This is a genomic window from Pseudomonas syringae (assembly GCF_021606685.1).
Classification (GTDB): domain Bacteria; phylum Pseudomonadota; class Gammaproteobacteria; order Pseudomonadales; family Pseudomonadaceae; genus Aquipseudomonas; species Aquipseudomonas syringae_R.
In genome coordinates this window covers 1-57,671 of the sequence record NZ_WKCB01000031.1, presented here as the reverse complement: position 1 = coordinate 57,671, position 57,671 = coordinate 1, and the positions used below count along the sequence as shown (strand labels likewise).

Below are 57,671 nucleotides of genomic sequence, written 5' to 3'. Positions count from 1 at the left end.
GTGCCCAGTTGTTCGGCGTATTTCAGCGGGTCTTCAAGAATCGCCTGGACCAGCTTGATGCTGTCCCACGCCTCCCGGATCGCTGCCCAACTGCCCGCCAGCACACCGCTGCCAATCGCGCTGGCGGTGGATCGCTCCCAGTGTGGCCTGAAGCCTTGCCACTGCCCCCTGAGCCACTCCTCAAGGTCCGACGTGAGCCCGACATAAGAGGCAAACAACGCCTCGATCTGTTCGGTGGAGACGCCGCCCTGCACCCGCACCTGATAGCGTTTGCCGGCAGCACAGGCATGCGTACCCTTGCCGTGTTCGTCGAGCATGACAACCGTGGAGCTGCCATCATCCAGCCCGATCACCTCCACCGGGATACCGCCGATGGGGACGTCGTACACCGACTCGAATTTGCTTTCGATCGTTAGCTCGCCGCCCAATGGGCACATGGCGACGCTGCCCAGGGCATCCTTATCGCTGACGCTGACCGTCTTCTGCGAATCCCCCGTTCGCAATACCCGGTCCATCCCCAGCAAGGACGGCAGATCGGCCGCATGGCTGACCGAGTCCAGTGCGCGCCCGTACCAGGCATTCATCTGCTGGCGATACACCGCCAGGCTCTGATGGAAGCCATTGAGCTCATGTTCGATAAAGGCGATGTGGGCGGTGTGAGTCATCCGTGACGTCTCGACAGGGGGCAAGGCGTCGGAGTCTGCTGCAGCCGAAAGCGGCTGGATGAACGGTTGGAAAAATCAGAAAGCGCTGACGATCAAAGGGAAAAATCCATAAAAAATCATGGCAAAGACTTACAAAAACTACCGATACGGATGATTGCAGCGGGGTTTTGAAAAGATTCTCAAATAAAAAAGCCTCGCATCCTTGCCCGATTTTCCGAGGTGGCCGTCATGGTTAATAGAACCTCTATTACGCAGGATTTCCCATGTCGCGCCTTGCTCGTCCCTTGCATCCACTGGCCCTGTCAGTGGCGATGGCTTTTGCCGCCGTGCCGGTATTGACCGTCCAATCCGCTTTCGCCGCAGAAAGCAGCAGCGCCGTGCGCAGCTTCTCGATTCCGGCCGGTGACCTGAGCCAAGCGCTCAATAGCCTGGCGGAACAGGCGGGCCTGGTGCTGGCATTCGACGCAAGCCTGACGCGCGGCAAACGCAGCAACGGCCTGAGCGGGCAATACGACACTGATGTGGCGCTGACCCAGGTGCTTGCTGGCAGCGGCCTGCAAGCCTTGAAAATTTCCGCCGATCGCTATCGCCTTGAAGCCATCCCGGATAACGGCGCGGCAATGGAACTGCAGGCCACCACCATCAGCGGTGCTTACCAGGCCGAAAGCCCCACCGGGCCGGTGTCGGGCTATGTGGCAACCCGCAGCCTGTCGGGCACCAAGACCGATACCGCGGTGATCGAGACCCCGCAGTCGATCTCCATCGTCACCAAAGACCAGATGCGCGCGCAGAACGCCGAAAGCCTAAACCAGATCCTGCGCTACAGCGCCGCCGTGGTGCCGGAAACCCGGGGCGCCACCGCCTCGCGCCTGGACCAATTGACCATCCGTGGCTTCGCTCCGGCGACCTACCTCGACGGCCTGCGCATGCCCTCTAGCCGTGACGCCTTGCCGCAAAAGGATGCATTTGACCTGGAGCGCGTCGAAGTTCTGCGCGGCCCAGCCTCCGTGCTGTACGGCCAGGGCACGCCGAGCGGGGTGATCAACATGGTCACCAAGCGACCGTTGGACACGCCCTTCCATGAAGTGGGCGTCGAATACGGCACCTTCAACAAGAAGCGCACCACCTTCGACCTCAGCGGGCCTATCGATGACCAGGGTATTTATTCCTACCGTGTCGCCGGCCTTTTCGATGATGCCGACGGCCAGGTCGAACACACCGAGACCCGTCGTCAGTCGCTGTCCAGCGCCTTCACCTGGCGCCCGGACGAAGACACTTCGCTGACCTTGCTCGGGCACTTCCAGAAGGACCCCAAGGGTGCGTCCTACGGCTCGATGCCGGCGTGGGGTTCGGTGTTACGTAGTCCGAACGGGCGCAAGATCGACGTGGATTTCTATGACGGCGAAAAGAGCTTCGAGAAGAGCGACCGCGAGTACTACTCCCTCGGTTACGCGTTCGAACATCACTTCAACGATGTCTGGACCGTGCGCCAGAACGCCCGTTACCTAAGGGCCGAGGGGGTCTACCGGAGCCTTTACCACAGCAATCTGCAGGCCGATTACCGCACCTCCAACCGTTCGACCATCGCCACTGATGTCGACATGGACGCCTACACCCTCGATAACCAGGTGCAGGCCAAGTTCGACACCGGGCCGTTGCAGCACACCCTGTTGATGGGCCTCGATTACCAGAACACCAGCACCGATACCAAGCAGGGTTTTGGCAAAGGGCCCAGCCTGGATATCTTCGATCCGGTCTACGGCGCCCCGGTGACCACCCCGGCGTTCGCCACCGACGCCACGTCGCGCAGCGAGCAGACCGGCGTCTACCTGCAAGAGCAAATGAAGTGGGACAAGTGGGTACTGTTGCTCGGCGGTCGCTATGACTGGGCCAGTACCGACAGCACCACCAAAACCATCGAGAGCGGCGCCAAGAGCCAATCGTCGCTGGACAGCAAGGCGTTTACCGGCCGCATCGGGCTGGTTTATCTGTTCGATAACGGCTTGGCACCGTATGCCAGTTATTCGGAGTCGTTCAACCCACAGTCGGGCACCGGTTTCGGCGGTTCAGTGTTCAAGCCGACGGAAGGCAAGCAGTATGAGATTGGCATCAAGTACCAGCCGCCGGGCAGCAACAGTTTCATTACTGCAGCGATTTTTGACCTGCGCCAGACCAACGTGCCGACCATGGACCCGGACCCGACTCACCTGTGCGGCAGCGGCCGTTGCAGCATCCAGGATGGCGAACAACAGTCCCGTGGCTTTGAGCTGGAAGGCAAGGCCAGCCTCAATGACAACCTGGATATCACCGCGGCTTACGCGTACCTGGATAACCGCGTGAGCAAGTCCAACAGCACCGTGCGCTACGCGCCGATCACGGATGTAGGTGTCGGTGCGCCCGTGCCGGCGGAGGGCACCACCACCTACGGCGTCCCGCGCCATACGGCCTCGGCGTGGGCTGACTACACCTTCCACGACGGCAACCTCAAGGGCTTTGGTATGGGGGCGGGCGCGCGTTATGTCGGTTCGTCCTGGGGCGATACCGCCAACACCCTCAAGGTGCCGGGTTACACCTTGTTCGATGCGGCGGTGCACTACGACATCCCGAACATCGCCAACCTCAAGGACAACCTGCGCCTGGCACTCAACGCCACCAACCTGGCGAATAAAGAGTATGTCGCGTCCTGCTATTCCTACTCGTGGTGCTGGTATGGCTCACAGCGCACGGTACAGGCCAGTGCGACCTACCAATGGTGATCAGCGAGGAATTGAGGTCGTGCTGATGAGGGGCCGCTTCGCGCCCCAACGCGAGCAAGCTCGCTCGCCACAGGGGGCGGGGGATGTTCGGGGTGGTAAGAAGGCAATTTAATGGCCCCTCTGTAACAAAATTCTCGCCAGAATCGCTTTTATTTTCAGGTGGTTAGGTGAGGAAGCAAATGCGCACTGTTGGAATCATGCTGATCGCCTGCTCACTGGCCGGCGGCGCGGCTGCCGTGCAGGCACGGGAGTTGCGCGAGGGTGACAAGTACATGTGCAGTTGGGGCGCCGGCACGGCCGCGAGGGCCCAGGAGCTCAAGTTGTCGGGGGTGTCGTTGTACGCCGCGCGGCAGAAGATTCAGACCATCAAGTTCAACAAGTCGTGGATGCGCATGATGGCCATGGGCATCACCGAGCAGACGTATGACAGCCGCTCAAGGCTCAAGCCCGAGGCGATTCGCCAAAGTTTCTATCAGGATTGCGTGCGTTACAAAGTGGCGCGTAAATGAGCCGGCGATTCGCTTAGCGGGTCAGCGGCGAGGTGGCGTCTTCCTGGAAATACACCCGGGCCGTTTCAATAAACCGTCGGTTGGCCTGGGACAGGTATTCACTGGCGCGCCAGCACAGGTTGAAGTGCATGAACTGCGCGGGCTCGAACGATACGCCCAGCAGCCCCGGCTCCTGTTCCTGCACCGAGCGCAGCAGGGTGGAAACCCCCATGCCACTGCGGGTCGCGGCGATCACCAGCGGCACGAAGTTGCTTTCCAGGGCAATGTTGAAACTCACGCGGGCATTGCTGCAAAACGCGTCCAGCAAGTGGCGCTGCAAAAACGTATTGTCGAAGACCAGCATCGCCTCGTGCTGCAACCGCTCTGCCGGGATCGACAGCTGGCCCGCCAGCGGGTGCTGATCACTCATGCACAGCACCATCTCATCACTGCCCAGCAGCACCGACTCCCAGCCCGGATCAACCCGTCGTGACTCCAACAGCGCCACGTCAATCTGGCGCGTGGCCAGGCGTTCGCTGATGTCATCGGCACTGCCTTCCACCACATGCATGGCGATGCCCGGGTAGCGTGCGCGAAACTGCATCAGCAAGTGCGGAATATGCCGGATGCCATACATGGGCGGCACGCCGACACGGATTTCGCCGCTGTGCAATTGCGTCAGGTCCTGCAGCTCACGGCGGGCTCCGATCAGGCCTTGCAGGCAGGCTTCGGCCCTGGCCAGAAACACCTGGCCTTCGGCGGTTACGCTGATCTGCCGGGTAGCACGGTTGAACAACGCTACGCCCAACTCATCTTCCAGGCGGCTGACGGCCATGCTCAGCGCCGGTTGCGCCACGTGCAGCGCCTGCGCGGCCTTGGTGAAGCTGCCTTGGCGGGCGATCTCGACGCAGTATTCCAGCGCTTTCAAGTTCATAGACAAAAAGTTCGCATAACAAAGAGTGATGACGTGTTTCACAAATGGATATTTTCTGTGATGAAAGCAAGTCTATAACCTGTCGCCATTCTTCTCCATGGCGGGTTTAACAGGATGCTCATTTTTCGTCAGTATTGGCTTTTAACCTTGATCGTCGGGGCTTTGGGCGGCAGTTTCGCCACCTGGGCCGGATGGCCATTGCCGTGGGTGATCGGTGGGCTGGTCGCGGTTTTGCTGACCCGCTGTGCAGGCGGCCTGGTGCCAGAAGTCCCCTATGGCCGGCAGGCCGGGCAACTGATCGTGGCGGTCGCCATCGGCTGCCACTTCACCTTGCCAGTGATGCAACAGGTAGCGGCTCACCTCGGGCTGATCGTGGTGGCGGTGTTGCTCACGCTGGTGTTGGCGCTGGGCTCGGTGCTGATCCTGCACCGTTGGGGCGTGCCCTTGGCCACTGCGTTTTTCGCCTTGATGCCGGCCAATTCCTCCGAGATGGTGCACCTGGGCCGCCAACGTCAGGCAGACGCGGGCTTTATTGCTGCGGCGCATAGCGTCCGCTTGCTGTTGATTCTGTTGACGGTGCCTGCCGTCGTCACCTGGGGCATGCCGAGCGCAGTGGCCCATCCGGCGTTGCCGGTGATCTGGCCGTGGCTGATCTTCATCCTTGCGATGGGTTGGCTGGCGGCCCTGGGCTTCAAGCAGTGCCGCTTGCCCAACCCCTGGACGTTCGGGCCGTTCCTGATCTGTGCGGTGGGCGTGGGCTGTAATAACTTGTCGATGAGCATGCCGGGTTGGCTGAGTGGCACGGGCCAGTTGTTGATCGGCTGCGCATTAGGCGTCGCCTTCGACCGCAGTTTCCTACGCCGGGCGCCGGGGTTTCTGACGAAAGTGTTAGTGCTGCTGACGGGCTCGGTGCTAGCCACGGCGCTCGCCGCCTGGGCGCTGGGCGGCTGGCTGGGGATGCCGTGGCTGTCGCTGGCCCTGGGCATGATGCCCGGCAGCGCGCCGGAAATGAGCCTCACAGCCGAGGCATTGGGCCTGGCGGTCACCCTGGTGACGGCGATGCAGGTGATCCGTATGGTGTTGATCCAGGCGACGTGCCTGCCGCTCTATCGTCTGCTGGCACGCGCGCCGCAGGTGCAAGCACCGCTCAGTGCAAAATCTGCGTAAGCCTGTCCAACTGCGCCCCGGCGCCGCTCGCCATACTGGCGCCAGGTAAACCAAGAGGTGCAGGCCATGACCGACTATGTATTGACCCCCACGCAGACGCCCTCCCTGGCAGTACAGGGCAGTGATGCGCGCTTCCCGTTGCGCCGCGTGTTTTGCGTGGGCCGCAACTACAGCGAACACGCCCGGGAAATGGGCCACGACCCCAATCGCGAGCCGCCATTCTTCTTTATGAAACCGGCGGACGCGGTGGTCCCGGCTGAAGGCGTGATCGCCTATCCGCCGCTGACCGCTGACCTGCACCATGAGGTCGAACTGGTGGTGGCCATCGGCAAGGGCGGGGTGGATATCAGCCCTGACAAGGCGTTGTCCCACGTCTGGGGGTATGGCGTCGGCATCGACCTGACCCGCCGCGACCTGCAAGCCCAGGCGAAAAAGCTTTCACGCCCGTGGGAATGGGCCAAGGCCTTTGATCAGTCGGCGCCGAGCACTGCGCTGCAACCGGTGAGTGCAACCGGGCACCCCGCACGCGGCACGATCTGGCTCAAGGTCAATGGCGAACAACGCCAGATCGGCGACCTGAGCGAGCAGATCTGGACAGTCAGCGAGGTGATCAGCCACGCCTCCCGGTCCGTGGCGCTGCAGCCCGGCGACCTGATCTTCACCGGCACGCCCGCAGGCGTCGGCGCACTGCAACCGGGGGACACCGTCAGCGCCGGTATCGACGGCATCGGCGAGCTGAATTTCACCCTCGGCCAGGGTTGAGGCTACAGTGGTGCCCAGGCCACCCGAGAGACTGTTATGCCAGGCACCCGCGTCACCACCTATGGCATGGAGCAGCGCAGCGACCGCTCCGACTTCTACATCCGCGACAAACGCGGGCGGGCGGCGCTGAGCAGCCCCCATCGGCATGAATACTTCCAGATCCAGATCAACCTCGGCGGCGACACCGTGCAGCATATCGGTGGCGCCGTACGCCCGTTTCCGCAGAAGGCCCTGGCGTTTATCCTGCCCCATCGGCTGCATGTGATTCCCCATCCCGAGGACGGCGAATTCATATTGATCAACTTCAGCCAGGCGTTTTTCCTGCCGCAGCTGACCTGCGACCCGCTGGACCTGGAAGACATCCCCATCGGCCAGGCACCGGAGCTGTCGCCGTTTCGCTTTCAGGAACAGCTGGATTTCATCCTCGACGATGTGGCGTTTGAGACGGTGAAAACCTGGCTCGCGCATATGCGCGACCTCGACGCCCACCGCAGCTTCGGCGCCCGCGAACGCCTCAAGGGCTATCTGTTTCAACTGATCGGCCTGGTGTGTGAGCACTACGCCGAGCCGTTGCAGGCGTTTGCTGCCAACAACGCCACTCGGCGCGGGCGCAGGGACGCGCTGGCGCGGGTGCAGGCGCATATCCGCGAGCACCTGCATGAGCCGACGCTGAACCTGACGGACACCGCCGCCGCGGCGTTCCTGTCGCCCAACTACCTGACGCATTTGCTACGCAAGGAAACCGGCAAACCCTTCTCCCAACTGGTGCTCGACCGCCGCATGCAACTGGCGCGCACGCTGTTGCTCAACGGCACGCAGATGATCGGCGCCATTGCCCACCGTTGCGGGTTTACCGATGAGGCGTACTTCTCCCGGTGTTTTCGCAAGGCCCATGGGGCGCCGCCGGGGCAGTTTCGTCGCCAGCAACAGGGGTAGCCGTAGTGGGCGGCGTGGCACTTCGCAACAGACACACAAACAGTTGGACGAAGTTGATCAATAACCGCTTTTTATGAATGGATATATACACTTAGTTGCACCAAAAAGTGGCATTGATAACCTTTACTACCTTTAAAAATGTGTGGTTATTGAACGACTTACAGTGCTTTTAATCCGACGGAAGGATATAAAATATTGTTGTTACAGGTTTTCGCAATCGGTACTATAGCCGGGCGTTCACCTCCCACGGTTTATGCATTTTTAAATCCCAAGTTTCCATCAGCTACTTGGGATTTTTTTTGCCCGCGATTTGACCCCGACGTCAAACGTTATCGCCGGCAAACTCCGCACGCATCCGCCCATTGCGTTTGGCCTGGTAGAGCAACTTGTCGACCTCTTCGACAAACTCCAGCATCGGCTGGTCGGGGGTGACGATTCGCGTACCCACGCCCAGGCTCAAGGTCAGCAGGTTCGACACCGTTGAAAAGCCGTGTTCGATCTGCTGCTGACGGATCAGATGCAGGCACCGTCGCGCCACCTGCCGGGCCGATGCCGCGTCGGTTTCCGGCAGCAGCCAGACAAACTCCTCACCGCCAATGCGCGCGATGAAATCCCGTGGCCGGTTCGCCGCCTGCGACAGCGTACGCGCGACCTGGCGCAGGCATTCGTCGCCCTTGATGTGCCCGTAATGGTCGTTGTATTGCTTGAAAAAATCGATATCGAGGATGATCAGCGACAGGGGTAACTGGCTGCGCTGCGCACTGGCCCATTCCCGTTCCAGCACGGTGTCGAACATGCGCCGGTTGGCGATACCGGTGAGGCCGTCCTGATAGGAGTATTCCTCGAGTTGCTTTTGCAGGCGCACCAGGTGTTCTTCGGTCTTCTTGCGCTCGCTGATATCGAACATAAAGCCGATCAGCGCCTCGACTTCGCCGTCCTTGCGTACCACGTGCACCACGTCGCGAATCCACACGTAGTCGCCGTTCACCGTCAGTGCGCGGTAATCCGCCTCGTGGTCGACGCCGGCGCGCGATTGCGACACGCAGAAATTCACCACGTATTCGCGGTCATCCGGGTGCATGCGCTCGACCCAGTCGTCGACGCTGACCCAGCTGTGCGGGGTCCAGCCGAGCAACGCCTCGATCTGCGGGCCGATATAGCTGAAGGTCATGGTCTGCCAGTCGATGCGCCAGGGGATGGCCTTGGTCGACTCCAGCAGGGTTTTGTACACGTCACTGTCGGGCTGGCTCGGAGGGGCGATGCTCATTGGAAGGCTCGGGATGATGGCGAATAGCCAAAGCCTCTTTTGATCGAAGCGCGGAGTCAAGCGCCAGCCAGGGCAGCAGACGAGAGGTCGGCAGTTGGGTTTTCTGGCGTCAGCGAGTCGGCGGTTTTACGCTTAAATGCGCTGTGGTTGGCACATCTGGAAGAATACTTCGATACGGCGCAAAACCTCATCTACTCTGTGTGCATCACAACGTCCGGGTGCAGCCCAGGGCAGGGGGCTGAGCATGATTTCTATCGTCGAATTCAACCGCATCATGGCGTCGGGCTTCCTGCCCCTTGCGTGTGATTGCACTGTGAACAGTGACGGCTCGCTGCGTATCCGTGTGTTTGAGCCGGTGTCTGGTCGTGTCGACCTGCTGCTGACCTGCGTGTCTCCCGAAGGTTTGGACAGCATCCGTTCCATCGCAAACCTGATCGGCGAACTGCGCACCGAGATCAAGGCCGGGCGCCGTGGGTTTGCGGCGGTGGGCTAGCCGCTGACGGCGTGGGTGGCTATGTCGAGCGTGCCGTAATAGCGCCAGCAGCAATGGCGCTGTGCAGCACTACCACCCCGCGTCAAGAGCGCTGATGCCATGTGTGCCCGTAGCGCACTGAGAGCTGTCCCGGATTAGGTCTGCGCGATTTACCGACTTTAGATCAGGGTGGTGGCAAAAGGCCCATTTTGCGTTGCTGGCCTATTGTTCACCTGCGTATGATCCAGCTTTTTTGCCCTGAGCCCCGCCCATGCCAGACGCTTTTATTCATTACAGCACCTCGAATGTCAGTGTGTTTACGCCGACCCCCCAGTGTGATGGTTACTTCCGAACTCGAACTCAGGGCTTTCTTTACGTGACCCCGTTCAGGTCAACAGTGGGCAGTTCCACGGTGCTGTCCAGACCGAAAAGTGCACTGTTGTTTGTCGATGACGCTGCTCGATGTTTTAAACGTCACCCCCGCTGGGACCTGTACTTCTTCAAGCGATTATTGGGCCAGTGGGTGAGTCGAAAGCGCTACCACGATTGGGGATGGAAGTTCGCAGATGTCACGCTGGACGGCGACGTGCTGGTGATTACGAAGATTTATCCCATCGCGATGACGGCCGGCTCCAGGCTTGATCGGGAAGGGGTGGACAGTGCGCAGACACGTTTGGCCCGTATGAAAAGGAATTGCTGGCTGGCCTTGGTGTGGTACATCGTGCCCTTTATATGCCTTTTTGCGCTGGCACTGATGATTCACCCGCTGAACGAATTTCTTATGAATAACACAGGGTTGATTGTGAAGGTGGCAGCGTGGGTGATCATTGCCGCGGTGCCTGTGGGCATGCTGCTCAAGTTTCTGACACGCAATGCGGCGCTTGAGAAAACCCTCGCCAAGTGGCTGCCACGACCCTGAGCGATCTACAGCCGACGTAGAAAGGATTTGACGATATGGCGGGTCGCGTCAGTGGTGTCCAACTCGTCCACGGCGCCAAAGGCGTACCACTGGCAATCGACGATCTCATTGCACGGCCGCGCTTGCGCGATATTGACCACCGAGGCCTCGAACACATGGTGCAGGGTGTCGCGGGCTTTGAGTTCCTGCAGGTAGAGCAACCCGTCCACGTTCAAACCGGTTTCTTCTTCCAGCTCGCGTTCGGCGGCGCCCACCGGGCGTTCGTCGCGCTCGACCTTGCCGCCCGGCAATGCCCATTTTGATCTGGCCTTGCGCACGAAGAGGATGTGCCCCTCGTGTTCGCAAATAACCGTTGCCCTGATTTTCATCGTCTGTGCCCCCGCAGCGGGATGAGTGTCATAAAAGTGTAATGCAATTGTCATGCTAAGGGGGTGTGGCGCGTCCAGGTGGGTCGGTGGATACTGCCCAACGGCTGAAAATGCATCAGAAAAACAGCGGGCTTGACGCGCCGTGTGCGTCTCACTGAGTTGAGCGTGGACCCGCTTTGTAGAAAGCGCCAGGTTCGTCCTGGTGGCTGTGAGAGGGCAGCGCGACGGCGGCGTGCGCGATTATGCGGCGCGCGCGGCTATTGCCCGCGCCCATCCCGCCGCCAGCGGCTGAACAACTATGTAGCCCCCATCACCCGGCGAGTCGCGATATACCTGGTTTTTTCCAAGGAGTAGACGAATGAAATACTGGATTTTGCTGTGGCTGGCACTGGCCACCAGCGCGATGGCTGCCCCCCGTAGCCAAGACACGCCTGGGGAGTTTGATTTTTATGTGCTGTCGCTGTCGTGGTCGCCGACGTTTTGCCTGACGCACCCGGGCAACGAACAGTGTTCGGGCAAAGGCTACGGTTTTGTGCTGCACGGCTTGTGGCCACAGTACGCGAAGGGCGGTTGGCCGGCATCGTGTGCGCCGCAGTCGCAGCTGAATGCGCAAGCGCTGGACAAAGGTGCGGCGTTGTTCCCGACGCGTTCGTTGCTCAAGCATGAATGGGCCAAGCACGGCACCTGCACAGGTCTCGAGCCGTTGGCCTACCTGGACAAAACCGATGCGGCGCTGGGCGCGGTGGTGATCCCCGCGCAACTGCAGCCGTTCAATACACCACCGTCGTTGCCCGCGCGTGAGATCGAGGCGTTGTTTCGTGAGAGCAACCCGCGCCTGGGCGACCATGGGCTGGCGGTGATCTGCAAGGGCAAGGTGCTGTCGGAAGTGCGCGTGTGCCTGACCAAGGACCTGGCGTTTGCCGGCTGCCCTCGCAGTGTGAAAACCCAGTGCCGCGACGGCGATATCCGCATCCCCTCCCAGCGCTAAGGCAGCATTGCCACGCGACAGCGCTGGTCAAAATCCTCGGCCAACTGTGCCAGGTTGACCTCGCCCAGGCGGTGCAACCTGCATCAGCCCATTTGCCGGGGATCCCACGGCGCGCATTTTTCATTGATCAACAGTCGAGGTCGACTACCGACCCGGCCAGGTGAAGGCGCCGGATCGTCAGTGGTAGGTGAGGTCACGCGGGTTATTTGCTGTCGAGGAAACCCAGCAGCGCAGCATTGAACAACGCCGGGTCTTGCAGGAAGGCGAAGTGGCTGGTGTTCGGCAGAATCAGCAGGCCGGCACCGGGAATCGTCGCGGCCATGTACTCGGTGTGCTCGCGCTTGATCGCTTCGTCATGGTCGCCATCGGCAATCAGGATCGGCGTCTTGATGCTCGCCAACTGGGCATCGGTCCAGTTCGGTTGGCTGGCCCACATATGGCTGATCTGCTCCACAAACGCGTTGTACTCTTTGGGCGTCGGCGACAACTTCGCGTACTCCTTGCCGGCGCGTTCGATATAGGCCGCGAAGGTCGGGTTTTTCTCCACGCCCTCTTTTACGCCGGCGGTCTGGGTGTTGGCGGCGAAGGCGAACACTTTGCCGATACGGTCCGGGTGTCGCAGGGCCAGGTCGATACCGATGATTGCGCCGTCGCTCCAGCCGACGATATCGGCGCGGGGGATTTTCAGGCTGTCGAGTACGGCCACCACGTCGTCGGCCATCAGGTCGTAGCCAAAGGGTTTTTCATCCCGCGAACTGCGCCCGTGGCCACGGCTGTCGAGGCTGATCACCGTGTGCTTGGCCGACAAGGCCTTGACCTGATTACCCCAGTAATCGGAGTTGGCCAAGCCGCCATGCAGCAGCACCACCGGCGAGCCGTGGCCGGTGCGCGTGTAGTAGATCTTGATGCCATTGACGGCGGCGTAGCCGGTGTTGGCAGCGGCCACGGGGGCGGGTGTCGGCGGCAGGGTTTCCCAGCGTTCGGCGGCCTGGGCCGCAGAGAAAGACAACAACAGGCAGGCAGCTGCCAGTAGACGACGTGACATGGCGATTCCTTTTTGCAGTGATCAATCCAACAGTTGGGCATCAACTCTAGCACCGGCCCCGACAGGGATTGTCGGCCCAGGGTGATTTTGTTCAATACCGTTTTGGATGGGTCTTATACCGTTGGGGCCTCTTCACGCCCCATCCTGAAAAGGGAACTGCAATGAGCATGATCATTTCCATGGCAGCCTTCGCCCTGGCCACGTCCATCACGCCGGGCCCGGTGAATGTGGTGGCCCTCAGTTCAGGTGCACGTTTTGGTTTTGTCGCCAGCCAAAAACACGTGTTCGGCGCCGCCGTCGGCTTCACCCTGCTGCTGGTGTTGATCGGCCTTGGCCTGCATGAGGTGCTGCTGCGCTGGCCGCTGTTGACCCAACTGATCCAGTGGGGCGGGGTGGCCTTTTTGCTGTACATGGCCTGGAAACTGGCGGTAGACGATGGCCGCTTGGACGCCGATGGCAGCGCCACCGCGCCGTCGATGCTCTATGGCGCGATCATGCAGTGGCTCAACCCCAAGGCCTGGCTGGCCTGCGTGGCGGGCATGGGGCTGTTCGTGGCGGACGGCGACGCCGGGCAGGTGTGGGTGTTTGCCGGGCTGTACCTGGTGATCTGCTACCTGTCGGTGGCGTGCTGGGCCTACGCCGGGACCTTCCTGCGCCGCTACCTGAGCAACCCCCGGGGTGTGCGCCGGTTCAACCGCTCAATGGCCGCGTTGCTGGTGGCCAGTGTGGGTTATTTGCTGATGGCTTGAGCACCTCGCGGTATTGCCCGGGCGTGGCGGCGAAATGTTGCTTGAAGGTGCGCTGGAAGTGCGCCTGGTCGGCAAAACCGGCGGCCAGGGCTACATCGGCGATCAGCTCACCCTTGCGCAGTTGGGTGCGGGCGAACTGGATGCGCTGGTTGATCAGGAAGGCATGGGGCGTCAACCCGTAATACTGCTTGAACGCACGGATCAGGTACGACGGCGACAGCTCGGCCGCCAGGCAAATATCCTCAAGCTTCAACGCCTGCGTGCAGTGTTCGCGGACGTACTCGGCGGCCCGTTCCAGCTTGTGGTTGACCTCACGCATCGGGGTCAGCGAGGGGTTCAGGCGCTGCTGCACCTCGGTGAAATAACTCACCAGCGCGCTTTGTTTTTGCAGCAGTTCGGCGTGTTCATCCAGGAGTATCCCGTACAACTCGATCAAGCCGTTGTACAGCACGGTGTCGCGCGTGTGCGGCGTGTTGAACGGGCGATAACCCAGGTCGGTACTGAAACCCAGTTGGTATTGCAGGTCAGTCAGCCAGGGCGTGTCGAGGTACAGCATGTGATAGGACCAGTGCTGGTCGTGGATCGGGTTGCAGGCGTGAACATCGCCCGGGTTCATCAACACCACGGTGCCGGCACTGATTTGGAAAGTCTCTGCGCCATAGTGGTAGTCGCTGCGCCCGGCGGTGATTGCACCGATCGAGAAATGCTCGTGGGCGTGCCGGGTGTAGGTGACCTTGCGCCCGTCTTCGATGGTCCGCGCTTCGATGAACGGCAAGCGCTCGTCGCGCCAGAAGCGCGGCGCCTGTGGAGGGTGAGCGGTGGTGTTCAGCGACATGGCGGCGGCTCCATTCCTTGGGAGATCGGGGTTTTGCTGTTGGGGGAGGACGGTCATGCTCAAGTGTGGGAGCGGGCTTGCTCGCGAATGCGGTGTGTCAGTGAATACCTCTATAACTGAACCGCCGCCTTCGCGAGCAAGCCCGCTCCCACATTTTGATCTGCATACATCAGGCAGGCACCAAGAAAGCAGCCTCCAGCAACTGGCGGGTGTAGGCATGCTGCGGGTCGGCAAAAATCGCCTTGGCATCGCCTTGTTCCACGACCTGGCCCTGCTTGACCACCATCAGCTGATGGCTCAGAGCCTTGACCACCGCCAGGTCATGGCTGATGAACAGGTAGGTCAGGTTGTACTTGGCCTGAAGGCTGCGCAGCAGTTCCACCACCTGGCGCTGCACTGTGCGGTCCAGCGCCGAGGTCGGTTCATCCAGCAGGATCAGGCGTGGCTTGAGCACCAGTGCGCGGGCGATGGCGATGCGTTGGCGCTGGCCGCCGGAAAACTCGTGGGGGTAGCGATGCCGCGACTGCGGGTCCAGGCCCACTTCCTTGAGCGCGGCGATAATCGCCGCTTCCTGCTCGGCCGGCGTGCCCATCTTGTGAATGCGCAGGCCTTCGCCGACGATTTCGCTGACGCACATGCGCGGGCTGAGGCTGCCGAACGGGTCCTGGAACACCACCTGCATTTCCCGGCGCAGCGGGCGCACCTGCTGTTGGGTCAGCTTGTCCAACTGCTGGCCTTCAAAGCGGATCCCGCCTTTGCTGGCGATCAGGCGCAAAATCGCCAGGCCCAGGGTGGATTTACCCGAGCCGCTTTCGCCGACGATGCCCAGGGTCTGCCCCTGGGGCAGGCTGAAATTGATGCCGTCCACCGCCTTCACGTAATCGACGGTGTTGCGCAAAAAGCCCTTCTTGATCGGGAACCACACCTTCAAGTCATCGACTTCCAGCAACGGTGGCCCCACCTCGTTGGTGGCCGGCCCGCCACTGGGTTCCGCCGCCAGCAGTTCCTGGGTGTAGGGGTGCTGGGGCGACTGGAACAGCGTTTCGCACTCGGCCTGCTCAACGATGCAACCCTGCTGCATCACGCATACCCGATGGGCGATACGCCGCACCAGGTTGAGGTCATGGCTGATCAGCAGCAGGGCCATGCCCAAGCGCGCCTGCAACGACTTGAGCAGCTCGAGAATTTTCAACTGCACGGTCACGTCGAGGGCCGTGGTCGGCTCATCGGCAATCAGCAGCTCCGGTTCGTTGGCCAGGGCCATGGCGATCATCACCCGCTGGCGCTGGCCGCCGGACAGCTCATGGGGGAGGGCCTTGAGGCGCTTGTGCGGTTCGGGAATGCCCACCAGTTCCAGCAATTCCAGGGTGCGCTGGGTGGCTACCTTGCCGGTGAGGCCCTTGTGCAGGCCAAGCACTTCGTTGATCTGTTTCTCGATGTTGTGCAGCGGGTTCAAGGAGGTCATCGGCTCCTGGAAGATCATCGCGATGCGGTTGCCGCGAATATGCCGCAGGGTTTTTTCCTTGAGCGTCAGCAGGTCTTGCCCGGCATACTCGATGGTGCCGCTCGGGTGCCGCGCCAGCGGGTAGGGCAGCAGGCGCAGGATCGAGTGGGCGGTCACCGATTTGCCGGAGCCGCTTTCGCCCACCAGCGCGATGGTTTCACCGCGCTTGATATCGAAGCTGATGTTATTCACCACACGGTGGTGCTGTTCGCCGGTGATAAACTCGACGCTGAGGTCGCGGATTTCGATCAGATTGTCCTGATACATCTCATTTCCTCGGGTCGAAGGCATCGCGAGCGGACTCGCCGATAAACACCAGCAAACTCAACATGATCGCCAGCACGGCAAAGGCACTGATGCCCAGCCACGGTGCTTGCAGGTTGGATTTGCCTTGGGCCACCAGTTCACCCAGCGACGGTGAGCCGGCAGGCAGGCCGAAGCCGAGGAAGTCCAGGGCGGTGAGGGTGCCGATGGCGCCGGTGAGGATAAACGGCATGAACGTCATGGTCGACACCATGGCGTTGGGCAGGATGTGGCGGAACATGATCGCGCCGTTCTGCATGCCCAGCGCGCGCGCGGCACGCACGTATTCCAGGTTGCGCCCGCGCAGGAACTCGGCGCGCACCACGTCCACCAGGCTCATCCACGAGAACAACAGCATGATCCCCAGCAGCCACCAGAAGTTGGGCTGCACGAAGCTGGCGAGGATGATCAGCAGGTACAGCACCGGCAACCCCGACCAGATCTCCAGGAAGCGCTGCCCGGCCAGGTCGACCCAGCCGCCATAAAAGCCCTGCAAGGCGCCGGCGATCACGCCGATGATCGAGCTGAGCACGGTCAGGGTCAGGGCAAACAAGACCGACACGCGAAAGCCGTAGATGACCCGGGCGAGCACATCACGGCCCTGGTCGTCGGTGCCCAGCAGGTTGACGCCGGACGGCGGCGCGGGGGCAGGCACTTTCAGGTCGTAGTTGATGCTCTGGTAGCTGAACGGGATCGGCGCCCACAGCGTCCAGGCGTCCTTGGCCTTGAGCAGCTCCTGGATATACGGGCTCTTGTAGTTGGCCTCCAGCGGGAATTCGCCGCCGAACGTGGTTTCCGGGTAGCGCTTGAGCGCGGGGAAATACCAGTCGCCGTCAAAGTGCACGGCCAACGGCTTGTCGTTGGCGATCAACTCCGCGCCCAGGCTCAGCCCGAACAGGATCAAAAACAGCCACAGCGACCACCAGCCACGCTTGTTGGCCTTGAAACGTTCGAACCGACGGCGATTGAGGGGGGACAGGTTCATCTCAATGCTCCCGGCTGGCGAAGTCGATACGTGGGTCGACCAGGGTGTAGGTGAGGTCGCCGATCAGCTTCACGATCAGCCCCAGCAGGGTGAAGATGAACAACGTACCGAACACCACCGGGTAGTCGCGGTTGATCGCTGCTTCAAAGCTCATCAGGCCCAGGCCGTCGAGGGAGAAGATCACCTCCACCAGCAACGAGCCGGTGAAGAAGATCCCGATGAACGCCGAGGGGAACCCGGCAATCACCAGCAGCATCGCGTTGCGGAACACGTGGCCGTAGAGCACGCGGTGGTTGGTCAGGCCCTTGGCCTTGGCGGTGACCACGTACTGCTTGTTGATTTCGTCCAGAAAGCTGTTTTTGGTCAGCAGGGTCATGGTCGCGAAGTTGCCGATCACCAGGGCGGTGATCGGTAGCGCCAGGTGCCAGAAGTAGTCGAGAATCTTGCCGCCCCAGCTCAGTTCGTCGAAGTTGTTGGAGGTCAGCCCGCGCAGGGGGAACCAGTCGAAATAACTGCCGCCGGCAAACACCACGATCAGCAGGATCGCAAACAGGAACGCCGGGATCGCATAGCCGACGATGATCGCCGAGCTGGTCCACACATCGAAATGGCTACCGTGCCGCGTGGCCTTCGCGATCCCCAGGGGGATCGACACCAGGTACATGATCAGCGTGCTCCATAACCCGAGGGAGATGGACACCGGCATCTTTTCCTTGATCAGGTCGATGACCTTGGCGTCGCGGAAGAAGCTGTCGCCAAAGTCCAGCCTGGCGTAGTTCTTGACCATGATCCACAAGCGTTCCGGCGCCGACTTGTCGAAGCCGTACATCTTTTCGATTTCCTTGATCAGCGCCGGGTCCAGGCCCTGGGCGCCACGGTAGCTGGAACCGGCCACCGAGACTTCGGCACCGCCACCGGCGATGCGGCTGGTGGCACCGTCAAAGCCTTCGAGCTTGGCGATCATCTGTTCCACCGGGCCACCGGGGGCGGCCTGGATAATCACGAAGTTGATCAACAAAATCCCGAACAGCGTGGGGATGATCAGCAACAGGCGGCGAGCAATATAGGCCAGCATTCAATCGCCTCCACTCGCCGGTTCGGCGTTGGTGTTCAGGGGGATGGCAGGTTTGGCGTTGGGCTTGACCCACCAGGTGGCGGTGCCCACGTCGTAGCGCGGCGGGGTTTTCGGGTGGCCGAGGTGGTCCCAGTACGCCACGCGGTACGTCTTGATGTGCCAGTTGGGGATTACGTAGTAGCCAAATTGCAATACGCGGTCCAGCGCCTTGGCATGTGCGACCAGGCTTTTGCGCGAGTCGGCGTCGATCAACTCTTCCACCAACTGGTCGACCGCTGGGTCCTTGAGCCCCATGTAGTTGCGGCTGCCGGGCTTGTCGGCGCTGGAGGACTTCCAGAATTCGCGCTGTTCGTTACCCGGCGAGGTGGATTGCGGGAAACTGCCCACCACCATGTCGAAGTCCCGCGAGCGCACACGGTTGATGTACTGCGAGACATCGACGCGACGGATGATCAGGTCGATGCCCAGGTCCGACAGGTTGCGTTTGAAGGGCAACAGTACGCGTTCGAACTCGGTCTGGGCCAGCAGGAACTCGATGGTCACCGGTTTGCCGGTGGTGTCGACCATCTTGTCGTCGACAATCCGCCAGCCGGCCTCTTGCAGCAGTTGGTAAGCCTCGCGCTGCTGGGCGCGGATCATGCCGCTGCCGTCGGTCCTGGCCGGTGCGAAGGCGTCGGTGAAGACTTCGGCCGGGATCTTGTCGCGCAGCGGTTCGAGGATCTTGAGTTCCTCTGGCCCGGGCAGGCCGGTGGCGGCCATTTCCGAGTTTTCGAAGTAGCTGCGGCTGCGCGTGTAGGCGCCGTTGAACAGCTGTTTGTTGCTCCATTCAAAATCCAGCAGCAGGCTGATGGCCTTGCGCACGCGCACGTCCTGAAACATTGGCTTGCGCGTATTGAACACAAACCCTTGCATGCCGGTGGGGTTGCCGTTGGGGATTTCTTCCTTGATCAACCGCCCCTCGGCGACGGCCGGGGTGTTGTAGGCGTTGGCCCAGTTCTTTGCGCTCATCTCTTGCCAGTAGTCGAACTGCCCGGCCTTGAGGGCTTCCAGGGCGACGGTGTTGTCGCGGTAATAGTCGGTTACGCGGTAATCGAAGTTGTAGAAACCCTTGGCAACCGGCAGGTCCTTGGCCCAGTAATCCTTGACCCGCTCGTAGCGGATTATGCGCCCGGCCTTGACCTCGACGACCTTGTAGGGCCCGCTGCCCAGCGGCACTTCCAGGTTGCCCTTGGCGAAGTCGCGGGTGGCCCACCAATGCTTGGGCAATACCGGCAGTTGCCCGAGGATCAGCGGCAATTCGCGGTTATTGGTGCGTTTGAATTTGAACAGGACGCGCAGCGGGTCTTCGGCGACCACTTCATCGACGTCGGCGTAGTAGGTCCGGTAGATCGGCGAGCCTTCCTTCATCAGTTCCTGGAAGGTAAACACCACGTCTTCGGCGCGGATCGGGTGGCCGTCATGGAAGCGTGCCTCCGGGCGCAGGTAGAAACGCACCCAGCTGTTGTCCGGGGCTTTTTCGATCTTGCCGGCGACCAGGCCATATTCGGTGATCGGTTCATCCAGGCTTTGCATCGCCAGGGTGTCGTAGATCAGGTTGATATTGTCCGCCGGCACACCCTTGCTGATAAACGGGTTGAGGCTGTCGAAGCCGCCCATGCTCGACTCGCGGAAGGTGCCGCCCTTGGGCGCATCCGGGTTGACGTAGTCGAAGTGCTTGAAGTCGGCGGGGTATTTGGGCGGTTCGTTATACAGCGTCAAGGCGTGTTGTGGCGCGGCGTGGGCCGCGGTGCACAACAACAGGCTGGCGATCAATGCAGTGCGCACACACATCATTGGGCTTTCTCCGAAGCTTTCAGCCACCACGCGCTCAGGCCCAGGCTGTAGGGCGGCGTAGTGACAAAGGCGAACCGGTTGCGGTACGCCAAGCGATGATAGTTGAGGTACCAGTTGGGAATGCTGTAGTGCTGCCACAGCAGCACCCGGTCCAGGGCGCGGCCGGCGGCCAGTTGTTCTTCGCGGGTCTGCGCCGCGAGCAGTTGTTCCAGCAGGTGATCGACGATAGGGTTGTTGATGCCTGCGTAGTTCTTGCTGCCCTTGATCGCGGCCTGGCTGGAGTGGAAGTACTGCCACTGCTCAAGGCCGGGGCTCAAGGTCTGGTTGAGGGTGATCAGGATCATGTCGAAGTCGAACTGATCCAGGCGCTGCTTATATTGCGCGCGGTCCACGGTGCGCAGGCGTGCGTCGATACCGATACTGATCAGGTTCTCGACATAAGGCTGCAGGATGCGCTCCAGGTTCGGGTTGACCAGCAGGATCTCGAAGCGCAGCGGTTGCCCGTCCTGGTTCAGCAGGCGTTGGCCCGAGAGCTTCCAGCCGGCCTCGCCCAGCAGGGCCAGGGCGCGGCGCATCGTGTCGCGGGGGATGCCGCGCCCGTCGGTCTGCGGCAGGCTGAAGGCTTGGGTATACAGGTTGGCGGGCAGTTGCTCGCGATAGGGCGAGAGCATCAGCCATTCGCGGCCGGTTGGAACGCCGGTCGCGGAAAATTCGCTGTTGGGGTAATAGCTCAGCGTGCGCTTATAGGCGCTGCTGAACAGGGTGCGGTTGGTCCACTCGAAGTCGAACATCATCCCCAGGGCTTCACGCACCTTGGTCTGGCTGAAGGTCGGCCGCCGGGTGTTCATGAACAGGCCCTGGCTCTGGGTTGGGATCTGGTGGGCGATCTGTGCCTTGATCACATCGCCACGGTTGACCGCCGGGAAGTTGTAGCCGTTGGCCCAGTTCTTGGCCTGGTGCTCGATGTAGATATCGAACTCACCGGCCTTGAAGGCTTCGAAGGCCACGTCGCTGTCGCGGTAGAACTCCACTTCAACCTTGTCGTAGTTGTAGAACCCGCGATTGACCGGCAGGTCCTTGCCCCAGTAGTCCTTGACCCGTTCGAACACCAGTTGCCGCCCTGGCGTGACCTTGCTGATCCGGTAAGGCCCGCTGCCCAGTGGCGGTTCGAAGGTGGTGGCCTTGAAGTCGCGGCCCTTCCAGTAATGCTGGGGCAGCACCGGCAGCTCGCCCAGGCGCAAGATCAGCAGCGGGTTGCCAGCACGCTTGAACACAAAGCGGATGCGATGACGGTTGAGGATATCCACCCGCGCCACTTCCTGCAGGTTGGTGCGGTACTGGGGGTGGCCTTCGGTCAACAGGGTGCGATAGGAAAACGCCACGTCATAGGCGGTGATCGGCTTGCCATCGTGAAAGCGCGCTTGCGGGCGCAGGTTGAACACCACCCAACTGCGGTCCTCGCTGTACTCCACGGACTCGGCAATCAAGCCATAGCTGGACGTCGGCTCATCGCCGGACGGCGCGTACTGGCCGGTGCCGACCATCAGCGGCTCGTTCAGCTCGTTGACGCCGTATTGCAGGAAATTGGGCGTGGAAACCGGGCTTGAGCCCTTGAAGGTGTAGGGGTTGAGCGTGTCGAACGTGCCAAATGCCATGACCCGCAGTGTCCCGCCTTTCGGCGCTGCAGGGTTTACCCAATCAAAATGGGTGAAGGTGGCCGGGTATTTGAGCCTGCCGAACTGCGTGTAACCGTGGCTTTCGGTAATCGTCGCGTTCGCACCAAAGCTCAAGGCCAGACTTATTAGTAGAAGGAGGGGACGCTTCAAATCAGGAATCCGATCCAGGCAGCTTGGGCTTTATGGTCGGTACAGTAACAGCTTGTTCCGGTTGGAAAAAGCCGGTTGGAACCACCACAGATCCAATGTAGGAGGGGGCTTGCCCCCGATAGCGGTGTATCAGCCAATGAATCGGGTGGCTGGCAGATTGCTATCGGGGGCAAGCCCCCTCCTACATTAGCTTTGCGGTGTGCTTCAAACCTTAGCGCGGCCCGGAAACCACCAGCATTTGCCCCGGCTTCAACGCCTGGCCAGTGCGCGGGTTCCAGCGCTTGAGATGTTGCATCTCGACGTTGAAGCGCTTGGCGACGATGTACAGCGAGTCGCCTTTCTTGACCTTGTATTGCACCGGCTTTTTGCTGGTCGCGACGGCGCGGCGGGTGTCCTGCATCACCAGGGTCTGGCCGACCTTGAGGGCCTGGCCGTTGAGTTTGTTCCAGCGCTGCAGGTCATGCACGTCGACCTTGTTCGCCTTGGCGATCAAGGTCAGGTTGTCGCCGCTGCGTACCTTGTAGCTGCGGCTGCGCCCGGCCACCCGTGCGGTCTCGACCTCGTCGAACACCTGTTTTTTAGGGCGCATGGCCAGTAACTCTTCCGGCTTCATCGCCGAAAGACTGCTGGTGAGCAGTTGCGCCTTGGAGCTTGGCACGAGCAAATGCTGCGGGCCGTCCAGCGTGGTGCGTTGCTTGAGCGCCGGGTTGAGCTGGAACAGTTCGTCTTCGTCGATCTCGGCCAGCGCAGCGACCCGTGACAGGTCCATGCTCTGCTTGACCTCAACCACTTCGAAATACGGAGTGTTGGCGATCGGGTTCAGGTTCACGCCATAGGCTTCTGGGGCCAGCACCACTTGGGACAGCGCCAGGAACTTGGGCACGTAGTCCTTGGTTTCCTGGGGCAGGGGCAGGTTCCAGTAGTCGGTGGGCAGGCCGAGCTTTTCGTTGCGCTCGATGGCGCGGCTGACCGTGCCTTCACCGGCATTGTAGGCAGCCAGCGCCAGCAGCCAGTCGCCATTGAACATATCGTGCAGACGGGTCAGATAGTCCAGGGCGGCGGTGGTGGAGGCGGTGATGTCGCGGCGGCCGTCGTAGGCGCGGGTCTGGCGCAGGTTGAAGTAGCGCCCGGTGGAGGGGATGAACTGCCACAGACCGACTGCATCGCTGCGCGAATAGGCCATCGGGTTGTAGGCACTTTCGATCACTGGCAGCAGCGCCAGCTCCAGGGGCATGTTGCGTTCTTCAAGGCGTTCGACGATGTAATGAATGTAGAGGCTGCCGCGTTCTCCGGCGTTCTCCAGGAAGGACGGGTTGCTGGCGAACCACAGGCGCTGTTGCTCGATGCGCGGGTTGACGCCTACGCCGTCCTGCAATTGAAAGCCCCGTCGCATGCGCTCCCAAACGTCCTGGGGGGCTTCGGGAGCTGGCTTTTCCGACAGCCAGATGACGGGTTTCTGTTTGATCTTGGCGCTGAGGTTAGGCTTGGGTTGCACGGTGGATTGTGCGGTGAAATTGCTTGATTGGCAGCCCGCCAGCGTGGCGGACACAGCCACCGCCACAGCTTGAGCCAGGCGGGTCAATGCGTCTGAATGGTTGGATTTACGAATAGATGACGACATTGGCTGGAAGTAAGTTCCGGGCAAAAATGTCGGGCGATTCTAGAAACCCGTTTGGTTCCGGTCAACCATTCAGAAAATACGTATCAGATTGCGTCCTCTTAGAACTTATCTTTCCATGCCCTCAAGCTAGCAAACACCTCGGCCCCAGAGCGGTTATCGCGGCCATTCCGTTCGTCCGCTTTTTGTTTAACGGATGTTTCAGAGGTGCGTAAAAAAGGGTTAGTACGTTTTTCCAGGGCCAGGTTGGAGGGCAATGTCATCTCGCCGCGCGCCCGTAGTTGGCGCACATGCTCCACCCGTTCGGCGATATCGGCATTGTCCGGTTCCACCGCCTGGGCAAACTTGAGGTTACTTTGTGTGTACTCGTGAGTGCAGTACACCTGCGTTTCGGCGGGCAGGGCGGCCAGGCGCTCCAGCGAGGTGTGCATCTGCTGCGGAGTGCCTTCGAACAGGCGCCCGCAGCCGGCGGCGAACAGCGTGTCGCCACACAGCAGCACGCCCTGGTGATAAAAGGCGATATGGCCCAAGGTGTGGCCGGGCACGGCGTAGACGTCGAAGTCCCAGCCCAGCACGCTGATGCGGTCGTTGTCCTGCAGGGCCACGTCCCGCGCCGGGATCTGTTCATTTGCCGGGCCGTAGACCTTGGCGCCGGTCACGCGTTTGAGTTGCTCGACACCGCCGACATGGTCGTGATGATGGTGGGTGACCAGGATGTCGCTGAGGGCCCACTGCGGGTTCTGCGTGAGCCAGGCCAGTACCGGCGCGGCATCGCCAGGGTCGACCACGGCGCAGCGTTGGGTGTGCGGGTCTTGTAACAACCAGATGTAGTTATCGGTGAAGGCGGGCAGGGCACTGATCTGTATCATTCTTCGATTCGCCAAGCTGAACACATTGGTGCATCTTAGAACGTCTAGGCGAGTTGGAGAATGCAATGACTGATAAAGCGTTCGCCCAGGCCGATCCTGAATGGCTGGCCCTGATCAGCGCGGCACGCGATTGGCTGTCCGGGCCGATCGGGCAATTTTTGCTGGATGAAGAACGGCGCATGCTCGAAGACGAGCTGGGGCGGTTCTTCGGTGGCTACCTGGTGCATTACGGCCCGTCGGCCCAGACCCCGCCATCGGCGCCGCAGGTGCAACGCAATGTGCGCCTGGGCGCGCCGTTGCCGGGGGTGGAAATTGTGTGTGAAGAACAGGCATGGCCGCTGAGCGAGCACGCCGCCGATGTGGTGGTGTTGCAGCATGGCCTGGATTTCTGCCTGTCACCCCACGGTTTACTGCGCGAAGCGGCGAGCAGTGTGCGCCCCGGTGGGCATTTGCTGATTATCGGCATCAACCCATGGAGCAGCTGGGGCCTGCGCCATGTGTTCGCCCACGACGGCCTGCGCCAGGCGCGCTGCATCTCGCCGTCGCGGGTGGGTGACTGGCTGAACCTGCTGGGCTTCGCGCTGGAGAAACGCCGCTTCGGGTGCTATCGTCCGCCGCTTGCCTCGACCAAGTGGCAAGGCCGCCTGGCCGGCTGGGAACGCCGTGCGGGTGCCTGGCAGCTGTCGGGTGGCGGCTTCTATTTATTGGTGGCGCGCAAGATCGTGGTCGGGCTGCGGCCGGTGCGCCAGGTTCAACGCCAGCCCATGGGCAAGCTGGTGCCGATGCCGATGGCCAAGGTCAATCGCAAGCAAAGCGAACCATAGATGCTCTTTTTGATTTCACCCCCCGCCGTTTTGATGGATGCAACAGATGACTGATAGCGTAGAACTCTTCACCGATGGCGCCTGCAAGGGCAACCCTGGCCCGGGTGGCTGGGGCGCATTGCTGGTGTGCAAGGGCGTGGAGAAGGAGTTGTGGGGCGGCGAAGCCAATACCACCAACAACCGCATGGAGCTGATGGGCGCCATTCGCGGCCTGGAAGAACTCAAGCGCCGCTGCAACGTGTTGCTGGTGACCGACTCGCAATACGTGATGAAAGGCATCAACGAGTGGATGGTCAACTGGAAGAAGCGCGGTTGGAAGACCGCCGCCAAAGAACCGGTCAAGAATGCCGACCTGTGGCAACTGCTCGATGAACAGTGCAATCGCCATGACATCACCTGGAAGTGGGTGCGCGGTCATATCGGCCATCCGGGTAACGAACGCGCCGACCAGTTGGCCAACCGTGGCGTGGACGAAGTGCGCGGCTACAAGCAGAGCTGATGGCGACTCACGTGTTAACATCGCGCCCTTTGGCATACACCACACCGTTGAGAGCTGAACCCTGATGGCCATCCGATCTGTTGTACTCGATACCGAAACCACCGGCATGCCGGTGACCGACGGCCACCGGATCATTGAAATCGGCTGTGTCGAACTGCTGGGTCGGCGCCTCACCGGGCGTCACTTCCACGTCTACCTGCAACCGGATCGTGACAGTGATGAAGGCGCGATCGGCGTGCACGGCATCACCGACGAATTCCTCAAGGGCAAGCCGCGTTTCGCCGAGGTGGCCGACGAGTTCTTCGAATTCATCAACGGCGCCCAGCTGATCATCCATAACGCGGCGTTCGACGTCGGCTTCATCAATAACGAATTTGCCCTGATGGGGCAGACGGATCGCGCGGATATTTCCCAGCACTGCTCGATCCTCGACACGTTGATGATGGCTCGGGAGCGTCACCCCGGTCAGCGCAACAGCCTCGATGCATTGTGCAAACGCTACGGCGTCGACAACTCCGGCCGTGAGCTTCACGGCGCCTTGCTCGACTCCGAGATTCTGGCTGACGTCTACCTGACCATGACCGGCGGGCAGACCAGCTTGTCTCTGGCGGGCAACGCTACCGATGGCAGTGGCTCGGCGGAAGGTTCGGGCAACCGCCCTTCGGAAATTCGCCGTTTGCCCGCAGACCGCAAACCGACCACGATCATTCGCGCCAGCGAGCAGGACCTGGCTGAGCATGCGGCGCGGCTTGAAGCGATTGCCAAGTCGGCCGGTGCGCCGGCGTTGTGGACCCAACTGACCCCGCAATAATCCCTGACTGGATACGGTCAAAAATGTGGGAGGGGGCTTGCTTCCGACAGCGGTGGGTCAGCAGCACATAAGTGGCTGACACACTGCCATCGGGAGCAAGCCCCCTCCCACAGTTGATCTTCAGCGTCGGCAAAATCTTCATTCGCCACATCCGCTCCCAGCTTCTACCCTGAGTGCATAGCCCTCAGGACTACACGCACTCATGTACAAAGACCTCAAGTTCCCCGTGCTGATCGTGCACCGCGACATCAAGGCCGACACCGTTGCTGGTGATCGGGTTCGAGGCATCGCCCGGGAGCTGGAACAAGAGGGCTTCAGTATATTTTCCGCAGTGGACTACGCCGAGGGCCGGTTGGTGGCGGCTACCCATCACGGCCTGGCGTGCATGCTGATCGCCGCCGAAGGCGCCGGCGAGAATACCCATCTGCTGCAAAACATGGTCGAGTTGATCCGCCTGGCACGGGTGCGCGCGCCGAACCTGCCGATCTTTGCCTTGGGCGAGCAAGTCACCCTGGAAAATGCCCCGGCTGATGCCATGAGTGAACTCAACCAACTGCGCGGCATCCTTTACCTGTTCGAAGACACGGTGCCGTTTCTGGCGCGCCAAGTGGCGCGTGCGGCGCGCAGTTACCTGGATGGCCTGTTGCCGCCTTTTTTCAAAGCCCTGGTGCAACACACGGCCGACTCCAATTATTCCTGGCACACCCCCGGCCACGGCGGCGGGGTGGCGTACCGCAAAAGCCCGGTAGGGCAGGCGTTTCATCAATTCTTCGGGGAAAATACCCTGCGCTCGGACTTGTCGGTGTCGGTGCCCGAACTGGGCTCATTGCTCGATCACACGGGGCCCTTGGCTGAGGCCGAGGCCCGCGCCGCGCGCAATTTTGGCGCCGACCATACGTTCTTCGTGATCAATGGCACCTCGACCGCCAACAAGATTGTCTGGCACGCCATGGTCGGGCGCGATGACCTGGTGCTGGTGGACCGCAACTGCCACAAGTCAGTGTTGCATTCGATCATCATGACCGGCGCCATCCCGCTCTACCTGTGCCCAGAGCGCAACGAGCTGGGCATCATCGGCCCGATCCCGCTGAGCGAATTCAGCCCCGAGTCGATCCGCGCCAAGATCGACGCCAACCCGCTGACCCGTGGCCGCCCGCCCAAGGTCAAGCTGGCGGTGGTCACCAACTCCACCTATGACGGCCTGTGTTACAACGCCGAGTTGATCAAGCAGCAGTTGGGCAACAGTGTCGAGGTGTTGCACTTTGACGAAGCCTGGTATGCCTATGCGGCGTTCCATGAGTTCTTTGCCGGGCGCTATGGCATGGGTACTTCGCGCACCCCGGACAGCCCGCTGGTGTTCACCACCCATTCCACCCACAAGCTGCTGGCCGCGTTCAGCCAGGCCTCGATGATTCATGTGCAGGACGGCGGTGCCCGGCAACTGGACCGTGATCGTTTCAACGAAGCGTTCATGATGCATATCTCCACGTCGCCGCAATACAGCATCATCGCGTCCCTGGACGTGGCCTCGGCCATGATGGAGGGCCCGGCGGGGCGTTCGCTGTTGCAGGAAATGTTCGATGAAGCCCTGAGTTTTCGCCGTGCCCTGGCCAACCTGCGCCAGCATATCGCCGCCGAAGACTGGTGGTTTTCCATCTGGCAACCGCCCTCGGTGGCCGGTATCGAGCGGGTCGCCACGGCGGATTGGCTGCTGCAGCCGCAGGATGACTGGCACGGCTTTGGTGACGTGGCCGAAGACTACGTGCTGCTCGACCCGATCAAGGTGACCTTGGTCATGCCCGGCCTGAGTGCCGGCGGCGCCTTGAGCGACTGTGGGATTCCCGCTGCGGTGGTCAGCAAGTTCCTCTGGGAGCGTGGGCTGGTGGTGGAAAAAACCGGCCTGTATTCCTTCCTTGTGCTGTTTTCCATGGGCATCACCAAAGGCAAGTGGAGTACCTTGCTCACCGAGTTGCTCGAGTTCAAGCGCAATTACGACGCCAATGCCAGCCTCGCCAGTTGTTTGCCATCGGTGTTCGCGCAGGGCCCACTGCGTTATCAAGGCCTGGGTTTGCGCGACCTGTGCGATCAGTTGCATAGCTGTTACCGTAGCAACGCAACTGCCAAGCACCTCAAGCGGATGTACACGGTGTTGCCGGAAAGTGCGATGAAACCAGCTGACGCCTACGACCAACTGGTCCGGGGCGAGGTCGAGGCGGTGTCCATCGACGCCTTGCCAGGGCGCATCGCCGCGGTGATGCTGGTGCCTTATCCGCCCGGGATTCCGCTGATCATGCCCGGCGAGCGTTTTACCGAGTCGACGCGATCGATCATTGACTACCTGGCTTTTGCCCGGACGTTCGATAGCAGTTTCCCCGGTTTTGTCGCGGATGTTCATGGGTTGCAACACGAAGATGACGGCAAGGGTCGTTGTTACACCGTCGATTGCATCAAGGGTTAAGAATGTTTATGCACGCTGTAATGAACCCTAAGTATCCAGGGCTCAGTGTTCGGGTCGCCGACGAGGGCTTTGATGCTTACGTGTGGGGCAACGACTTCAGCTTTGAGGTCAGCGCCTACGGTGAGCCACAGATGGGCAAGCGGGTCGATCAATGGTCGGTGGAGCGTATCCTGCCTTACCGCAAGTGCTACGGCATCGACCCCGAAGAGTTCGCCAGTTTCCGCGATGCGCCGGACAGTGCGATCTTCATGGCCTATCTGGATGATCGTGCGGTAGGGCATATCGTGGTCAGCACCAATTGGAACGGCTTTGCTCACGTCGACGAACTGGCCGTGGCGTTGCCGGCCCGCCGACACGGAGTGGCCAAGGCGCTGTTGGACGTGGCGCAGTTCTGGAGCCGCAAGAAAAACCTGCCGGGCATGATGCTCGAAACCCAGAACAACAACCTCGGGGCCTGCCGTTTGTACGAGCGTTGCGGTTACGTGATGGGCGGCATTGACCACCTGCGCTATCGCGGCATTGACCCGCAAACCCGCGAAGTGGCGATTTTCTGGTATCGGCTATTCAAGACCGAGGTCCAACAGCCTTAGCTCGCCAGCAGGCCTTGCGCCTTCTGGGCAACGATCTCCAGCAGCGTATTCAGCGCCGGTGAGGCCACGGCCTCGCCGAGGGTCAGCGCGTACAGGCTGACCATGATCGGCGGTGACACCGGGCACGCGTCCAGCCCGGCCTCACGCGCGCCGAACGCGGTGAACGGGTCGACAATCGCCAGGCCTTCTCCGGCTTCCACCATGCTGCGCATCATCTGGTAGGTCTGCACCCGCGTCTGCACCACTGGCAGCGGGCGCAAGGCTTGCAGCTTGGCGTCCAGTTGGCGGCTGAGCGGGTCGTGCCCTTCGAGGCCGATCATCGATTGGCCGGCAAGGTCCTGCAGCGCAATGTACTTCTGCTTGGGTTTGAGCCAGCCATGGGGTGCCAGTAGTTGCAGTTTGCCCTGGGCCAGTACGCTGCTGTGGATTTGCGGATGTTCCGGGTCATGCAGGCTCAGGCCCACATCGGCTTCGTGCAGCAGCAGGCTCCTGACGATGTCCCGGGTTGGCTGGCTGGAAAGGTTGCACGGCGTGTCCTGAAAACGTCGGCGCAGCAGCGCGATGCTCTGTGGCAACAATTGGTTGGCCAGGGGCGGCGTGCACAGGGCGCGCAGGGGCGGGGCGTGATGGTGTTTGAGGCGGCTGGCCAGGCGCTGCACCGGTTCCAGCGCTTCGTACACTTGGGCAATGTGCGCTTGCAACTCCAGCGTTTCGCGGGTGGCTTGCAAGCGCCCGCGCACACTGGCGAACAGCATGAAGCCCAATTGCTGCTCGGCGTCCTTGAGCGCCGCGTCCACATCGCCCACGGGGAGTTGCAACCATTCGGCGGCCGTGCCGAGGTGTCCGGTCTGCAAGATGGCCTGAATCACTTCGATATGACGTAAACGCATCGCCGGAGTCTATGTGCAGCGCGCCGGGGATTCAATAGAATGGCTACGCTGATCATCAATGACCAAAGCCGGCTACCGGCGTTAACAACAAAAACAGGTCTGGTCTCATATGCCTCTACCCTTGCTCAAGCTCGGGGTAACGGTCAAGCAACTGCTGGTCCTGGTGACCGTCGGCTGCGTGGCTGCTTATCTGTTCGACACTCAACCCGAAACCATCCCGGAAAATCTCGCACTTGAAGCGTTCATCCGTTCCCAGGAACAGGTGGTCGAGCAGGTTGGTGCGGTACTGGAAGTGGCCCTGGTCAGGCAGGTAGTCGCGCATCCCGGCTACAACACAGCGGGGTATCGGCGTTCCATGTTCGCGGTGGAGGGCGAGCGGGGGAGGTTGATGGTGACCGTAAAGACGGTCGAGGGGGAGCAGGGTATCGAGGTGACGCAGATCAGTCGTCCGTGATCACCCCAGCCCAGTCAATGCCATCAATGGCCAGGACTGAGCCGGTGGATAGGGCGAGATCTTATGACGCGAGGATGGTTTGCGACTCGCGCACAAGGATGGTGCCCGATTGAATCAATTTGAATTCGTCACCTTCCAGCTTTTCTACACGGTCGCCAATGGCCAGCTTGTAGGTGGTGGTAGGTGCCGAGCCAGCCAGGTCGCCTTGCGCCGGGTTGGATTCCTGGAACTCATGCACCGAATACACACGTCCTTCTGCGTCTCTGGCATGAAACTGTCCGACTAGTACTGCTGCCATCTGTTTAGAACCTCTGGAGATAAACACTCGATTTGCGGTTCTGTAGACCGTCAGAGAGCGGGGTAGTTTACCTATGGAAAAAAATAAAATTCGCTGATGTTTTCAGATGCTTCCTACACGTCGAGGTGCAAGATAAGCGCCCGCGCGATTAACAAAACCTTCTGGTGATCACGCCGCGAAAACTCTATAACTACAAGCTCCTTTAGTCAGACGTCGAGAAACCCCAATGAGCAAGGTCTACACGATTGCCGTCCTGGTTGGCAGCTTGAGAAAAGACTCGATCAACCGCAAGGTCGCCCTGGCCCTGGCCGAACTGGCACCCGCCAACCTCAGGTTGAACATTGTGGAAATTGGCGACCTGCCGCTCTACAACGAAGACATAGACGGTGCGACACCGCCGGCAGCGTACAGTACTTTCCGTCAGCAGGTGGGTTCATCCGACGCGGTGCTGTTCGTGACCCCCGAATACAACCGCTCCGTACCCGCCCCGCTGAAGAATGCCATCGACGTAGGGTCCCGCCCGTATGGGCAGAGTTCGTGGAGCGGCAAGCCGGGGGCGATCATCAGTGTGTCACCGGGCGCCATTGGCGGTTTTGGTGCCAACCACCATCTGCGCCAGTCCCTCGTGTTCCTCGATGTGCCCTGCATGCAGCAGCCGGAAGCTTATCTGGGTGGGGCAGGCAGTGTGTTTGACGAGGCCGGCAAATTGTCGGAAAAGACCAAGCCGTTCCTGCAGGCGTTTATTGATGCCTACGGCAAGTGGGTAGAAAAACAGCACGGCTGATAGCGCAGCCTTCACGCACGTAGCGAGCTTTTGTGACGAGGGAGCAGGCTCCCTCGCCACAGTCAGCGCATTCCTACAGTGGGTTTATCGCAGCCAGTTAGTGCGTGCCAGCTCAATGACCTCGTCACCGCGCCCGCTCATCACTGCCTTGAGCATGTACAGGCTGAACCCCTTGGCTTGTTCCAGCTTGATAGTCGGCGGCATCACCAGCTCCTGGGTGGCGGTGACCACATCCACCAGCACCGGGCCATCATGCGCCAACGCGCGGCGCAGCGCCGGTTCCAGGTCCTCGGATTGCTCCACGCGGATGCCGAGGATGCCCATGGCGTTGGACATCGCCGCGAAGTCTGGGTTTTTCAGTTCGGTGCCGGCATCCAGGTAGCCGGCCGCCTTCATTTCCATCGCGACAAACCCCAATGACGAGTTATCGAAGACGATAACTTTGACCGGCAGGTTGAGCTGCGCCAACGAGATGAAATCCCCCATCAGCATGGCAAAACCGCCGTCGCCCGACATCGAGATCACTTGCCGCCCCGGGAACGCCGCTTGTGCGCCGATGGCCTGGGGCATGGCGTTGGCCATGGAGCCGTGGTTGAACGAGCCGATCAGACGGCGCTGGCCATTCATTTTCAAGTAGCGCGCCGCCCAGACGGTGGGCGAACCCACGTCGGCGGTGAAGATCGCGTCATCATCGGCCAGCTCACTGAGCAGGCGCGCCACGTATTGCGGGTGGATAGGGCGGTTGGCCTTTGATGGCTGTGCGAGGTCGTCCAGGCCCTGACGGGCTTTTTCGTAATGCTTGAGGGACGTTTCGAGGAAGCTGCGATCGGTCTTGCGGGTCAGGCGAGGCAGCAGGGCGTCGAGGGTTTCGCTGACATCGGCGGCGATGCCCAGGTCCAGCGTGGCGCGACGACCCAAGGCCTGTGGGTCGCGGTCGATTTGAATGATGTTTGCGTCGGTGGGGTAAAACTGGCGGTAGGGGAAGTCGGTGCCGAGCATGATCAGCGTGTCGCAGTCGAGCATCGCATGGTAGCCCGAGCTGAAGCCGATCAGGCCGGTCATGCCCACGTCGAACGGGTTGTCCCACTCCACGTGTTCCTTGCCGCGCAGGGCGTGCACCACCGGCGCGCCCAACGTGTCGGCCAGGGCGACCACCTGGTCATGCGCACCGGCGCAACCGCTGCCACACAACAGCGTGACCTTCTGGCTGCTTTGCAGGATGTCGGTGAGGCGTTGCAGGTCCTGTTCCGCCGGCAGGGTGCGCGGCGCGTGTAGGGCGGGCCAGGGCTTTAGCGTGTTTTCGACTTCCAGCAGCGACACGTCCCCCGGGATCACCACCACCGCCACGCCGCGATTGAGGATCGCCGAGCGCATGGCGCGGTGCAGCACCTGGGGCATCTGCTCGGGGTTGGTGACCAGTTCGATAAAGTGGCTGCACTCCTTGAACAGCTCCTGGGGATGGGTTTCCTGGAAGTAGTTGAGGCCAATCTCGGACGATGGGATCTGTGCGGCAATCGCCAGTACCGGCACATGGTTGCGATGGCAATCGAACAGGCCGTTGATCAAATGCAGGTTGCCCGGCCCACAGCTGCCGGCGCACACCGTCAGCTCACCGGTGGCCGCCGCTTCGGCACCGGCGGCGAACGCGGCGACTTCTTCGTGGCGCACGTGCATCCACTCGATGCTGTCCATGGTGCGCAGGGCGTCGGTGAGGCCGTTGAGGCTATCGCCGGTCAGGCCCCAGATGCGCTTGATGCCCGCCTGTTCAAGGGTGGTCGCCAATTGCTGGGCCAGGTTGATTTTCGCCATGAAGAACTCCAATCGTCAGTGAGGTTAAAAATTGCTGATCAATAGGGGACAGTTCGATCACGGCGAATGCTCCGCGCTTAATGTGAAGATTGCGTCATGGCGGCGCGGTATTGGCGGGTGCGCCGGGCGATAAACCATTGATCGCGCACCAGTGCCATGCATGGGGCGACCTTCGCCTTGGGCCGATGGCCACGGCTGAGGCGGCGCATCTGGTAGCGCACCACGGCGAGGATGGCGAGAGAGGCCAGGGGTTTGCGCTGCCAGTCGATCGGTTTGAGTTGCGGGTTGGGGTCGCGACCTTCGCGCCACTGCTTGATCAATTGCGGCTCCAGGGTCAGGGCGGTGGCGATACCGGCCATGGCAATGCCGCTGTCGAGCACCTGCTGCACCACGGGCAGGCGGCGAATGCCACCGGTGACCATCACCGGCATGGTGGCGATGGCGGCAAGCTCGGTGGCCATCTCCAGGAAGTATGCCTCACGCGCCAGGGTGCGACCGTCACGCGCTTCGCCTTGCATGGCCGGGGCTTCGTAGCTGCCGCCGGACAATTCCAGCAGGTCGATGGGCAACCGGTTGAGCATCTCGACCACGGCGCGCGCGTCGGCCTCTGCAAAGCCGCCCCGCTGGAAGTCGGCGGAGTTGAGTTTGACCGCCACGCAAAACCCAGGGCTGACACTGGCGCGCACCGCAAGGATCACTTCCAGCAGCAAACGCGCACGGTTCTCCAGTGAACCGCCCCAGCGGTCGGTGCGCTGGTTGCTCAAGGGTGACAGGAACTGACTGAGCAGGTAGCCATGGGCGCCGTGGATCTGCACGCCGCTAAACCCGGCTTTCTCGGCCAGGCGCGCACTGGTGGCGAAGCGCTTGATCACCTCTTGGATATCGCCCTCGGTCATGGCCTTGGGCTTGGCGAACATCTTCGAGAATCCGCCCAGGTCGAGTGCAATGGCAGAGGGCGCCACTGCTTGCTGGCGCAGATTGGCCGGCGTCTGGCGTCCCGGATGGCTGAGTTGTACCCAGAAATGCACGCCCTTGCCGCGCGCGACCTCGGCCCACTCGCGAAAGCTGTCCAGCTGCTGCTCATCCTCAAGGGCGACGCCGCCGGGGCCGGTCATGGCGCGGCGGTCGATCATCACATTGCCGGTGATCAACAGGCCCGGTTCACCCTCCGCCCAGGCGTTGTACAGCTGCTTCAATTCGCGGGACGGTGCTTGTCGGGCATCGGCCATGTTCTCTTCCATCGCGGCTTTGGCGATACGGTTGGACAGAACCTGGCCGTTGGGCAGTTGCAGGGCTTCAAAGGGTGACATGGTTGACTCCTGAGCGGGGGAGGCCTCAGGCTAAGCTTAAAGTTAACTTTAATGTCAAGCGGGCGTCGGGATGAATATTGGTGAGCTGGCAAAACAGAGCGGTTTGGCGGCGTCGCGCATCCGCTTTTATGAAGCCCAAGGTTTGATCAGCCAGGTGGGGCGCCAGGCCAACGGCTATCGGCGTTATTCACAAGAGGCACTGCAGACCCTGCAATTGATTCAAAGCGCGCAACAGGCCGGGTTTACCCTGCAGGAACTCAAGGCCTTGATGCCTGCGCCAGGCGAGCACAAGCGTGAAGAGCTGCTCGAGGCGCTGGAGCGCAAGGTGGCGCAGATCGAAGGGATGCAAGCGCAACTGGCCCACAGCAAGGCGCAATTGCTCGGCGTGATCGAAGCGGTAAGGGCGCAACCGCAAGGGGTGCCGTGCTCCATGGGGCAGAAGCAGGTGCTGGCGTCGATCAAGGTCGGCCCACAGTAAGCAGATCCAAATGTGGGAGGGGGCTTGCCCCCGATAGCGGTGGGTCAGTCATCTAAGCGTTGACTGACACTTTGCTATCGGGGCAAGCCCCCTCCCACAGGTAGTTTTGCTTTGTTCTGCAGATTCGGTCTTAGCGGCGACGGAACAGCGGCAGCGGCTCATCCGTTGCAGCCTGGTACGTCACCGAGAAGTCCTTGAGGCTTTCCAGCGCTTCGTACGGGTCTTTGTCGGCGCGCAAGGCGAAGGCATCGAACCCGCAACGGCGCAGGTAGAACAACTGGTCGCGCAGCACATCGCCAATCGCGCGCAGCTCGCCCGTGTAACCGTAACGGTCACGCAGCAGGCGCGCGTTGGAGTAGTTGCGACCGTCGGTAAAGGCCGGGAAGTTCAGGGCGATGACCTGGAAGTGTTCCACGTCGGCGCCGATTTCCTCGGCTTCTTCATCGGCGTCCAGCCACACACCCAGGCCGCCGTCGCGGGCCTTGAGGGCGTGGCCGTGCTCGCGCCACAGCGCCAACGGCACGATCAGGTCGTCGCAGTTGGAAATGCCGTCGAAGCTCGCGTCCTTGGGCAGCAGGTGCCAGGTTTCGTCGAGGACTTCGTTGTTCTTAATGATTCGCTGCATAGACGCGCTCCTTGAACAGGTCAATGCCGATGCGCTGGTAGGTGTCGATGAAACGCTCATCTTCGGTGCGCTGTTCGATGTACACGTCGATCAGCTTGCCGATCACCTCGGGCATGGCTTCCTGGGCGAAGGACGGGCCGAGGATCTTGCCCAGGCTCGCATCGCGGCTGGCGCTGCCGCCCAGGGACACTTGGTAGAATTCTTCGCCTTTCTTGTCCACGCCCAGGATGCCGATGTGGCCGACGTGGTGGTGACCACAGGCGTTCATGCAACCGGAGATGTTCAGGTCCAGCTCGCCGATGTCGAACAGGTAGTCCAGGTCGTCGAAACGGCGCTGGATCGATTCGGCAATCGGGATCGATTTGGCGTTGGCCAGGGAGCAGAAGTCGCCACCCGGGCAGCAGATGATGTCGGTCAGCAGGCCGATGTTCGGCGTGGCGAAACCGCCTTCGCGCAGCTCGCCCCACAGGGTGAACAGTTGGCTCTGCTCAACGTCCGCGAGGATGATGTTCTGCTCGTGCGAGGTGCGCAGTTGGCCGAAGCTGTAGCGCTCGGCCAGGTCGGCGACGGCGTCCAGCTGCTTGTCGGTGATATCGCCCGGTGCAACACCGGTGGGTTTGAGCGACAAGGTGACGGCGACATAACCCGGCTTTTTGTGCGCCAGGGTGTTGCGGCCACGCCAGCGGGCAAAGCCTGGGTGCTCTGTATCCAGCGCTGCGAGCTCGGCGTCCTGGTTGGCCAGGGCCTTGTACTCAGGGTCGACGAAATGCTTGGCGACGCGGTGCACTTCGGCTTCGGTCAGGGTGGTCTGGCCGCCGCGCAGGTGTTCCATCTCGGCGTCGACTTTCTGGGCGAACACCTCAGGGGTCAGCGCCTTGACCAGGATCTTGATCCGGGCCTTGTACTTGTTGTCACGACGGCCATAGCGGTTGTAGACCCGCAGGATGGCGTCGAGGTAGCTCAACAGGTCTTGCCACGGCAGGAACTCGTTGATGAACGCGCCGACCACGGGGGTACGGCCCAGGCCGCCACCGACCAGGACGCGGAAGCCCAGCTCGCCGGCCGCGTTGTACACCGGCTCCAGGCCGATATCGTGCACTTCGATGGCGGCGCGGTCCGAGGTCGAGCCATTGATGGCGATCTTGAACTTGCGCGGCAAGTAGGCGAATTCGGGGTGGAAGGTGGTCCACTGACGCACGATTTCACACCAGGGGCGTGGGTCGATCAGCTCATCGGCGGCAACACCGGCGAATTGGTCGGTGGTCACGTTGCGCAGGCAGTTACCGCTGGTCTGAATGGCGTGCATCTGCACGGTCGCCAGCTCAGCCAGGATATCCGGCACATCTTCAAGGGCCGGCCAGTTGAACTGTACGTTCTGGCGGGTACTGATGTGGGCATAGCCTTTGTCGAAGTCGCGGGCAATCTTGGCCATCATGCGCGTCTGGCGCGAAGTCAGTTGGCCATAGGGCACGGCCACCCGCAGCATCGGCGCAAAGCGCTGAACATAAAGGCCATTTTGCAGGCGCAGAGGGCGGAACTCTTCTTCGCTCAGTTCACCTGCTAGGTAGCGTCGGGTCTGATCACGGAACTGCTTGACGCGGTCCTCGATGATGCGCTGATCGTATTCGTCGTATACGTACATATAGGTCCTGTTCTCGGCAAATCTGCGCGCACGGCCGCGCACTCCCAACGGAGCCGGCGCACGATACCAGTTTGCGTTTATGCGCAAAAGTGATGTTTGAGTATATGCAAATAACCAAATTGACTAATGAGAACGGTTATCGCGATACCCACATTTGTCATGCGGGCAATCGTCGACTTTACTGTGAGCGTGTTTGAGTGCAATCACCTATAAAACCGATAAGAGGCGATGCCATGAGCAATCCGACCAAAGCCCGTAAACCCGACAGTACCGTGGATGCCTGGGCGATTCTGTTCCTGATCATCCTGGTGGTGGGAGCCGCTGTGTTCTGGGTCAGTCATCAATGACGAAGGCGTTTCTCAGCGCTGGCAATTCGACCCAGACCTTCTAGATCAGTTACGCGCAATTCATGCAGGCCGCCGCCAGGGACCTCGGCCTGGATTTGCGTGCGCGCGATTCCGAGCGCAACGCCGAGAGCAGCGTCTCCCAGGCCGGTGACGCCTTGCAGGGCAGCAGGGTGAAGCTGTTGACCGCCTACCGGATCGAGCGCGCTCTGCGCAGGCAAGCCCCCCAGCTTGATCGGTGCATTCACCGCGCTCGGCGCGGGTCAACTAACTATGCATCACCGATAACACTACCCGCCGTGATGTGCTGCCTCCCTTATCAAATAAGGAGAGGCCTCATGCCAAGCCCCACCCCCAACGCGACAACTTCTGCGACATCGTCACTGGCCAGCGAAAGCATCCACTGCGCGTTTATTGAAGACAAAATTCCCAAATGGCTGATCGACGCCACCGCGCCCAGGCGCGCGGCACTAAAAGACGCCAACCTGGCTTTGCCTGATTGGTATCACCAGGTCTCAGTGCAACAGCGCGATGCAATAAGCGCCGCCAGCACCGCCAGTTTTATCTCCCAGACGGCGCTGGACAAGGCGCTATCGGGCTTCAAGGACATCGACACCTTCGCCGAACCCCTGCTGGTATCAGCGCTTGAGAAGCAGTTTCGCGTCACGCTGGACGTCAAGAAAACCTTCGTGTGCCTCAGGAAACCTGTGGAAATGGGGATTCTGAGCATCGACGTCGCAAGTTTCGAGTTCTTGAAACTGCCGCTGTTACAGGCAGCGTTACATAACTTCGAGGCCTGGGAGTGCGAAACCGATGCCTTCCATGAATCGTCCGGCTTTGTGCTCGAGGGCACGACTCCCGAAATGTTCGAACCCCTTGCAACCTCCTTGACGGTGGCGCAGTTCACCGCGCTGTGCCGGTCTCTGGATATCGGCGCGAAGTACCAGGATTACCTCACGGGCTATTTCAAACCTGCCAACGGCGTACTCGATCCGGCGCTGCAAGTGAAGTTCATCGCCGCCCAAAAGGACGCGCTGTGGGCCGCCGCTGAATTGGCGCTGCACAAAAAACACATCGAACTTGCCGACTACAACATGATCAAGTCCGTCATTCAGGGAGAGATGGATCCGCGGCTGAACGGCAAGTCGGTGTGGTTAAAGGACCTGAGCCTGATGAAGCACCGGATGACCGGTTGTGTTCTGTTCAGCATTGGTGGGCTCAATCATCACGAGAATGAGCTTATTTTGTATGTGCCCCATGACCCGGAGCACCCGCTCAAGCGGTACACCTATACGCAAATGCGCGCGGAGTTCAAACGCCAGTTCACTGCCGCTGACCCTTCGGGGTCCCAAGCTGACGGTCCGACCAGCTACCAGCGGTTTTTCAGTCAGTTTGTGGCCTACGCCGACCGTGCGCATTACTTCAGTCAATTTACCGAAGACTCGCCGGATGCACCGTTCGTTGACACGGTCGGCCCGTATCTCCCGTTGTTGAATAACCTGACAAAGGTGATCGGTGCATTTTCGGTGTTTACCGCTATCAAGGAACTGCCGCCTGCCGGCACGCCCAAGCAGGTGGCGGTGAAGGATCCCTATCTTGCCCCGGACGCGATGGATCGCGCAGACCAACGTACCTGGGCTGAAAACACTGACGTATGGGCCTACCTGTTCGAGCGCCATTGCGATCAACTCTTTGCCGATGCCAAAAGCCACGCCGTGCCCACGGCGGATGTGGATGCTCTGGCGCGTTCAAAAAAGCTCTCTGGCTTGCTGAACATCGGCATGTTGCTGTTGGGCGGCGTGTCGATGTTTGTGCCGGTGTTGGGTGAAATCATGATGGGGGTGATGGTCGCCCAACTGCTTCAAGAAACGTTTGAGGGTGTCGTCGAATGGAGCGAAGGCGATCGCAAGGCCGCGAAGGCGCACCTGATCGACGTGGCGGAGAACCTTGCCCTGTTGGCGGTGATGACCGGGGCCGGCAAAGGTCTGGCCAAGCTGACGGCGGTCAAGGCCGAGCCGGTGATCGAGGGCCTGGAACGCGTCACGTTGCCCAATGGTCAGGTCCGACTCTGGAAGCCGAACCTTGAGCCCTACGAGCGCAACGTGGATTTGACCGGTGCGCAGCCTGACGCGCAGGGCCACTATGTGATCGACGGTACAATCTACGCCCGCCGAGGGGGCAAGACCTACGAGATTTTTTACGATGCATCGAGCAAGCAATCGCGGATCAAACACCCGAGTGACCCTGACGCCCACCAGCCTGTTTTAACGCCTGCCCCTGAGCTGTCAGCCGACAGGAGCGTGACGAAAAAAGCGTTTGGCTACCCTCTCAGCGGGGAAGGTGCCGCAGGTACCTCCGGCTTGAACCCCTCGCTGGCGCCCCGTGTGCTGGACCTCTATCCCGACCTGACGATACAACAGGCCAACGGGTTTGTCCTGAAGCAGGTGCAGGCGGGGAAAACCGATGCGCAAATTTTCAGTCGCCTGCAAACGCTGTCCCGTGAATGGGATGCGCTGGAGCGGACACTCGATCAGTGGGCAAGTGCCGGCGACGAGCAGCGAGCCACGACGGTAAGGGCGATAAAAACGTGCTGGCGAAATGCGCCGCTGGCCGAGGAAAATCCTGGCCTGCGTAAATTGTCGATAGTCCTGGATGCGCCGTTACCCGTCCTTGAGGCCGATTTCTCCCATGTGCTTGAACTCGATGTCCAAGGGGCTGGAGTGACCCCCAACGCTATCAACGTGATGCTTGAGCGTTTCCCTGAGGTGCAAGACCTTTCACTGACAAATGCTGTGCTGCGCAGTGCGCCCCATCAATTGAGCCGGATGCAGAAGCTGACTCGGCTTACGCTGCAACTGGAAATCCCGCTTAGAGGCGTTTCGTCACGGCTGCGGACATTGGCCAACCTCGAGGAGTTGAATCTGAGTATTCGGGGGCCGCTCGAAGATGAAGGCAATCTGGACCTGAGCAACATGGACAAGCTGCGCGTATTAACCATCGATGCACCCCATTTGAAAACCTGGCCTTCCGGACTGTTTGAACTCCCGCATCTTGAACGATTGGATTTAAAGAGTACCGCCATAAAAACTTTGCCGACTGAGCTCTCCAAGGCGCACGAGCAACTGTTGCAGGGCTTGAACCTCAATTGGAGCAATTTCACCGAGGGTGGCCTCACCTCGGCGTATGAGTCCCTGAAGAACACCTCTGGCGGCGCACTTCTTCGAGAGGCGATCGGAGGTGAATATTGCCAACGAGTCTTGCCTCGTTTTGGCCCGTGGGACCGTGGGGATTTAAGGCTCTTGTACGAGATGCTGGGCAGCAAGAGCTGGAAAGCCATTGAGGAGATTGATTCGCTGAGTAGACAGTACGACGAACTCTGCGGGCAACTTGACGCGTGGAGTGCCGGCAAAATAGAGGAGCGTGCGGCAAGGCAGCAGATGGGCCAAGGCCTGCAAAATTGCTGGCGTAAAACCGTGCTGAAACACTTTGGCGTGCATGGCGGTGACATGCTTGTTGCGATGTCGGATGGTCTGGTGAGCGAACTGCCAGTACTGTCGGGGCAAAAATTGTCCAGCGTACGAATACTGAAGTTGAACGATCTGCGCCTCCCGGCCGAACGTATACGTGAATTTATTCGTGCTTTTCCCGCCACCACGAACCTGGATTTGAGCCGCTGTGAGTTGGCCGAAGTCCCGCTGGTGTCGGATGACTTGCCGGCGCTGGAGATACTCAATCTTGACAAGAACCCGCTGACGAGAGTGGATGTGCGCGGGATGAATAATCTCTGGGCCTTGATGCTCCGGGCGACAGAGCTGAGTGAATGGCCCAGCGGGGTAGAGGATCTGCCGAACCTGATGTGTCTGGATTTGCGTGAGAGCCGGCTTTCCACCCTGCCAGAGGTATTCCTGTCCCGCGACGAACTCGTGCTCAATACGCATTTGGGCGGCACGCCGTTGAACCCGCAAGCGCTGTCTGACTTGCAGGTGGCACGCCAGCGTGTCGAAGGCGCAAATGTCTTGCCGCAAGGTGCTCTGGAAAGGTTGGCGACCGCAGAGGTCTCACCGACTTTTCCGCCACTGAGGGCGGGCCTACGGCTCAGCAAAACGCTGTGGACTTTGCCGCCTCCGGAAATCCTTGAAGGTGAGGGGGCATTGTCACTGGAAGGGCGATTACGGCGAACGTTGCCTGGTCTCACGGAAGCGGGGCTTTCAGGTTGGCTCGAGGCCATGAATGAAAAGGGCTTTACCTCGTCGCAAATCCACCAGTTGATCAATGTTTGGAATCAGCAGTTCGAAACGCTGACACGCGAACTCAATGGTTGGATGTTGGATCGATATTCGCAAGTCCGTCAGAACGTTGATGTCCGAAAAGCCGGCTTTCACATTATCTATCGGTGGGCGCAGGGGAGATTTGCACCCAGTTTCGAGCAGGAGCTGAATCTGAGTGGGTTAAAACTGGGCGTGCTGCCTGAGCTGTCGTTGCCACTGACTGGCGTTACAACGCTGGATATGACCGGTATGGAACTTTCCTCTACCGCTTGCGAGGCGTTTCTGCGTTCGGTTACCGACGTTCGTACACTCAGGCTAAGCAAAAACCCTCTGGAAGTCTTGCCCTCGACCCTGTCCTCCCTGGAGCAGCTTGAGCGGCTGGAGTTGTCTGACACCGGCCTGGAGGACTCCGACTCTGTGAATGCCGTGATGCGTCGCTTCAAGCACTTGAAATGGCTGGACCTGAGTCGAAACCGACTTGGATTCGGGTTTGATCTCACTGGCTTGGATGCGCTCGAAACGGTGGATCTGAGTTACAACTATATTTATGACTGGCCTGAAGGCGTTTTCGAAAGTAGAACGCTCAAGACCTTGAATTTGGCAAGTAACCAGCTTGATAGACTTCCCGATGAACTGTTTGAAGAGCAGCATGAGGCGTTAGTCAAAGGCATCAATGTGGTGGATAACGCACTCGAGATCGGCTTCCTTAGGAGAATTCGCGATGAATTGCGTGTCGCCTCGGGCGACGTGCCACCCCATGAAGAACTCGGCAGCTATTTGGGTTACACATTGGAACAAGTGACGCAGGAGGTCATCGATTACGAGGACGAAGTTGGAGCCTCGGGAGAGGAAGGAAATTCTGACGAAATTTCGGATTAATGATCAAGTAATCAACCTCCCACGTTTGGCAGACGCCAGCGCATTCATCTTGCGCTGGCTCAAACCCCAGCCAGGTGCAGCACCAGCTGCACGATACCCAACAGGGTCAAGGCAAAGATTACGGTAAACACAATGCCCAGCACGATGAAGTGGCTGGGCTTGCCGTGGGTAAAGTCGCGCGCACGGTTTTTGCCGCTCTGCACACCGAAGGCGGCAGCCATCACGCTGTGCAGCATTTGCCAAAAGGTTGGCGGCTTGTTGCTGGAGTCGTTCATGTGGCCCTCGACGGGGGGATAAACCCAATGCTCCACAAAGGATAGTCAACTTGCGCTAAAACGCGGCCCCATAGCTATCTACTGCCTGGCAGGGCAGCGTACTGGATGTACTGAGACTCCTTAACTCGCGTCACCAGGAGTCACTAGATGTCAGGCATACCCCCTCGCGCAGACGACGGTCTGCATACGAAACAGATCAGAACCAGCATCCCGGCGTGGATTGCTCACAGTACGCTCACCGATATTCAAAGCCTCAAGCGTGCGTTGTTTCCCGGCCACTCCCCGTCAGCGCCGCTACCGCACTGGCAGACCAGCGCCAGCCCGCAACTGCAAAGCGCCCTCAGCACCAGTCAGACGCGAAGTCGCACCTCCCGGGAGCTTCTGGCCAAGACCCTGGAAACGTTGAAAGGGGTGAGCGCGTTTACCGAGCCGCTGCTGGTCGAGGCCTTGAAAAAGCGCCTAGGGAAGACCCTGGATGTGAATAAAAATGCGCTGTTCTACCTGCGCTACCGCATGGCGACCGAACGGCACACATTGCTCCAGGCGGCGTTGTTGAACTTCGAAGGTAATGAGGACTTTTCCCAGACGCAGCTGGGTGAAACCAGCGCCTTGGCGCCTATCGATGCGCTGATCACTGAGTATGGAGAGTTCGACCACGTAGTCGGGGGATCGCCGGCGACTTATCGCTATACCGAAAAACTGCCGCTTTCCCCCCAGGATTTCTCCCAGTTGTGCCGCACGCTGGATCTGGGGCGGCAATATCAAGAACACTTGAAACAGGTGTTCGAGGCACCTGACCGTGCGGCAGTGGTGCGCTCACAGATGATCGCCGCGCAAAAAGACCTATTGGAAGTGCGGGTGCACACCGCCCGCATGAAGAATGAGATCACTGAATCATTCTATCGGGCGCTGCTGGCCGTGCTGTCCGGCACCCCGTACGCGACGCTGGAAGGCAAGCCATTGGCCTACAGCCGCTTATCGATTTTCGGTATGCCTCTGGGCGAAGTCGTCCTGATTGGCCCGGGCTTCAAACCCAAAGGACGTACGGCGTTCGACTGGGTCTATCCGATCCCGGGTGTCCTCGACTTGTTGATCCCTAAAATGCCCGTTGGGCGCTTCGTAGTGTGGATTCCGGGGGCGCCGCTGTACCCGCTCAAGGAGTACGACTCGATTGCGCAATTCAACCAGGACCTAGCGATCAATTTGCGCGCGCCGTCCTATCAGAAGCTGTTCGCCAGCCTGCTGCCGCAAAACAAGGCGGCGGATTTTTTGCAGCGTTTGGAAGCCAGGTTGTACACCTACAAATGGAACAACCAAGGGCTGCGCGAGCGGGTGTACGACGAGAATATCGATCTGAACCTGCGCGACACGCCCATCACCGACGAGCCGTTCGGCGCCCTCTACGATCTGCATGTGCAGCGCCTGAAAGACAACGCGCTGGCGGTGGCAGTACCCACCGCCGAAGCTGATCGCCAGGCCGCCAAGGAACGTCTCGACTATTGGCTGAGTATCGGCATGAATGCGCTCAACGTGGCAGCGTTCGTCGTGCCGGGGGTGGGCGAGTTGATGATGGCGGTGACCGCCGTTCAGTTGGGAATGGAGGTCTACCACGGCATCGAATCCTGGCAACAGGGAGATATGGAAGCGGCTTTGGGCCATTTGGAGTCGGTAGCGCTGAATGTCGCCTTTATGGCGGGCCTGGGCGTGGCCGGTGTAATGGCAGGCAAGGCGCCGCTGATTCAGGTGTCCAAATGGGTCGATGGGATGGTGCCGGTCAAGCTGCCCAGCGGCGAGGCTCGGCTCTGGAAGCCCGACCTTGTGCCGTATCGGAGCAAGGTGGTGATTCCGCCTTCGGTCAAGCCCAACGCCCGTGGTCAATATGAAGTAAATGGCAAGATTTACGTGCGTATCGGCGACGGTGTTTACGAAAAGGGTTTTGATACCCATCTAAAAAAATGGCGGATCAAACACCCCACCAACGATGGGGCGTATCAGCCCATCCTGCAGGAGAATCGCGGCGGCGCCTGGCGTGAAATCCACGAGCGGCCTCTGGAGTGGGATCGCCTGACCCTGTTACGCCGTATCGGCCATGAGACCGAGGGCTTGTCTGACGAAACCTTGACCACCCTTGGCGAGATAAGCGGGGTCAGTGACGATGCGCTGCGCCAGATGCATGTGGATGGCCTGCCGGTGCCCTCGTTGCTCGCCGAGACCCTGCGCCAATTTCGGCTCGATGACGAAGTGGGCAGTGTAATCGCGCAGATTCGGCGAGGCACCGGGTTGGATTGGCGTTATGAATACGCCTTGCCGCTGGTTGTCGAAATGCCTCGCTGGCCTGCCGGGCGCATCCTGGAGGTGTTCAATGGCCCGGAACTGTGGGGCAGCTCCCGAGAGTACGGCACCCGTACGTCGGCGGCGGATGTGCGCGCCACGATCAAGATCACTCGCCGCGAGGTGTTGCAAGGCAAACTCCCGCAGCGCGTACTGGCCGACCTGGACGAGCAGGAAACCATCGATTTGCTTGGGCGTCAGGCACAGGGTGTGGACGTCGCGAGGGAGCCTATCTTCAATGCGCGCCTGGCGGATCATGCGCAAAAGAGCAGCACGCAAATCTATCAAAGCCTGCAGCGTTCCAGCGACGCGGTGGTAGAGCACAGCGAGTGGTTGCGGCGCAGGTTTCCACGTCTGTCCAGCGAGGGTGTGCGTGAAGTGATGGGCAATGCCAGCCCCAGCGAATTGGCACGCATCAGCGAGGGCGGTGAGGTACCCGCACGCCTGGACGACCTGGCACGTACCTATCTGCAACAAAGCCGTTTGAACCGGGCCATGGCGGGCCTGCATCGCGATAACCTGGCCTCCTTTGACAGTGATCGACTGGCATTGCATACCTTGGAGCGTCTGCCGGGCTGGCCGACGAATCTGCGCCTGGAGCTACACGCTGAGCGCTTCGAGGGTCGGGTGCTTGACAGTATCGGCAGTGAAACTGCGCCGCAACGCAAGTACCTGGTCAGGGCCGGGGAACGGTTTCAGGCCTACGACGAGCAGGGAGTGCCGCTCAATGGCGTGCCTTTGCATGGCCGGAATTTGTATGAATCGATCATGCACGCACTGCCCGATTCGGCCCGCAGCGGGCTGGGGCTGCCACAGGTTAATCAGCACGAAGAGCTGCAGCGCTTGTTGGCGCGTTACGCCAGTACCCATCGCACTGAAATGGCGGATTTTTTGAAACTGCGCCTGCCGCGATCACGGCCTGCGCTGTCTCGGGTATACGGACGGCCGGGGTTTGCGCTCTCGGGGGATGGCAAGGGGTTGGTGGCGCACGGGTCGTTGACCGCACGAGTGCGCGATGTGTACCCGAACCTTACCGACACCGAGGCGGATACCTTTATATTCAGTCGGCTGGGGCAGGGCGATACCGAGCAGCAGATTGTGCACTTCCTCAACGTACGTCAGCGTGAGTTCCAGGTGCTGAAAGCGGCGCTGGATGAGTGGGCGGAGGTCTATCCGCCTGGCATAGCGGGGCTTCGAGAGTCCCGTGAGCGTGTGGCGAGGACTCTGATCAACTGTTGGCGCAATAGAATATTTACGGATGCACCTGCGCTTTACACGGTGGACCTGACAGGGGTCGGTGACTTGCCAGCGTTGGTCGCTGACTTTTCCGATGTGCGGATGTTACGGGTGGACGCAAACATGATTCTCGGCGAGCCGGGCGCCGCGCTGTTGCGGCAGTTTCCCCGCGCGAAGCGCCTGAGCCTTAATCTCGACCAATCGACGCTAGCCCCGGTCATTGAACGCCTTGGCGGACTGCGAAGCGTCACCGACGTAATATTGACCGGTGAGGGGTTGGTGTTCATGCCTGCCGTGTTACAGCGCCTGAATACCCTGGAGCATTTGCAGATGTTGTCGCTGCGCGGGGCGATGCTGACATTGGACGTCAGTGGTTTGCGCAACCTTCGCGCGCTGTCGGTATCCGGGACGTTGGCGACCTGGCCGAGCGGTGTGTTTGAGCTTGAGCACCTGGCCTTCCTCAACCTCAAGGGGACGCGGATCAACGCACTGCCCGAGACGTTGTTCGCTGGGCATTCGCGCCTATGGCGTAGGCTGCAATTGGATTGGTCGGCCTTCGAGCCACGTGTCGCCTTGAGAGCCTTTGAATACCTGCTTGATAACCCGGCGCATCCGGTGGATGTCGAACAGTGGGTGGCCGGCTATGGCGAGACAGTACTCAATCGTGAGGTGCCGGAGCCGGGCGATTTTGGGCGACGAGTCATGTCCGGGTTCAGGCGCCAGGGGCTGTCGTTGCGCGACCGGATGACGCGCATTGAAACCTTGGTCGAAGAACGTCGAACGCTCATGCAAAAGTTGCAGGAGTGGCAAGCGACACCCCTACAGGTGGGTCGCGAGTCAATCTCCGCGTTCACCCGTGAGCGCTGCGCGACAAGCTTGATCAATTGTTGGCGTGCGGGGCTGGAGGGGCGCTACCTTGCGCCGGGCGAGGGGCTGTCTGTCAGCCAAGGGATCGGCGAACTTGATCTCTCCACTGGCGCCCTGGGCGTGTTGCCGGAGTTGCCCGATGGCCTTTTCAACCATGTGCGGCGCTTGAATCTGCATGGGGTGAATGCCAGCCCCGAAGGGTTCGACGGCTTTCTGCGGCAGTTTCCTGAGGTGCGCCATCTGAAACTGTCCAGTAACAACCTGACAGCCCTGCCGTCGAGCCTGGCGGACCTGAGACCCACGCACCTTGATCTGTCCTTCAACCATCTGACCATCACCGCCGAAATTCAGGAAACCCTGGGTAGCCTGACCACGCTTGAGGAACTCAACTTGCAGGGCAACCGCGTGGAACAGCTGCAGATCAGCAAGCTTGTCCACCTCAGCACGTTGCGACTCTCTGGCACCGCCCTCAAGGCCTGGCCCGAGGGCGCTCTGGAGCTGCCTCGTTTACAGCTGTTGGATTTAAGCCGCAGCGCTGTAACGACGATTCCCGAGGCGGCATGGCACGGGCATGATGCGCTGTTGCAGGGGACCAATGTCCGCGGTTGCCGGTTGACGCCGCCAACGTTGCAGGCGGTTAGCGCTTATGGCCAACGCGCCCGCCTGGATCAGCCGCTCGGTATCCCCATGCCGCTTCTGGCTGAAGGGCGCACGGGCGGAGATCCGGAGTTTTTTCCGGAAAACGTGAGCGATAACCCCAAGATTTTAATCGTCGTTCCTGAACAGACGGGCAGCGTCGAGGCCTTGACCCCGGCAGCCTTCCTGCAGCGCCTGGACCCGACTATGAGCGACACCATGGCCGGCGGTCATATTCAGATACTGGAACTGGAAGGCTTGAGCACGGCGCAGATCGAGGAGCGGCTGACGGAATGGAGCCTGCACAAAGAACGGCTGATCAACACCCTCAATGACTGGATCGATGTTCCCGCCTATCGCGAAGGCACTCGTTGGGTCAGCGCCTGGGACCGCAGGCGTGCGGCAGAAAAAATAGTGGAGGTCTGGCGGGGGCATGCCTATCGCCGCTACCTCTCCAGCACATTGACAAATGACAAGCATCTGAATCTGGTCGGTCTTTGCACCGGCGATCTACCGACACTGCCCAAGCAGTTTGACCACGTCACCGAACTGACGCTGAGCGAGGTCCGCATGACGGCACAAGGCTCAAATGACTTCTTGCGAGGGTTTCCAAACCTGCGTGAGTTGACATTGGACAACAATGGGCTTACCAGCCTCCCGCAGCCTCTGACTGAGCTGACGGCCATCATCCGTATCAGCGCGGCGCAAAACGGCTTGACTGACGGCGCCGAAGTAGCGCGCCAACTCCGCGCCTTGCCGGCCTTGAAGCATGTGAACTTGCGTTGGAATAACTTGGACAGTTTCGATGTGAGCGGAATGGACCTTCTGGAGAGCCTTGATCTGAGCCACAACGCGCTGAATCAGTGGCCGGCGGCCGTGCTGGACGCGCCGCACCTGCGCTCGTTGAACCTGAGCCTCAACCGAATCTCGGAGATCCCGGAGCGTGCCTTGACGCCTGCGTGCAGTGAGTTGATGGAGGGTACGGAACTGAGTGACAACCCGTTGACCAGGCTTACATTTGCCCGTTTGAGCGTATACCTGGATGAAACCGGAGAGGGTTTGGGCTATACCCAGCACGATATCAACGTGGACTTGGGCGAATCGTCAGAAGAGTTCGATGCCAGCACGACCAGTGAGGAGAGTGACGGCGAAAACCAGGATGCAGATGTTCACCCTGAGAACTTGACCCCCCAGCAGCAGAAAGACCAATGGTTTTCCGGTGTAGACGCCCATTCGGAAAAGCACCTGGTCTGGGACGCCCTCAAGGAGGCCGAGAATAACAGCTACTTTTTCTACAACCTTGCGCAACTGAGGCATGCGCGGGACTTTAAGGATGACCTGGCCGAACTGACCCAGCGGGTCTGGACCGTATTGGATGCGGCTGACCAGGACGCAGGGTTGCGCGACAGGTTGTTTACCCATGCGCGTGCATCCAGGACCAATGCCACCTGCGGTGACGGCTGGATGCTGTTGTTCAGTGAACTGGAGACCATGGTCTATGAGGCGAAAGTATTAACGTCCGTGGCTATCGGCAGCGCGGAGGAAGGGCGAAGCCTGCTCAAGCTGGCCAGAGGCATGATTCGGCTGGATGAGGTAGAAGCTGAAGCCCGGAAGGCCATCGCCCTTCGCCCCAATACCGACCCCGCTGAAGTCCGTTTTGCCTATCGCATAAAGCTGGCAAAACGTCTTGAACTGCCGCGCCAACCGGTCGATATGCTCTACGAGCCGGTGGCAAACGTCAGTGATGCCGATATCAAGCGAGCCTATGACAGGATTATCGAGGAGGAAAACACCACGGCGTTTCTGCAAAAGTTGGCGACACGCGACTATTGGGTGAGCTACCTGGAGCGCACGTACCCAGACGACTTCAGTGAACTGTCGCGCCAAAAAGAAGTGGAGGTGACGGCGCTGGAAGCGCTTTATCCTGAGTTGAATGACGCCTATGGGGAGGCCTACGAAAAGCTGCATAAAAAATACCAGGCCGAGAGCTTGCAGCTGTTGATCCGCCTCTCGGGTCAGCAGCGCAGCAGTCTCGGTGTGTAATTAGACGGAGCCGGCCCTGGGCCGGCTCCGGCACCGGTCAGTTGTCGTAGCCCAGGTTCGGCGCCAGCCAGCGCTCGGTCACGCTCAGGTCCTGGTTCTTGCGGGCGGTGTAGCTCGCCACCTGGTCCTTGTCGACCTTGCCCACGGCAAAGTACTGCGCCTGCGGGTGGGCGAAGTACCAGCCGCTGACTGCGGCGGCCGGGAACATTGCGTAGTGCTCGGTAAGGAACACACCGCTGCGGCCGGCGTGCATCTCGCTGGCCTCAGGGTCCAACAGTTGGAACAACTGGGCCTTCTCGGTGTGATCCGGGCACGCCGGGTAGCCCGGGGCAGGGCGGATGCCGCTGTATTGCTCTTTGATCAGCGCCTCGTTGTCCAGCTGTTCGTCCTTGGCGTAACCCCAGTGCTCTTTACGCACCTGCTGGTGCAGCCACTCGGCGCAGGCTTCGGCCAGGCGGTCGGCCAGGGCCTTGACCATGATCGAGTTGTAGTCGTCGCCGGCGTCCTGGTAGGCCTTGGCGACTTCTTCGGCGCCGATGCCGGCGGTGGTGATGAAACCACCGATGTAGTCGGTCACGCCGCTGTCTTTAGGCGCCACGAAGTCGGCCAGGGAGAAGTTCGGCTTGCCGTCGGTCTTGATGATCTGCTGGCGCAGGTGATGCAGCTTGGCGATCGGCTGGCCATCGTCACCGTAGACCTCCAGGTCATCGTCCTGCACCTGGTTGGTCGGCCAGAAGCCGAATACGGCGCGGGCGCTGATGAGCTTTTCGTCGATCAGCTTGGCAAGCATTTCCTGGGCATCGGCATACAGCGCGGTCGCGGCTTCGCCGACCACTTCATCTTCAAGGATGCGCGGGAATTTGCCGGCCAGGTCCCAGGAAATAAAGAACGGTGTCCAGTCGATGTACTCGGCCAGCACCTTGAGGTCAATATTGTCCAGCACCTTGGCCCCGGTAAAGGTCGGCTTGACCGGGGTGTAAGTGCTCCAGTCGAACTGCGGCTTCTTGGCGATGGCCGCCGGGTAGCTCAGGCGCTCGGTGCGCGCGCTGCGGTTGGAGGTGCGTTCGCGCACGTCGATGTATTCCAGGCGGGTTTTTTCGACGAAACCGGCCTTCAATTCCTTGGACAGCAACTGCGTGGCCACGCCCACCGCGCGCGAGGCGTCGGTCACGTAGATCACTGCGTCGTTGCTGTACTTGGGCTCGATCTTCACCGCCGTGTGGGCTTTGGAGGTGGTGGCGCCACCGATCATCAGCGGCAGGTGGAAATCCTGGCGCTGCATCTCGCGGGCCACGTGCACCATTTCGTCCAGGGACGGGGTGATCAGGCCGGACAGGCCGATGATGTCGCACTTCTGCTCCTTGGCCACCTGCAGGATTTTCTCCGCAGGCACCATCACGCCCAAGTCGACGATGTCATAGCCGTTGCAGCCCAGCACGACGCCGACGATGTTCTTGCCAATGTCGTGTACGTCGCCTTTGACCGTGGCCATCAGGATCTTGCCCTTGGCCTCCGGCTTGTCGCCTTTTTCCAGCTCGATGAATGGGATCAAGTGGGCCACGGCCTGCTTCATCACCCGGGCGGATTTCACCACCTGAGGCAGGAACATTTTACCGGCGCCGAACAGGTCACCGACGATGTTCATGCCGGACATCAACGGGCCTTCGATCACTTCGATCGGGCGCGCGAACGACTGCCGGGATTCCTCGGTGTCTTCGACGATGTGCGTGGTGATGCCCTTGACCAGCGCGTGTTCCAGGCGCTTGTTGACGTCCCAGCCACGCCATTCCTCGGTCTCGGCTTCTTTGACGCTGCCGTCGCCCTTGTACTTGTCGGCGATGGCGAGGAGGGCGTCGGTGCCTTCCGGGGTGCGGTTGAGCACCACGTCTTCCACCGCGTCACGCAGTTCGGCGGGGATCTGGTCGTAGATCTCCAACTGGCCGGCGTTAACGATACCCATGGTCAGGCCGTTGCGGATCGCATACAGCAGGAACACCGAGTGGATCGCCTCGCGCACCGGGTTGTTGCCGCGGAACGAGAACGACACGTTGGACACGCCGCCAGAGGTCAGCGCATACGGCAGCTCATCGCGGATGTAGGCACAGGCGTTGATAAAGTCGACGGCGTAGTTGTTGTGCTCTTCGATACCGGTGGCGACCGCGAAGATGTTCGGGTCGAAGATGATGTCTTCCGGCGGGAAGCCGACTTCATTCACCAGGATGTCGTAGGAGCGTTTGCAGATTTCTTTCTTGCGCGCTTCGGTATCGGCCTGGCCGGCTTCGTCGAAGGCCATCACCACCACGGCGGCGCCGTAGCGCTTGCACAGTTTGGCGTGGTGAATGAACTGCTCGACGCCTTCCTTCATGCTGATCGAGTTGACGATGCCCTTGCCCTGGATGCATTTGAGGCCCGCCTCGATCACTTCCCACTTGGAGGAGTCGATCATGATCGGTACGCGGGAGATGTCCGGCTCGCCGGCAATCAGGTTGAGGAAGGTCACCATGGCCTTCTTCGAATCGAGCATGCCCTCGTCCATGTTGATGTCGATCACCTGGGCGCCGGCTTCCACCTGCTGCAGGGCGACTTCCAGGGCTTCGGTGTAGTTGTCTTCACGGATCAGGCGGGCGAAGCGGGCGGAACCGGTGATGTTGGTGCGCTCGCCGACGTTGACGAACAACGAGTTGCGATCGATGGTGAACGGCTCCAGGCCCGACAGGCGGCATGCCTTGGGAATGTCCGGGATCGGGCGCGGCGCGTAACCGGCCACGGCCTTGGCGATGGCCTCGATATGGCCGGGCGTGGTGCCGCAGCAGCCGCCGACGATATTGAGAAAGCCGCTCTGGGCGAATTCTTCGATGACCTTGGCGGTTTCCGACGGCAGTTCGTCGTACTCGCCGAACTCGTTAGGCAGGCCGGCGTTGGGGTGCGCGGAAACGTGAGTGCTGGCCTTGTTCGACAGCTCTTCCAGGTACGGGCGCAGCTCGCTGGCCCCCAGGGCGCAGTTGAGGCCCACGGAGATCGGCTTGGCGTGGGCCACGGAGTTCCAGAACGCTTCGGTGGTCTGGCCCGACAGGGTGCGGCCGGAGGCGTCGGTGATGGTGCCGGAAATCATGATCGGCAGTTCGAGGTTCAACTCCTCGAACACGCCCTGCACGGCAAAAATCGCCGCCTTGGCATTGAGGGTGTCGAAGATGGTCTCGATCAGGATCAGGTCGGCGCCGCCCTCGATCAGGCCTTTGGTGGCCTCGGTGTAGTTTTCCACCAGCTCATCGAAGGTCACGTTGCGGTAGCCGGGGTTGTTCACGTCCGGCGACAACGAGCAGGTGCGGCTGGTAGGGCCAAGCACGCCGGCGACGAAGCGCGGCTTGGCCGGGTTCTCCAGGGTCTTGGCGTCGGCGATCTTGCGCGCCAGGCGTGCGCCTTCCACGTTAAGTTCGTAGGCCAGTTCTTCCATGCCGTAGTCGGCCATGGAAATACGCGTGGCGTTGAAGGTGTTGGTTTCCAGAATATCGGCGCCGGCATCCAGGTAGGCTTTTTCGATGCCGCCGATCACGTCCGGACGGGTGAGCACCAGCAGGTCGTTGTTGCCTTTGACGTCGCTCGGCCAATCGGCGAAGCGTTTGCCACGGTAATCCTGCTCCTCAAGCTTATAGCTCTGGATCATCGTGCCCATGCCGCCGTCGAGGATCAGGATGCGTTCCTTGAGGGCGTGGTGGAGGGCTTGCAGACGAGCGCTACGATCGGGCATGGGACTACTCTAGGTCAGGCATTACGGAGGGCGTGGATCATAGCAAACCTGTGCGCTTTTGGAGCATGGCAGGTTTTTGCATGAATATCGTTCATGTTGATGGCGCGTCGACACCGGTAGAATCGTCGGCAATTTTTCAGCGCACGCATTGAATCGGGACCGGATACATGTCACTTCGTCTTATCGTCAGCGCCGTCCTGGCCTTGATCGCCAGTACCGCGTTGGCAAAAGGTCCCGCTCCGGCGATCTCCTATACCCGCGACATCCAACCCATCTTCACCGAGAAATGCGTGGCCTGCCACGCTTGCTACGACTCCGCCTGCCAGCTCAACCTCGGCAGTGCCGAGGGCGCGGCACGCGGGGCGACCAAAGTGCCGGTCTACGACGGCGAGCGCAGCCAGGCCACGCCGACCACCCGTTTGTTCTATGACGCGTTCGGCAAACAGGCCTGGCAGCAGAAGGGCTTTTATTCGGTGCTGGACGCCCAGGGCAGCCAGGCCGCCTTGATGGCACGCATGCTCGAGCTGGGCCACAACGCGCCGCTGCAACCCAACGCCAAGCTGCCCGACGAGATCGCGCTGGGCCTGAACCGCGCAAATATGTGTGCAACCCCTGGCGAATTCAACGCCTACGCCGGCGCCCATCCCAAGGAAGGCATGCCGCTGGCGGTCACCGGCCTGACCGACCAGCAATACCAGACCCTGCAACGCTGGCTGGCCTCCGGTGCGCCGATTGATGAGCAGGGCCTGGCACCCAGCGCCAAGGAAGCCTTGCAGGTGCAGCAGTGGGAGAACCTGTTCAACCAACCCGGCGCCCGCGAAAGCCTGGTGGCGCGCTGGTTGTTCGAGCATTTGTTCTTGGCGCATATCTATTTCGAGAACGGCGAGCCGGGGCATTTCTTCCAGTGGGTGCGTTCGCGCACGCCGAGTGGCCAGCCGATCGACCTGATCGCCACGCGCCGCCCCAACGATGACCCCGGCACCCAGGTGTACTACCGCCTGTGGCCGGTGCAGGGTGTGATCGTGCATAAAACCCACATCACTTACCCGTTCAGCGCGGCCAAAATGGCGCGCATCAAGGCGTTGTTCTACGCCGGTAACTGGCAGGTCAACGCCTTGCCAGGTTACGGGCCAGGGCGCCGTGCCAATCCGTTCGAAACGTTTGAGGCGATCCCGGCCAAGGCGCGCTACCAGTTCATGCTGGATAACGCCGAATACTTCGTGCGCACCTTTATTCGCGGGCCGGTGTGTCGTGGGCAAATTGCCACGGACGTGATCCGCGATAACTTCTGGACCCTGTTCCAGGACCCCGAGCACGACCTGTACATCACCGATGCGCGCTATCGCGGCCAGGCCACGCCAATGCTGGCCATGCCGGGGCAGAACGACGATGTAGGCAGCGTGCTCAGCCTGTGGCTGGCCTATCGCGACAAGCGCAATGAATACGAGGCGTTGCGCCGTGACAGTTATGCCGACGTGCCGGCGCCGAGCTGGTCGAGCCTATGGGCGGGCAATGACAATGCCTTGCTGACGATTTTCCGGCATTTCGACAGCGCCTCGGTGACCAAGGGCCTGATCGGCGAGGTGCCGCAGACGATGTGGCTGTTTGACTACCCGCTGCTGGAGCGTACCTATTACCAGTTGGCGGTGAATTTCGATGTGTTCGGCAATGTGTCGCATCAGGCCCAGACCCGGCTGTACTTCGACCTTATCCGCAATGGTGCGGAGCAGAACTTCCTGCGTTTGATGCCGGCCGATACCCGTGAAGACTTCCTCGACGACTGGTATCAGAACAGCGGCAAACTCAAGATGTGGCTGGATTACGAAGCGATTGATGATGACAAGCCGACCGGCTTGCATCTGGATGAAAAGGATCCCAAGCGCGACTTTGCCAGCCAGTTGCTTGCTCGCTACGGGGACCTCAATGCGAGTCCGGATCCGATCAACCGCTGCAGCGGCGCTTTTTGCTCGCGTGACGGTATCGATCCGGCGTTGCAGGATGCTGAGCAGGCGTTGAGCCGCCTGACCTCCCGCCCGGCGGCGGGGCTAAAGGTTATCGAGCAGTTGCCCGAAGCGACGATGCTGCGCGTTGAGACTGCCGATGGTAAGCGCGTGGTCTACAGCATGTTGCGCAACCGGGCGCACAGTAATGTGGCGTTTTTGCTGGGTGAGGCGTATCGCTATCAGCCGGGGTTGGACACGGTGACGATCTACCCTGGGGTGCTCAGCAGTTATCCGAATTTCATGTTCAATATCCCGGCGCTGGAAGTGCCGGCGTTTGTTGCGCAGATGGAGCGGGCCAAGGATGCCAAGCGGTTTGAGGCGATTGTTGACCGGTGGGGTGTGCGGCGGAGTCATCCGTTGTTTTGGCGGTATTTTCATGATTTGTCGCGGTATGTGCGGGAGACGGCGCCGTTGGAGGAGGGGGTGTTGGATATGAATCGGTATGAGAATTTGTGAGGTTGGGGTGGGGGTGGGGTGGGTACATATCCGTTGTTGCGGTAACGGCGGCTATTGGTTCCGCCCTTACGGCGGGTCACTTTTGAAAAGAGCCCAAAAGTAACCAAAAGGCTCTTGCCCCACCACTCGGCACCTCGCCTAGGCTCGGTGTGCCCGCACGCAGCCTTGAATCCGTGGGCCGCCGCGATGGGCCATCCCTGGCCCAGCGCGGCTAACCCGGCGTCCTGCCGGGTTACCCACGGATTCAAGCCTGCGTGCGGCCAGCGTGGTTAATGGGGCGCCTAAGATCAAAATCAAAAGCACGGCGGCCTGACAGCCGACCTGAGTGGTGTAGAGCAAAAGCGCGGGTTGTGGGCGCGCTTGGCGGCGTTGGACCCGACCGGAGTTGCGCCTTTTGATTGCGGTCAAAATGTGGGAGGGGGCTTGCTCCCGATAGCGGTGGGGCAGTCACAGATGCATTGGCTGACATACCGCTATCGGGAGCAAGCCCCCTCCCACATTTGAACCGAGTGAGGCTTCAAGGATCAGGTCGGCTGTCAGGCCGCCTCGCGTTGCTCTGTTTTGCTGTGGCCCTTACATCCTTACCGCTGACGAAGTCAGCGATCTTTTGATCTGAAGCTTTTGATCTTGATCTTAGGCGCCCCATTAAACACGCTGGCCGAACGCAGGCTTTGGAGCGTGGGCAACCCGGCAGGACGCCGGGTTAGCCGCGCTGGGCCATGGATGGCCCATCGCGGCGGCCCACGCTC

Annotated in this window: 41 protein-coding genes (1 of these 41 running past the window's edge); 20 read left to right on the top strand and 21 right to left on the bottom strand. The window is 60.7% G+C overall.

Annotated features, from left to right (window positions below; genetic code table 11):
• On the bottom strand, positions 1–665 hold part of the coding region annotated (locus GIW02_RS14100) for a DUF6531 domain-containing protein (protein ID WP_236421901.1) (this coding region is incomplete at its 3' end). 1,148 nt of the annotated region lie to the left of the window's left edge; 665 of 1,813 annotated nt are visible.
• A gap of 263 nt (positions 666–928) precedes the next feature.
• On the opposite strand from GIW02_RS14100, the gene GIW02_RS14095 reads away from it, so the two are divergent.
• Together GIW02_RS14095 and GIW02_RS14090 are read left to right on the top strand one after the other, a co-directional pair.
• The gene (locus GIW02_RS14095; protein WP_236413071.1) at positions 929–3,421 is read left to right on the top strand and encodes a TonB-dependent siderophore receptor; all 2,493 of its coding nucleotides are present in this window, start codon (positions 929–931) and stop codon (positions 3,419–3,421) included.
• 179 nt (positions 3,422–3,600) lie between these two features.
• Positions 3,601–3,930: a hypothetical protein gene (locus GIW02_RS14090; protein ID WP_026136677.1), complete on the top strand. Its 330-nt coding sequence runs from the start codon at positions 3,601–3,603 to the stop codon at positions 3,928–3,930.
• Between the two features lie 13 nt (positions 3,931–3,943).
• Here GIW02_RS14090 and GIW02_RS14085 read toward each other — a convergent pair whose 3' ends face one another.
• Positions 3,944–4,843, bottom strand: a complete 900-nt coding sequence (locus GIW02_RS14085; protein WP_236413069.1) for a LysR family transcriptional regulator — start codon at positions 4,841–4,843, stop codon at positions 3,944–3,946.
• A gap of 114 nt (positions 4,844–4,957) precedes the next feature.
• Between GIW02_RS14085 and GIW02_RS14080 the strand changes: the two genes are divergently transcribed.
• The 3 genes from GIW02_RS14080 to GIW02_RS14070 all read left to right on the top strand — a co-directional run bounded on the left by GIW02_RS14080 (position 4,958) and on the right by GIW02_RS14070 (position 7,708).
• A complete protein-coding gene (locus tag GIW02_RS14080) occupies positions 4,958–6,010 on the top strand; it encodes an AbrB family transcriptional regulator (protein ID WP_236421900.1) in 1,053 nt (350 codons plus the stop codon).
• Between the two features lie 66 nt (positions 6,011–6,076).
• On the top strand, positions 6,077–6,772 hold the full coding sequence (locus GIW02_RS14075; RefSeq protein ID WP_236413065.1) for a fumarylacetoacetate hydrolase family protein: 696 nt from the start codon (positions 6,077–6,079) through the stop codon (positions 6,770–6,772).
• A 36-nt stretch (positions 6,773–6,808) separates the two neighbouring features.
• Complete coding sequence (locus GIW02_RS14070; RefSeq protein ID WP_236413063.1) at positions 6,809–7,708, top strand: helix-turn-helix domain-containing protein; 900 nt, start codon at positions 6,809–6,811, stop codon at positions 7,706–7,708.
• A gap of 322 nt (positions 7,709–8,030) precedes the next feature.
• On the opposite strand, the gene GIW02_RS14065 is transcribed toward GIW02_RS14070, so the two are convergent.
• A complete protein-coding gene (locus tag GIW02_RS14065; protein WP_236413061.1) occupies positions 8,031–8,975 on the bottom strand; it encodes a sensor domain-containing diguanylate cyclase in 945 nt (314 codons plus the stop codon).
• A 244-nt stretch (positions 8,976–9,219) separates the two neighbouring features.
• On the opposite strand from GIW02_RS14065, the gene GIW02_RS14060 reads away from it, so the two are divergent.
• Positions 9,220–9,468 carry a DUF1652 domain-containing protein gene (locus GIW02_RS14060; RefSeq protein WP_236413060.1) on the top strand — a complete coding sequence of 83 codons (249 nt, stop codon included), beginning with the start codon at positions 9,220–9,222 and terminating at the stop codon, positions 9,466–9,468.
• A 250-nt stretch (positions 9,469–9,718) separates the two neighbouring features.
• Entirely contained in the window at positions 9,719–10,366 is a 648-nt protein-coding gene (locus tag GIW02_RS14055; protein ID WP_236413058.1) for a hypothetical protein, read from the top strand.
• A 5-nt stretch (positions 10,367–10,371) separates the two neighbouring features.
• Here the strand turns inward: GIW02_RS14055 and GIW02_RS14050 are convergent, their stop codons facing one another.
• Positions 10,372–10,734: an NUDIX domain-containing protein gene (locus GIW02_RS14050; protein ID WP_236413056.1), complete on the bottom strand. Its 363-nt coding sequence runs from the start codon at positions 10,732–10,734 to the stop codon at positions 10,372–10,374.
• Positions 10,735–11,092: 358 nt separating this feature from the next.
• Between GIW02_RS14050 and GIW02_RS14045 the strand changes: the two genes are divergently transcribed.
• Positions 11,093–11,722: a ribonuclease T2 gene (locus GIW02_RS14045; protein ID WP_236413047.1), complete on the top strand. Its 630-nt coding sequence runs from the start codon at positions 11,093–11,095 to the stop codon at positions 11,720–11,722.
• Between the two features lie 202 nt (positions 11,723–11,924).
• Here the strand turns inward: GIW02_RS14045 and GIW02_RS14040 are convergent, their stop codons facing one another.
• Positions 11,925–12,767, bottom strand: a complete 843-nt coding sequence (locus GIW02_RS14040) for an alpha/beta fold hydrolase (protein WP_236413046.1) — start codon at positions 12,765–12,767, stop codon at positions 11,925–11,927.
• A 161-nt stretch (positions 12,768–12,928) separates the two neighbouring features.
• Between GIW02_RS14040 and GIW02_RS14035 the strand changes: the two genes are divergently transcribed.
• Positions 12,929–13,516: a LysE family translocator gene (locus GIW02_RS14035; RefSeq protein ID WP_236413044.1), complete on the top strand. Its 588-nt coding sequence runs from the start codon at positions 12,929–12,931 to the stop codon at positions 13,514–13,516.
• Here the strand turns inward: GIW02_RS14035 and GIW02_RS14030 are convergent.
• The 8 genes from GIW02_RS14030 to gloB form a co-directional block, all read right to left on the bottom strand.
• The gene (locus GIW02_RS14030; protein ID WP_236413042.1) at positions 13,458–14,351 is read right to left on the bottom strand and encodes an AraC family transcriptional regulator; all 894 of its coding nucleotides are present in this window, start codon (positions 14,349–14,351) and stop codon (positions 13,458–13,460) included. The genes GIW02_RS14035 and GIW02_RS14030 overlap by 59 nt on opposite strands.
• A 169-nt stretch (positions 14,352–14,520) precedes the next feature.
• The gene (locus GIW02_RS14025) at positions 14,521–16,122 is read right to left on the bottom strand and encodes an ABC transporter ATP-binding protein (protein WP_236413040.1); all 1,602 of its coding nucleotides are present in this window, start codon (positions 16,120–16,122) and stop codon (positions 14,521–14,523) included.
• A gap of 1 nt (position 16,123) precedes the next feature.
• A complete protein-coding gene (locus tag GIW02_RS14020; protein WP_236413038.1) occupies positions 16,124–17,143 on the bottom strand; it encodes an ABC transporter permease in 1,020 nt (339 codons plus the stop codon).
• Between the two features lies 1 nt (position 17,144).
• Positions 17,145–18,218 (bottom strand): microcin C ABC transporter permease YejB, encoded by a 1,074-nt coding sequence (locus GIW02_RS14015; protein WP_236413036.1) that lies wholly within the window; start codon positions 18,216–18,218, stop codon positions 17,145–17,147.
• Positions 18,219–20,051, bottom strand: a complete 1,833-nt coding sequence (locus tag GIW02_RS14010; RefSeq protein ID WP_236413034.1) for an extracellular solute-binding protein — start codon at positions 20,049–20,051, stop codon at positions 18,219–18,221.
• Complete coding sequence (locus tag GIW02_RS14005; protein ID WP_236413033.1) at positions 20,048–21,877, bottom strand: extracellular solute-binding protein; 1,830 nt, start codon at positions 21,875–21,877, stop codon at positions 20,048–20,050. Before GIW02_RS14005 ends, GIW02_RS14010 begins: the two co-directional genes overlap by 4 nt.
• 211 nt (positions 21,878–22,088) lie before the next feature.
• The gene (locus GIW02_RS14000; protein WP_236413030.1) at positions 22,089–23,498 is read right to left on the bottom strand and encodes a lytic transglycosylase domain-containing protein; all 1,410 of its coding nucleotides are present in this window, start codon (positions 23,496–23,498) and stop codon (positions 22,089–22,091) included.
• 98 nt (positions 23,499–23,596) lie between these two features.
• The gene (gene gloB, locus GIW02_RS13995; protein WP_236413028.1) at positions 23,597–24,364 is read right to left on the bottom strand and encodes a hydroxyacylglutathione hydrolase; all 768 of its coding nucleotides are present in this window, start codon (positions 24,362–24,364) and stop codon (positions 23,597–23,599) included.
• Between the two features lie 65 nt (positions 24,365–24,429).
• Here gloB and GIW02_RS13990 point away from each other — a divergent pair, with 65 nt between their 5' ends.
• The 5 genes from GIW02_RS13990 to GIW02_RS13970 all read left to right on the top strand — a co-directional run bounded on the left by GIW02_RS13990 (position 24,430) and on the right by GIW02_RS13970 (position 29,546).
• Positions 24,430–25,188, top strand: a complete 759-nt coding sequence (locus GIW02_RS13990; protein WP_236413020.1) for a methyltransferase domain-containing protein — start codon at positions 24,430–24,432, stop codon at positions 25,186–25,188.
• A 46-nt stretch (positions 25,189–25,234) separates the two neighbouring features.
• Positions 25,235–25,687, top strand: a complete 453-nt coding sequence (gene rnhA / locus GIW02_RS13985; protein ID WP_003173571.1) for a ribonuclease HI — start codon at positions 25,235–25,237, stop codon at positions 25,685–25,687.
• Positions 25,688–25,757: 70 nt separating this feature from the next.
• Positions 25,758–26,498 carry a DNA polymerase III subunit epsilon gene (gene dnaQ / locus GIW02_RS13980; RefSeq protein WP_236413073.1) on the top strand — a complete coding sequence of 247 codons (741 nt, stop codon included), beginning with the start codon at positions 25,758–25,760 and terminating at the stop codon, positions 26,496–26,498.
• 202 nt (positions 26,499–26,700) lie between these two features.
• Positions 26,701–28,956 (top strand): Orn/Lys/Arg family decarboxylase, encoded by a 2,256-nt coding sequence (locus GIW02_RS13975; protein WP_236413018.1) that lies wholly within the window; start codon positions 26,701–26,703, stop codon positions 28,954–28,956.
• Between the two features lie 20 nt (positions 28,957–28,976).
• Positions 28,977–29,546, top strand: coding sequence for a GNAT family N-acetyltransferase (locus GIW02_RS13970; protein ID WP_236413016.1), 570 nt, complete (start codon positions 28,977–28,979; stop codon positions 29,544–29,546).
• Here GIW02_RS13970 and GIW02_RS13965 read toward each other — a convergent pair.
• Entirely contained in the window at positions 29,543–30,436 is an 894-nt protein-coding gene (locus tag GIW02_RS13965) for a LysR substrate-binding domain-containing protein (protein WP_236413014.1), read from the bottom strand. The genes GIW02_RS13970 and GIW02_RS13965 overlap by 4 nt on opposite strands.
• A 109-nt stretch (positions 30,437–30,545) precedes the next feature.
• On the opposite strand from GIW02_RS13965, the gene GIW02_RS13960 reads away from it, so the two are divergent.
• Positions 30,546–30,890, top strand: coding sequence for a hypothetical protein (locus tag GIW02_RS13960; RefSeq protein WP_236413012.1), 345 nt, complete (start codon positions 30,546–30,548; stop codon positions 30,888–30,890).
• 61 nt (positions 30,891–30,951) lie between these two features.
• On the opposite strand, the gene GIW02_RS13955 is transcribed toward GIW02_RS13960, so the two are convergent.
• Positions 30,952–31,188 carry a hypothetical protein gene (locus GIW02_RS13955; RefSeq protein ID WP_185708994.1) on the bottom strand — a complete coding sequence of 79 codons (237 nt, stop codon included), beginning with the start codon at positions 31,186–31,188 and terminating at the stop codon, positions 30,952–30,954.
• A gap of 226 nt (positions 31,189–31,414) precedes the next feature.
• On the opposite strand from GIW02_RS13955, the gene GIW02_RS13950 reads away from it, so the two are divergent.
• The gene (locus GIW02_RS13950) at positions 31,415–31,972 is read left to right on the top strand and encodes an NAD(P)H-dependent oxidoreductase (protein ID WP_236414147.1); all 558 of its coding nucleotides are present in this window, start codon (positions 31,415–31,417) and stop codon (positions 31,970–31,972) included.
• Positions 31,973–32,056: 84 nt separating this feature from the next.
• Here the strand turns inward: GIW02_RS13950 and poxB are convergent, their stop codons facing one another.
• Entirely contained in the window at positions 32,057–33,781 is a 1,725-nt protein-coding gene (poxB, locus tag GIW02_RS13945; protein ID WP_236414145.1) for a ubiquinone-dependent pyruvate dehydrogenase, read from the bottom strand.
• A 77-nt stretch (positions 33,782–33,858) separates the two neighbouring features.
• Positions 33,859–35,091: an NADH:flavin oxidoreductase/NADH oxidase family protein gene (locus GIW02_RS13940; protein ID WP_236414143.1), complete on the bottom strand. Its 1,233-nt coding sequence runs from the start codon at positions 35,089–35,091 to the stop codon at positions 33,859–33,861.
• A gap of 70 nt (positions 35,092–35,161) precedes the next feature.
• On the opposite strand from GIW02_RS13940, the gene GIW02_RS13935 reads away from it, so the two are divergent.
• The gene (locus tag GIW02_RS13935) at positions 35,162–35,569 is read left to right on the top strand and encodes a MerR family transcriptional regulator (RefSeq protein WP_236414141.1); all 408 of its coding nucleotides are present in this window, start codon (positions 35,162–35,164) and stop codon (positions 35,567–35,569) included.
• A gap of 130 nt (positions 35,570–35,699) precedes the next feature.
• Here GIW02_RS13935 and GIW02_RS13930 read toward each other — a convergent pair whose 3' ends face one another.
• Together GIW02_RS13930 and GIW02_RS13925 are read right to left on the bottom strand one after the other, a co-directional pair.
• The gene (locus GIW02_RS13930) at positions 35,700–36,194 is read right to left on the bottom strand and encodes a DUF934 domain-containing protein (protein ID WP_058411677.1); all 495 of its coding nucleotides are present in this window, start codon (positions 36,192–36,194) and stop codon (positions 35,700–35,702) included.
• Complete coding sequence (locus GIW02_RS13925; RefSeq protein WP_236414139.1) at positions 36,178–37,836, bottom strand: nitrite/sulfite reductase; 1,659 nt, start codon at positions 37,834–37,836, stop codon at positions 36,178–36,180. The genes GIW02_RS13930 and GIW02_RS13925 overlap by 17 nt, the downstream gene beginning before the upstream one ends.
• A gap of 682 nt (positions 37,837–38,518) precedes the next feature.
• Between GIW02_RS13925 and GIW02_RS13920 the strand changes: the two genes are divergently transcribed.
• Positions 38,519–43,327: a dermonecrotic toxin domain-containing protein gene (locus GIW02_RS13920; protein ID WP_236414135.1), complete on the top strand. Its 4,809-nt coding sequence runs from the start codon at positions 38,519–38,521 to the stop codon at positions 43,325–43,327.
• A 59-nt stretch (positions 43,328–43,386) separates the two neighbouring features.
• Here the strand turns inward: GIW02_RS13920 and GIW02_RS13915 are convergent, their stop codons facing one another.
• Complete coding sequence (locus tag GIW02_RS13915; RefSeq protein WP_236414133.1) at positions 43,387–43,602, bottom strand: DUF2970 domain-containing protein; 216 nt, start codon at positions 43,600–43,602, stop codon at positions 43,387–43,389.
• A 147-nt stretch (positions 43,603–43,749) separates the two neighbouring features.
• On the opposite strand from GIW02_RS13915, the gene GIW02_RS13910 reads away from it, so the two are divergent.
• Complete coding sequence (locus GIW02_RS13910) at positions 43,750–50,715, top strand: NEL-type E3 ubiquitin ligase domain-containing protein (protein WP_268935441.1); 6,966 nt, start codon at positions 43,750–43,752, stop codon at positions 50,713–50,715.
• 37 nt (positions 50,716–50,752) lie between these two features.
• On the opposite strand, the gene metH is transcribed toward GIW02_RS13910, so the two are convergent.
• Positions 50,753–54,463: a methionine synthase gene (gene metH / locus GIW02_RS13905; RefSeq protein WP_236414129.1), complete on the bottom strand. Its 3,711-nt coding sequence runs from the start codon at positions 54,461–54,463 to the stop codon at positions 50,753–50,755.
• 167 nt (positions 54,464–54,630) lie between these two features.
• Between metH and GIW02_RS13900 the strand changes: the two genes are divergently transcribed.
• Positions 54,631–56,922: a fatty acid cis/trans isomerase gene (locus tag GIW02_RS13900; RefSeq protein ID WP_236421898.1), complete on the top strand. Its 2,292-nt coding sequence runs from the start codon at positions 54,631–54,633 to the stop codon at positions 56,920–56,922.
• The last annotated feature ends 749 nt before the right edge of the window (positions 56,923–57,671 follow it).

Coding starts and splice junctions, on each gene's coding strand:
- GIW02_RS14095 (WP_236413071.1), top strand. CDS start 929: ATGTCGCGCCTTGCTCGTCCCTTGCATCCACTGGCCCTGTCAGTGGCG.
- GIW02_RS14090 (WP_026136677.1), top strand. CDS start 3,601: ATGCGCACTGTTGGAATCATGCTGATCGCCTGCTCACTGGCCGGCGGC.
- GIW02_RS14085 (WP_236413069.1), bottom strand. CDS start 4,843: ATGAACTTGAAAGCGCTGGAATACTGCGTCGAGATCGCCCGCCAAGGC.
- GIW02_RS14080 (WP_236421900.1), top strand. CDS start 4,958: ATGCTCATTTTTCGTCAGTATTGGCTTTTAACCTTGATCGTCGGGGCT.
- GIW02_RS14075 (WP_236413065.1), top strand. CDS start 6,077: ATGACCGACTATGTATTGACCCCCACGCAGACGCCCTCCCTGGCAGTA.
- GIW02_RS14070 (WP_236413063.1), top strand. CDS start 6,809: ATGCCAGGCACCCGCGTCACCACCTATGGCATGGAGCAGCGCAGCGAC.
- GIW02_RS14065 (WP_236413061.1), bottom strand. CDS start 8,975: ATGAGCATCGCCCCTCCGAGCCAGCCCGACAGTGACGTGTACAAAACC.
- GIW02_RS14060 (WP_236413060.1), top strand. CDS start 9,220: ATGATTTCTATCGTCGAATTCAACCGCATCATGGCGTCGGGCTTCCTG.
- GIW02_RS14055 (WP_236413058.1), top strand. CDS start 9,719: ATGCCAGACGCTTTTATTCATTACAGCACCTCGAATGTCAGTGTGTTT.
- GIW02_RS14050 (WP_236413056.1), bottom strand. CDS start 10,734: ATGAAAATCAGGGCAACGGTTATTTGCGAACACGAGGGGCACATCCTC.
- GIW02_RS14045 (WP_236413047.1), top strand. CDS start 11,093: ATGAAATACTGGATTTTGCTGTGGCTGGCACTGGCCACCAGCGCGATG.
- GIW02_RS14040 (WP_236413046.1), bottom strand. CDS start 12,767: ATGTCACGTCGTCTACTGGCAGCTGCCTGCCTGTTGTTGTCTTTCTCT.
- GIW02_RS14035 (WP_236413044.1), top strand. CDS start 12,929: ATGAGCATGATCATTTCCATGGCAGCCTTCGCCCTGGCCACGTCCATC.
- GIW02_RS14030 (WP_236413042.1), bottom strand. CDS start 14,351: ATGTCGCTGAACACCACCGCTCACCCTCCACAGGCGCCGCGCTTCTGG.
- GIW02_RS14025 (WP_236413040.1), bottom strand. CDS start 16,122: ATGTATCAGGACAATCTGATCGAAATCCGCGACCTCAGCGTCGAGTTT.
- GIW02_RS14020 (WP_236413038.1), bottom strand. CDS start 17,143: ATGAACCTGTCCCCCCTCAATCGCCGTCGGTTCGAACGTTTCAAGGCC.
- GIW02_RS14015 (WP_236413036.1), bottom strand. CDS start 18,218: ATGCTGGCCTATATTGCTCGCCGCCTGTTGCTGATCATCCCCACGCTG.
- GIW02_RS14010 (WP_236413034.1), bottom strand. CDS start 20,051: ATGATGTGTGTGCGCACTGCATTGATCGCCAGCCTGTTGTTGTGCACC.
- GIW02_RS14000 (WP_236413030.1), bottom strand. CDS start 23,498: ATGTCGTCATCTATTCGTAAATCCAACCATTCAGACGCATTGACCCGC.
- gloB (WP_236413028.1), bottom strand. CDS start 24,364: ATGATACAGATCAGTGCCCTGCCCGCCTTCACCGATAACTACATCTGG.
- GIW02_RS13990 (WP_236413020.1), top strand. CDS start 24,430: ATGACTGATAAAGCGTTCGCCCAGGCCGATCCTGAATGGCTGGCCCTG.
- rnhA (WP_003173571.1), top strand. CDS start 25,235: ATGACTGATAGCGTAGAACTCTTCACCGATGGCGCCTGCAAGGGCAAC.
- GIW02_RS13975 (WP_236413018.1), top strand. CDS start 26,701: ATGTACAAAGACCTCAAGTTCCCCGTGCTGATCGTGCACCGCGACATC.
- GIW02_RS13970 (WP_236413016.1), top strand. CDS start 28,977: ATGAACCCTAAGTATCCAGGGCTCAGTGTTCGGGTCGCCGACGAGGGC.
- GIW02_RS13965 (WP_236413014.1), bottom strand. CDS start 30,436: ATGCGTTTACGTCATATCGAAGTGATTCAGGCCATCTTGCAGACCGGA.
- GIW02_RS13960 (WP_236413012.1), top strand. CDS start 30,546: ATGCCTCTACCCTTGCTCAAGCTCGGGGTAACGGTCAAGCAACTGCTG.
- GIW02_RS13955 (WP_185708994.1), bottom strand. CDS start 31,188: ATGGCAGCAGTACTAGTCGGACAGTTTCATGCCAGAGACGCAGAAGGA.
- GIW02_RS13950 (WP_236414147.1), top strand. CDS start 31,415: ATGAGCAAGGTCTACACGATTGCCGTCCTGGTTGGCAGCTTGAGAAAA.
- poxB (WP_236414145.1), bottom strand. CDS start 33,781: ATGGCGAAAATCAACCTGGCCCAGCAATTGGCGACCACCCTTGAACAG.
- GIW02_RS13940 (WP_236414143.1), bottom strand. CDS start 35,091: ATGTCACCCTTTGAAGCCCTGCAACTGCCCAACGGCCAGGTTCTGTCC.
- GIW02_RS13935 (WP_236414141.1), top strand. CDS start 35,162: ATGAATATTGGTGAGCTGGCAAAACAGAGCGGTTTGGCGGCGTCGCGC.
- GIW02_RS13930 (WP_058411677.1), bottom strand. CDS start 36,194: ATGCAGCGAATCATTAAGAACAACGAAGTCCTCGACGAAACCTGGCAC.
- GIW02_RS13925 (WP_236414139.1), bottom strand. CDS start 37,836: ATGTACGTATACGACGAATACGATCAGCGCATCATCGAGGACCGCGTC.
- GIW02_RS13920 (WP_236414135.1), top strand. CDS start 38,519: ATGCCAAGCCCCACCCCCAACGCGACAACTTCTGCGACATCGTCACTG.
- GIW02_RS13915 (WP_236414133.1), bottom strand. CDS start 43,602: ATGAACGACTCCAGCAACAAGCCGCCAACCTTTTGGCAAATGCTGCAC.
- GIW02_RS13910 (WP_268935441.1), top strand. CDS start 43,750: ATGTCAGGCATACCCCCTCGCGCAGACGACGGTCTGCATACGAAACAG.
- metH (WP_236414129.1), bottom strand. CDS start 54,463: ATGCCCGATCGTAGCGCTCGTCTGCAAGCCCTCCACCACGCCCTCAAG.
- GIW02_RS13900 (WP_236421898.1), top strand. CDS start 54,631: ATGTCACTTCGTCTTATCGTCAGCGCCGTCCTGGCCTTGATCGCCAGT.